The following is a 57,671-nucleotide window of genomic DNA, read 5'->3' on the forward strand; positions in this document are numbered from 1 at the left end:
CAGCTCTTTACTCGAAGCAACCTGTTTATTTTTGACTAAAAAACATTCGTGATCTTGCCCTGCTTGTTCCCGTACCTGAGAATTTTCTATGTCATTTAAATACCGAGACAGCCCGTTATTTTATCGGGTTGCGCGCGAGGCCGCAAAAATTGAACGCGAGGGCGATTATCGTCGGGCATCAAAAGTGTGGAATAAAGCGGCGCGGCATTCGCGCAATGAATTAAACATTAAATGGGCAGAAATTCGTTCTGATTTTTGCCTAAAACAAATTGAACGGGATCAATTCAATGAAAATCAGAGAGGACGTAATAGAGCGATATCTGGTTATTGAGGTGAAAAAAGCGGGCGGCATTGCCTATAAATTTGTTTCCCCTGGTCGCCGTGGTGTTCCTGACCGTATTGTTGTTTTACCCAATGGGCGTGTGATATTTGTCGAGTGCAAAGCACCGGGCGAAAAACCTCGCCCTGACCAGTTACGGGAACACGAACGTCTACGGGCACTGGGGCAAACAGTTGTTGTTTTGGACAGTAAAAATGTGGAGGGGATTTTATGAACTTTGGGGTAAAAAACTTTACACCTCCGAATCACCCATAGTTACCATTGAAAATAGTAGTGAAAGCTATGAATTCCAGAATATAAATTGGAAGTAATATACTTTTAATAATTGGAGAAAATATAAATGAACAATGAATTTAACGAAGAATCATCATTCGCTGCATATATTAATAAATTATCACCTAAAATCACCGCAGAAATAGAATTAACCGATTTCGCACAGGGCGGGGATGGTAAAGCGGTGGCATTTGGAAAAGTATTTAATGATAGTAAAAAACGATTTAACGATGGCGATGAGATAATAACATCTCTGGTTCGCAATGCTGAAACGTATAAAAACGATGGGTATATAATAACCCGAAATTCCATTTATAAAATAAGGGAGCCAAAGACAGACGACACAATTAAAAGAGAAATAAAACTAAGTGCAATAAAGGTACTTAAAGAAGCATGTAACTTAGCAAAAGAACACAACGTAGCTGAAATCCCCATTGAGGTAGATATCTTATTAAAAATATTTACCGAAATAGAAACTCTCACCACTAAGTTAACTGAATATGAAAATAACAATTGATGCACATAATATTAACGTACGTGTCAATTAGGGGCAAAATATGAAACCATTCACACCACGCCCCTACCAAAACCTTATTATTAATCACGAACTGGATTTACCCCGCTGCAATGTGTGGGCAGGAATGGGTATGGGCAAAACTGTAGCAACACTAACTGCACTGGAAGATCTTTATATGGTGGGTATGGAAACCCAACCAACACTAGTTTTGGCCCCGTTGCGTGTGGCTCGTTCCACATGGCCGGATGAGGTGGACAAATGGAACCATTTCCACAATATCGACGTTCAGCCCATTGTGGGCAATGTTAAAGAGCGCAGGGACGCGCTCAAAAACACCAACGCCAGCGTATTCACCACCAACTACGATAACCTCGTCTGGCTGGTGGAAACGCTGGGGGACAAATGGCCGTTCGCTACCGTCATTGCCGATGAGAGCACGCGGCTAAAATCATTCCGGTTGCGTAAAGGAGGCAAAAGAGCCGCCGCTCTGGCAAAAGTTGCGCACAAACATGTACGCCGCTGGGTGAACTTAACCGGCACGCCCTCTCCTAATGGTCTGGTCGATTTATGGGGGCAATCGTGGTTTATCGATCAGGGCGAACGACTGGGCCGGACGTACAGTGCGTTCACCTCGCGCTGGTTCAATAGTATTCGGTTCCCTGGGCAATCATGGGTGAAACTGGAACCGTGGCCGTTTGCTCAGGAGCAAATGCAAACAGCACTAAACGATGTGACCATCGCTCTCAACGCGGCGGACTGGTTCGATATTCAGGAACCAATTCACAATGTTATTCGTGTCGATTTACCGTCCACAGTCCGGCAGCAGTACCGCGCGATGGAAAAAGAGCTGTTCATGGAGTTGGGTAGTATCGGGGTTGAGGCGCTGAACGCAGCGGCCAAAACCGTTAAATGTCTGCAAATCGCCAGCGGGGCTATCTATACTGACGAGAACGGCGCTTGGCAGGAACTGCACGACGCCAAAATTCAGGCATTAGACAGCATCATTAATGAGTCTGGCGGTATGCCTGTACTGGTCGCCTACCACTGGAAACACGATTTAGAAAGGTTACTGAAAGCATTTCCCAAAGGCAGGCACCTTGATTTAGATCCGCAGACCCTGCGCGACTGGAACGCCGGAAAAATTCCCGTATTGTTCGCCCACCCTGCCAGCGCCGGTCACGGCCTGAACCTGCAAGACGGCGGAAACATTTTGGTGTTTTTCTCCCACTGGTGGGACCTGGAACAGTATCAGCAAATCAATGAACGTATCGGCCCTACCCGACAGATACAGGCAGGGCACAACCGCCCTGTGTTTATTTACCACATTATCGCAACCGATACGGTCGATGAGCTGGTGATGGAACGGCGTAATTCCAAACGGGAAGTTCAGGACATTTTATTAGAGGCTATGAAACGCCGGTAATAAGCTGCGCCGTTTACTTAACATTGATATTCAACCTAAACGGTTAACAGAAATACTAGCCCTAGCCCTACCCGAATTTAAACGTGTCATGTCGCCATATCAGAAGAGCAAATGCCTACCTGTGATGTGGCTGCGGCACTACGTAGAAAGGAGATGAAGGATGGATAAGCTTTTAAACGCAAAACAAGTATGTAAAGCAATGTCGATAAGCAAGCCGACTCTGTATAGAAAGATTAAGTCTGGACAGATACCAGAGCCTCTCAAGGATGGAAGATACTCAAAATGGAAAGAGAGCGACATAACTCACTATATCAACTCTCTATCCAGGGGCTTCTTAGCTGAGCCGGTTAAAAAGGAGTCAACTATTGATGATTTCAAGTAACACCTTTGTCCACTCTTCCATCATGTCTATCCTCTCTCTCATGTATTCAGCGTGATTATATGCGGCTATTGACTTGTTTGTTTCGGAGTGTGATAGCTGCTTCTCTATAAGCTCACTTCTAAACCCCATTTCATACAGCATAGTTGATGCAGTGGCCCTAAAGTCATGGCATGTTATATCCCCACTTTTAAACCCTAGGTTCTCTATTGCTCTGTTTGGGGTTGATTTGCTTATCTTCCCTCCGTTAGTTCCCTGAAACACTAAATCGATATTTTCGCTTTTAGTATATCTTCTTGAATCTGTCATTAACGATAAGACGTAATCAGAAAGCGGGACTATGTGTAACTTTCCCATCTTCATTCTATCCTCACTTATAATCCACGTCTTATTCTCCATGTCAATCTCACTCCATAGAGCACCTCTTAACTCCGATTGCCTAACGAACAAAAAAGGGAGAATTTTGAGGAATAATTTTACCACTGAAGTTGATTTTGATTTCTCAAGTCTTTCAAAATAGAGTTTTATCTCTTCTCTTGATAGGCATCTGGAGTGATTTGTTTTTGGGGTTATTATTGACCCAAGTAATGTGCTGGCAGGATCAAATTCAGCTCGTAAAGTTGATACTGCATACCGGAAAATAGAGGAGCATATCATTCTGACTTTTACTGCTGATGAGGGGGAGCCATTGGACTCGATACGCTTTAGTACTACAAGTATATCTCTGGATGTTATGTCTTTGATTGGTTTATCGCCAAAAATTGGGTAGCAATTATTGAACAAAAAACTTCTGTAGATTCGAATTGTAGATTCGGTTAATGTCTTTTCTTTTCTTTCTAGCCACTCTATAGATATCGATTTAAATGTATTTAATCTATCTTCATCAAGTAATTTCTTATTGGATTTTTTAACTGCTGTTGGATTTAACCCTTTCTTTACCTGCTGTCTAGCCCATTCAGCTTCTTTCCTCGCCTCGGCAAGGCTTACGTATGGATACTCGCCAATCGTATATCTTCCATCCTTAGTTGGTGTCACCCAAAATCTATATCTCCAGAATTTTGAGCCGGAGGGTCTGATCTCTATGTATAACCCCTTTTCGTCTGTTAGGTTGTACGGCCTATCCTTTGGCTTTGCGTTTCGTACTTTTATATCTGTTAAGGGCATAGCAGGACTCCAAACAAGATTTAGTTGTCCTGTAAGTTGTCCTGTTTTTTGTGATATGTCAAGACATCACTTAACACCACAAGAGACTAAAGCCAATAATTTTAAATAAAAAAATCAAACCATTGATACCCAGCGACATCATCTGATATTAAGATTATTTTTCTGCAATAAAAAGACGCATGGAATTATTCAAAAACTTCAATGAGTGTTCCACCTGAGCCTGGCTCAGTCAGTTCACCAATAGCAAAAAAATCAATGTCGTGGCTTCGTGCAACGGCTTTCGCCTCTTCCACGGCATCCGGCAAAATTGCCAGCAATAAACCACCCGAAGTTTGTGGGTCACACAGGAGATAACGTTGACAGGGAATCATCTTTCCAATTAAGTGCCCAGCGCTGTCAAAGTTGCGTCCCGTGCCTCCAGGTACACAACCTTTTTCGATATAAACATCAACATCTGACAATCTCGGAATTTGTGAAAATTTGACTTTCGCCTGAACGCCAAAATCTCCACAAATTTTACTCAAATGCCCTAACAGACCGGAGCCTGTCACATCCGTCATAGCTGTAACACCCTCAATTCCTGCAAAATCTGTCCCCGCTTTATTCAACTGGCACATCGTTTCTTTCGCTTGAGTCAGACGGATTTTAGTTGACATGAGTCGCTCCAGTTAAGAAGTTGCTGACAAATTAGAAATAACTGACAAAATTCGTCAAATCGGGTGTTGCGACTTTTGCAGGTGCCCTGAGTTCTGGGGTTCCTAAGTAAAGGAATCCAACAATTTTGTCATTTTCCTCACATCCCAAGCCCGCTCTGACAATGGGATCTTCTGTCCATGAGCCTGAACGCCATATACCGCCAAAACCTTGGGTGACTGCGGCCATTTGCATTGCGTGAACAGCACACCCCGCAGCAACGACTTGTTCCCATGCCGGAACTTTTGCATGTTCAACGACCTTAGCGATAACGGTAATAATCATTGGTGCCCGGTAAGGGGCATTTTTTGCTTTCTCCTCAACTTCCTTGCCCATTCCGCCTTCAATTGCGGCTTTTTCAAGGAGATTACTGAATTTATCTATACCTTCCCCTTCCATCACAATAAAATGCCAAGGACGCAAAGCCCCATGGTCAGGCGCTCTCATCCCAGCGGCTAAAATATGTTGCAATTCAATATCTTTTGGTACGGGGGTTGTTAAGCGTGAAACTGAACGACGATTTAACAAAAGTTCCAAAGCATTCATTATTTTCTCCTAAAGTAAGATAATCTGTCTCAGACCGACATTCTCTGTTTATTCGTTAATGAATGAAAGCACATAAACTGTTTTTTCAATCAATAACATGATTTCCAGCTGACATTTTCAAGCAGGATGATTAGGATAACCCTATTTGATACCCTGACCGGAGAACAATATGCGAAAATTATGGCACTTCACGGCAGCATTATTTAAATGGAGCTGGAAACTCCTAAATTTTGTTCGCCAATTTATTTTCAATCTTATTTTTATTCTGTTGATTGTTGTTGTCGTTGTTGGCGTCATCGTTTACCAACAACAATCCAAACTTGACGATAACTATCACGGAGCATTGTATGTTAACTTATCCGGGATTGTTCTTGATCGCGTAACTGATCGCAGTCCATTTGAACAATTCGCCAAAAATCTTTTGGGTCCATCCAATAGCAATGACAAAGAAACCTCTGTGTTTGACATTGTTGACAGCATTCGCCGCGCAAAAAACGATCCCAAAATTACTGGCATGGTATTAAAGCTGGATGATTTTATCGGTACAAACCAGACCTCTATGAGATATCTTGGCAAGGCCATCAACGAATTTAAAGCGGCAGGCAAACCTGTTTTTGCGATTGGCGATTCTTATAGCCAATCACAATATTATTTAGCCAGCTATGCCAATGAAATCTCTCTCTCTCCATTAGGCTCTGTTGATATCCATGGTTTCTCCACCAACCAGTTATATTACAAATCATTGTTAGATACACTGAAAGTGTCTACCCATATTTTCCGTGTAGGTACTTATAAATCAGCCGTCGAACCTATGTTACGTGACGATATGTCAAAAGAAGCTCGTGCATCTGACAGCCTCTGGCTCAACGAACTGTGGAACGATTATTTAAATACCATCGCAGTTAACCGGCATATCCCTGCTGATCAGGTCTTCCCCGGCACCGCAAACTTTATCGAGAAATTCCGTAAAGCAGGCGGAGACGCTTCACTGTATGCGTACCAAAACAAACTAGTGGACTATATTGAACCACGCAGTGTCGTTGAAAAGAAAATGCAGGAAAAATTTGGTTGGAATAAGGAACAAAAACATTTCAATTACATCAGTATCTATAACTACATTGACCAAAAACCAATACAAAACACAAATAATAAAGGCAACATTGCTGTTATTGTTGCTGAAGGGGCAATTTTAGACGGCAAACAATCACCGGGTATCGTTGGCAGTGACACCCTTGTTGAACAACTGCGCGAAGCGCACCATAACCCCAATATCAAAGCGATCGTATTACGAGTAAACAGCCCAGGTGGCAGTATCGGGGCGTCTGAAATTATTCGCAATGAGTTAGCCGCAATCCGGGATGACAAAACCGGAAATGCGAAACCCATCGTCGTTTCAATGGGGGGATTGACTGCTTCAGGCGGTTACTGGATATCAACTCCAGCTAACTATATTATTGCTGATCCGAGTACCTTAACAGGCTCGATTGGTGTTTTTGGTGTCATTCTAACCGTTGAGAAGAGCCTCAATTACGTTGGTGTGAATACCGATGGGGTTTCAACAACACCATTAGCCGATATTTCTGCAACTAAAGGTATCAACCAGACATTCTCAGATGTCATGCAACTCGCTATTGAAAATGGTTACAGTAAGTTTATCGGGCTAGTTGCAAACTCTCGTAATAAATCTTTAGACGAGATCAATGACGTCGCTCAGGGGCGTGTCTGGAGTGGCATTGATGCCAAAAAGCATGGTTTGATCGATCAGCTGGGTGATTTTGATGACGCCGTTAAAAAAGCCGCTGAACTGGCAAAGATCAAAGATGTATCACTGGACTGGATGCAGCCTGAATTTTCATTCTCGGAAAAATTCATGCGGGGAATGACTTCATCAGCACAAGCACTATTGCCAAATACTTTGCAGTCAATGTTGCCGGCTCCATTTGCCGAAGTCGCTCAAGATGTGAAAAAACAAGCTACATTTTATAACAATATGAAAGATCCGCAGAATATCTACACATTCTGTCTGAATTGTGTCGATATCCGTTAAAATAATTGACTAAGTTTTCAACAAATTTAAAGCCTGATGTCACCATCAGGCTTTTTTTATTCTTGATACTCCCTATAATCCGGCTAAATGTTTTTATTGAGGTGTTACCATGCAGAAGAAATCGATCTATGTTGTTTACACTGGCGGTACTATTGGGATGCAACATTCCCCCAATGGATACATTCCCGTTTCCGGTCATTTACAGCAACAACTTGCTAAAATGCCAGAATTTCACCGTCCAGAAATGCCGACATTCACGATCCGTGAACACCAACCCTTGATTGATTCTTCTGATATGAGTCCTGACGACTGGAACATTATCGCAAATGATATTTATCAGAATTATCATGACTATGATGGCTTTGTTATTCTGCACGGTACAGATACCATGGCTTTCACGGCATCAGCACTCTCCTTCCTGTGTGAAAACCTGAATAAGCCTATTATTGTGACAGGGTCACAAATTCCGCTGGAAGCCTTGCGTTCCGATGGGCAAACCAATCTCCTTAATGCACTGTATCTCGCAGCAAATTACCCTATTAACGAAGTCAGCTTATTTTTTAACAATAAGTTATTTCGGGGCAATAGAACAATTAAAGCCCATGCAGATGGCTTCAATGCTTTTTCATCCCCGAACTGCCCCCCACTGATGGAAGCCGGGATAAATATTCGCACTTTCAAAACAAATCCTATACCTGTTAGTCAAGGCGAATTCTTTGTAAATCCAATCAAATCGCAACCAATTGGTGTCGTGACCATCTATCCGGGATTATCCAGTCAGGTGGTAGAAAATATTCTGATGCAACCCGTCAAGGCATTGATTTTACGCTCATACGGGGTTGGCAATGCTCCGCAACGCGTTGATTTATTGCAAACGCTAAAGACAGCAACGGAACGAGGCATTATTGTGGTTAATTTGACTCAATGCATTTCTGGCCGAGTCAACATGGGAGGTTATGCGACGGGTCATTCTCTGGCTGCATCAGGTGTTATCAGCGGCTATGACATGACTTTCGAGGCAGCTTTAACAAAATTGCACTATTTACTGAGTCAATCTTATCCCCCTGAAGAGATCCGCGACTCGATGCAACAAAATCTGCGGGGAGAATTGAGTTACGCTGATGAATAACAAATAGATAAGTCGAGAAATATGATGAAAACAGCATTATTACTTATCGATCTGCAAAATGACTTTTGTACCGGAGGAACACTGGCAGTCAAAGATAGCGACGCAGTGATTGAGACAGCAAATGATGTGATTGCGCTATGCCAGGAAAACAATATCCCGGTCATCGCAACTCAGGATTGGCACCCTGCTAACCATATGAGTTTTGCAGAAAACTCAGGAAAAAAAGTAGGTACATTAGGAAAACTCAATGGTATTCCTCAAGTATGGTGGCCGAACCATTGTATACAAGGAGAGTTTGGTGCAGAGTTTCATGCTTTGTTAAATCAATCTGCTATTCAAGAAATTTTCCGTAAAGGTGAAAACCCCCAGATAGATAGCTATAGTGCATTCTTCGATAATGACCATAATAGTAAAACCCGCCTGGATGCATGGTTAACAGAACAAAATATACAACGCCTGCTTATCATGGGTATCGCCACTGATTACTGCGTAAAATTTACTGTACTTGATGCCCTGACACTAGGTTATGAAACCTATGTCATTGTTGATGGCTGCCGGGGTGTTAATATCCAGAAAGAGGATAGCCAGCGGGCATTTGAAGAAATGGCCAGAAAAGGGGCTAAGTTAGTTCCACAAAATGAAATTATATCTATTTTATGACTTAATCCATTACTACAGCAGCCTTAACCATTAATAAAATTAATTTATAAACTAAAAAGAACCTCGTCCTTAACAAAAAACAGGACGAGGTTCTCAATTCAGGCCATTTCAATCTTCCGACTGGGGTTTTAATTTTGCGACCATGTCAGACTGAAATATCGCCTTTAACTCCTGTTTACTTTTTATGGTAATTTGGCCATCTGTGCCAATCGTCATATGTTCAGGATCATGATTATGTTTTGCTTGCCAGAGCATCACCGCCTGTAAACTGTATTCTTTCTGTTCTGGTGTGAGCGGTACACCATCCTGCCATTTTCCCAGTTCAACAGCCTGAATTAATCGCTGATAAATTTCAGGCGTCATGGCGGAGAGTAAATCATCCAACTTCATCGAAATTTCCTTACTTAATGGCTATGTGCTCTATTTCACTACATATACTACATATCTTACTTGTAGGGCTGTAAGCCAACATGAGTATGAATCATATATTGACCTTAAGAACAGTTAAAAATATTTTATCAAAAAAAGCTGAATCGTTTCTTTTTAGCTCATAAAGCCAAAATCTCATTTAAATTCAGAATATTCAAACGTAACATTAACCTGTCGTTTCTTCGCCTGTTTCTTTATCAACAAAACGCAGCGCTGCTGAATTAATACAAAAACGTTCTCCTGTCGGTTTGGGACCATCGGGAAAGATATGCCCCAAATGTGCCTGGCATTGGCTACAACGCACTTCTATCCGATGCATATTATGAGAATAATCATCAATATATGTAACAGAACCATCACGAATCGGTTGGTAGAAGCTCGGCCATCCACATCCCGAATCAAATTTCGTATCAGAAACAAATAATGGCTGGCGGCAACACAGGCAATAATAGATACCATTTTTTTTGTTATGGAGTAATTTTCCTGAAAACGGCGGCTCAGTACCTGCTTCTTGCGTAACATAGCGCTGTATTTTACTAAGCTGTTTTATAGAAAGGGAAATATTTTGACTTTTAGTCATAATGATCACCTTTTAAGGTCAATATTTTCAATAAAATATCATCGGAAACAACCCAAAATTAACACCAAAATGTCAAAATGCATTCTAACCCATCCAACATAGCAATTTACTTTACTAATTGTGATAAGTCTCACATAACTAACCAATGGTAACTTTAAATATCTCCTTATACCCCGATAATGGTGTACGTAGAGCTTGCTCCAGCTGTATAACAATCGTCTGAATAGTGATTATTAAATTGATCTTTTTCAATTGTTGACACGATTCCGCTTGACGGCTGGCAAGATTTTGGTAACTTTAGAAACAACTTTTAATTCACTAAAAAATAGCTGGTGGAATACTATGACTATCAAAGTAGGTATTAACGGTTTTGGTCGTATCGGCCGTATTGTTTTCCGTGCTGCTCAAGAGCGCTCAGACATTGAAATCGTTGCGATCAATGATCTGTTGGATGCAGAATACATGGCATACATGCTGAAATACGATTCAACCCACGGCCGCTTTAACGGCACTGTTGAAGTTAAAGACGGTCAATTGGTTGTTAACGGCAAAACCATCCGTGTGACATCTGAAAGAGACCCAGCTAACCTGAAATGGAACGAAGTCGGTGCTGATGTTGTTGCAGAAGCAACGGGTATTTTCCTGACCGACGAAACTGCACGTAAGCATATCGCGGCTGGCGCGAAAAAAGTTGTTCTGACCGGTCCATCCAAAGACAATACGCCAATGTTCGTTATGGGTGTCAACCACCGTGCCTACGCAGGCCAGGATATCGTTTCCAACGCGTCCTGTACCACTAACTGTCTGGCTCCACTGGCTAAAGTTATTAATGACAAATTCGGTATCATTGAAGGTCTGATGACGACAGTTCACGCAACAACCGCTACCCAGAAAACGGTTGATGGTCCTTCAGCAAAAGACTGGCGTGGTGGCCGTGGTGCAGCACAGAACATCATCCCCTCTTCCACTGGCGCAGCAAAAGCAGTAGGCAAAGTTATCCCTGAACTGAACGGCAAGCTGACCGGCATGTCTTTCCGTGTTCCTACTCCTAACGTATCTGTTGTTGACCTGACTGTACGTCTGGCTAAACCAGCAACTTATGCAGAAATCTGTAACGCGATTAAAGAAGCGGCAGAAGGCGAACTGAAAGGCATTCTGGGCTATACTGAAGATGACGTGGTTTCCACTGATTTCAACGGCGAAAAACTGACTTCTGTATTTGATGCAAAAGCAGGTATCGCGCTGAACGATAACTTTGTAAAACTGGTTTCCTGGTATGACAACGAAACCGGTTATTCCAATAAAGTGCTGGATCTGATCGCTCACATCTCCAAATAATCGAGCTTTTATCCACTTTCAAAAGCCATCTGTTTTCAGGTGGCTTTTATGTTTATATAACTAAAATATTGAGATATTCTTATTCCTTAGTTCAACTGCCAATTTAAGTGTACATAAGGTCATGACAGATGCTTGATAAAATTTTCTCATTACCGATTGTAGAACAGCTCTCCCCTTATATTAGCCAGCGAAACATTGATGGTTTTCCGTTAATTGTTGTTTCCCATCCTAAAGCTCGCGGCGTGATCAGCCTTCAAGGTGCACACCTGATTACCTGGCAACCCAATAACGAAAAACCCGTATTATGGGTCAGTGATAACACGCTTTTCAGCGCAGGTACTGCTATTCGTGGTGGTATTCCCATCTGTTGGCCTTGGTTTGGTGCGTTTGCAGCGCCCAGTCATGGATTTGCACGGATACTCCCCTGGGAACTCAAAGCTCATGATGAGAATGAAAATGGCGTTATTTTGACATTCACATTGCAGGATAACGCATATACCCGTAAGTTATGGCCACATGAATTCACGCTGATTGCCCGCTTTAAATTGGGGGAAACTTGCGAAATAGAATTAGAACCCCACGGTGAATATCAAGCCACGTGTGCTCTTCACTCATACTTCAATGTGAGTGACATCAATCAAATTCAGATTAGCGGGCTTGGTTCACATTTTATTGATACTCTCACCGAGAGTGAGCAATATATTGATGAAGATTTAGTCTTCCGCGGGAGAACAGACCGAATTTATACCAAACCAGACGATTTTAACCTGCTCAGAGATCCGCTATGGAAACGAACAATTGAAATACACCACTATCACCATAGCGAAGTCGTCTGCTGGAATCCTGGCGCTGCACTTTCCAGTAGTATGAAAGATATGAGCAAAGAAGGTTATAAGAATATGGCGTGTATCGAAACTGCACGTATCAATAACCCATTGCAGCCTAAGAATGGCAACCCTGACAGACTTTCTGTCATGATCCGCTGCCGTAAGTTTGCAGATAATAATCAATCAAGTGGGATATAGAACAGGCATTTATTCCAAAACCAAGATAAAAATGCCTGAATTATTCAAAATAGAAAGGATTAAGCCACAGTGACAGGAACGCGCTTCGCTAAAGCACACAAAAGCTCATAACCAATGGTTCCTGCCGGGTTTGCGACTTCATCTACGGGTAGATTTTCTCCCCACAACTCGGCAATGCTGCCTATGTTTGCCTGAGGACACGGAGTCAAATCAACCGTCATCATGTCCATTGATATAGCCCCCAATAACCGGGTACGAACACCATCAACCATAATAGGTGTTCCCGTTGGGGCATGCCGCGGATATCCATCCGCATAACCACAGGCAACTGTACCGACTCGCATGGGTGTTTGGGTTGTATAGCGGCTGCCATAGCCAATTTCTTTTCCCTCGGGAAGTTCATGTACTGCAATGATTTCACTTTGTAGCGTCATGGCTGGTTTCAACCCAATATCGGCAATATCACACCATTTTCCACTCGGAGACACACCATAAAGAATAATACCTGGCCGTACCCAATCTTTATGTGTTTTCGGATGCCACAACACAGCACCAGAATTCGCCAGACAATGGGGCAGTGAATTCATTTGCAAACACTCAACAACCGCGAATTGTTCATCAATACCCATTTCATTATCCGAATTGGCAAAATGGGTCATTAAAGTCACTGACTTAATATTTTTAACCTTTCTCGCCATTGAAACTATCTGTGGATACTCTTTTAGGATGAATCCCAACCGATTCATACCACTATTGAGTTTCAAATAGATATCAATAGGCGTATCCAATTTGGCTTTTCCTATCTCATCAAGCTGCCAATGACTATGTACTACGGTTGTCAGGCGGTATTTATTGATAATCTGTAAATCGGCGGGCTTAAAAAAACCCTCCAATAGCAAGATTGGCCCTTGCCATCCCTGCTCCCTTAAATAAATAGCTTCATTCATGTCAAGCAGTGCAAATCCATCTGTCTGCATGAGTGATTGCCATATTCTGTCCAATCCATGCCCATACGCATCCGCTTTTACTACCGACCAAATTTTACTGTTACCCACCATTTGACGAATAACCGACAGATTATGGCGAAATGCGTCGAGATGGATCGTTGCCAAAATAGGACGTGGCATGACGACCCCTTCTTATAGTTTATGCCGTGTGTAAATGAGGCTTCATTGGAAACACTTTTATATTGAAGCCATCAATGTATCTGGATACAGAGAGATCATCTGCCGCAATATCGGGCTTTTTGCCTGAAATTAAATCAGACAGTAACTTCCCTGAACCACAGGCCATCGTCCAACCTAGTGTTCCATGTCCTGTATTTAAATAAAGATTCGCATATTTGGTTGGCCCAACAATAGGAGTACCGTCCGGGGTCATAGGACGCAAACCTGTCCAGAATGAGGCCTCCGTAATATTGCCACCATTATGGTATAGATCCTGTACAACCATTTTTAATGTTTCACAACGATTCTGGAGGACATTCAAATTAAATCCAACCACTTCCGCCATACCACCAACGCGAATACGATTATCAAAACGCGTAATGGCAATCTTGTAAGTTTCATCCAGCACAGTTGAGACAGGTGCTTTTGATTCGTCCATGATCGGCATTGTTAATGAATAACCTTTCAGCGGATAAACCGGAATTTTAACCTGTTCTTTTAATATTTCAGTGGAATAAGATCCCATCGCTACCACATAGTGATCCGCCGTCATGATGCCATCATCACATTGAATACCCGTGACTTTATTTCCATCCACCAAAATCTGTTTAACCCGCTTGTTGAATACAAACTGCACACCAATATCTTCTGCCATTTTGGCCAGAGTTTTGGTAAAAAGTTGACAATCACCCGTTTCATCATTCGGTAATTGCAACCCGCCTGTCAGTTTATGGGAAGCATTGGCAAGCGCTGGCTCCACTGTCGCCAATTGCCCGGCAGTCAATAATCGATAAGAAACCCCCTCTTGCTCTAACACTTTGATATCATTGGCTGCATTATCAAATTGCTTGGTGGTCCTGAACAATTGCAGAGTTCCTCCCTGGCGCCCTTCATATTGGATCCCCGTATCGGCCCTTAATTGTTTAATACAATCCCGACTATATTCTGCCAAGCGTACCATTCTGCTTTTATTCATCGCATAATGGCCTGCATCACAATTACGCAGCATTTGCCACATCCAACGTAACTGAAACAGGGAACCATCAGGGCGAATAGCTAAAGGCGCGTGACGTTGAAACACCCACTTTATTGCTTTTAGTGGGATACCTGGAGCCCCCCAAGGGGTCGCATACCCTGGTGAGATTTGACCGGCATTGGCGGCACTAGTTTCTTCTGCGGCACTGTTCTGGCGATCAATTACGGTAACTTCATGGCCTGCTTGTGCAAGATACCATGCGCTGGTTACGCCAATAACACCGCTGCCTAAAATAAGGACCTTCATTTTACCCCCTACTGGCAAGTGATGCCCGCAAGCATAATATGCTAAACATAAAAAGCCAATACAGAATAATAGACCATGACGCAATTAATTAACTTTTAGGATTTAAGTCACATTTACATTACGAAATACAAAAAAAACATTTCTTCAAAAAGCGTAGAGTTTTAATATAAATTGATATAAATCAAATAGTTAAAAAAGATAAAAATACTGTTTATCCCTTCATTTCTTACTTATTAAAGTGTTTTTTATGGCAAAAAATAAACATTGCATTCACAATGCTAGAATTCATAAAACTCCAGACAAATGAAAATTTTTGGAATTTTATCTAGCATCGTTATTAATTAAGTAGAATAATAATTTAAAAAACTGCATTACACAGTTGGGCGTTTTTCTAAATAGCACACACGTGTTAAGTGATGATCAGAGAAATGCCCCAGAAACATAGATAATGATGCATCATATAATTGCATATTATATGACCTAATTATGAGATAACTACATCACTGGGGTAAATAAATGTAACCAATCGCGAGGCAAACAAAAAACGAAGAGTTTAACCAACTTAAGACGTGTTTCTGTTAATTCGTTGATCTTTCTGTTAATTCGTTGATCTTTCTGTCAATTCATTGATCATAATACTTTGCATACTATGCCAGATAATGCCACTCTCTTTACCATAATTACGCACACAACCCATGATCTTGTCATAGGCTTTTTCCCGGCATAATAAACTTAACTGCTGGTAGAAATTCAACGCTAAATTACGTGCTTCAGGACTGGAGAAATAATAACGACCAACACGGGTATACAACCCTTTCAGCCCGTTAATAATCAAACCGTAAATTGGGTTTCCTGACGCAAAAGCCAGACCACGAAAAATATCATAGTCCACAGAACTGAAAGCTTCAGCGGTATCTTCCACGTTTTCTTTTTCCGCCAGAATTTCCAATGATTTTTCAGGATTGTTCTTAAATGCCGTACGGATAAAGATAGCGGCAATATTGGTTCGCACAGCTAATAAGTTGTCAATCAACTGGGGAACACGATCATGATCAAGACGCGCCAAAGTTTCCAGAATATTAAGACCGGATGTTTCCCAGAAATTATTAACCTTGGTTGGTTTACCATGCTGAATAGTCAACCAACCATCACGGGCAAGGCGCTGCAATACTTCACGCAAGGTCGTGCGGGTGACACCGATCAATTCAGATAATTCACGTTCTGCTGGCAGTATGGAGCCGGGTGGAAAGCGATTATTCCAAATACTTTCAATGAGATACTCTTCCGCGAAACTCGCAGGACTTTGAGCCTTAATTACCATAATTTTAATTATTCCAAAGCAGTTTTCTTGGCTAATAATAGCGGTTGATGATACCAGAATGTGCTTGCCCGACATAGTTACCTGGTAAATAAACCGTGAAAGAGTGAAAGGGTTCATAAAAAATGCGATCATTGGTAGATTAATTATTCGCTAATGCCCTTAAATTGCTATCGCATTGAGCGTACAATACCGCTCCGATATGTTTCTATAGTGGTCGTTTTGATTTATCGCTACTTAGATTTTTTCTACATATCCACAAAGAGGAATATTAATAATAATGGAAATCAGTCTCCAACGCGCAGTGGTGAAGAACTTTCTCGGCAATTCGCCGGATTGGTACAAACTGGCTATCATTGTTTTTCTGATTATCAATCCACTGGTCTACTTCTTTATCAACCCTTTTGTTGCTGGCTGGATGCTCGTCGTTGAGTTTATCTTCACACTAGCAATGGCATTAAAATGTTATCCTCTGCAACCTGGAGGATTACTCGCTATTGAAGCAGTCATCATTGGAATGACTTCGCCAAAACAAATAGGTCATGAAATTGCCAACAATCTGGAAGTCATTTTATTGCTGATTTTCATGGTTGCGGGCATTTACTTCATGAAACAATTATTGCTGTTTGTTTTTACAAAGCTGCTACTGAGTATCCGCTCCAAGAAAATGCTGGCACTGGCATTCTGTCTGGCGAGTGCTTTCTTATCCGCTTTCCTTGATGCCCTGACTGTAATTGCTGTTGTCATCAGTATTTCAATCGGGTTTTACGCCATCTATCACCGATTCCTTTCCCACAACGGCAGTTCTGAACTGAATGATGATAAGTACATTGACAGTGAGGATAAAAGACAGACGCTGGAACAGTTCCGGGCATTTCTGCGCAGTCTGATGATGCATGCGGGGGTTGGTACTGCACTGGGCGGCGTGATGACTATGGTTGGTGAACCCCAAAACCTGATTATTGCCAAACATGTTGATTGGGATTTTGTCACATTCTTTATTCGTATGTCGCCAGTCACCATTCCTGTGTTTATTTGTGGCTTGCTGGTCTGTTTGCTGGTTGAACATTTTAAATTATTCGGTTACGGTGCTGAATTGCCTGAGCGTGTTCGCTCTGTTCTGGAAGATTACGACCAAAAAGCCAGTGAAAAACGTACCCGCCAAGAAAAAGCCCAGCTTGCTATTCAAGTATTAATCGGCATCTGGCTGATTGCCGCCCTGGCTTTTCATTTGGCTGAAGTGGGTTTGATTGGCCTATCAGTCATTATTTTAGCGACTGCATTCTGTGGTATTACCGAAGAACATGCGTTAGGTAAAGCATTTGAGGAAGCCTTACCGTTTACTGCCCTGTTGACCGTGTTTTTCTCTGTGGTTGCCGTCATTGTTGACCAACAACTGTTTACGCCATTTATTCAATTTGTCTTGCAGTCTTCACCCGCTTCACAGCTTTCCTTATTCTACCTGTTCAACGGATTACTCTCCACGGTTTCTGATAACGTTTTCGTCGGTACGGTTTACATTAATGAAGCGCTGAACGCCCTGAAAAGTGGCCTGATTTCACAACAGCAATACGAGTATTTGGCCGTTGCTATCAATACAGGAACTAACTTACCATCCGTAGCAACCCCTAATGGACAGGCCGCTTTTCTGTTCCTGCTAACGTCTACCTTATCTCCATTGATCCGTCTCTCTTATGGTCGCATGGTAATAATGGCCTTGCCTTATACCGTTGTGATGACACTAGTGGGTCTGTTGTGTGTTGAATTCTGGTTAGTGCCAGCCACTGAATATCTCATCAAACTTGGTTTGATCACCCCACTATAATTGGAGACTGAATTTATCGTTATATCCTGCCGGATGGTGTGGTTTTGCACAATAACCCCGTTATTTATATTGAAAAGATGGGAAGAAAAAAAATGTTTCAATTTTTAAATCAGAGTTCCCAAGGGCGAGGCGCATGGATATTGATGGCGTTGACAGCTCTTATCCTGGAAGCGACAGCACTCTATTTTCAACATGTGATGCAGTTACAGCCTTGCGTAATGTGCATTTATGAGCGTGTTGCGTTGTTTGGTATTCTAGGTGCGGCGCTGCTCGGTGCAATCGCACCTAAAACGCCTTTGCGCTGGTTGGCGATCCTGTTGTGGATTTATAGCGCATGGCAAGGATTACAACTGGCATGGGATCACACCATGATGCAGTTATACCCTTCTCCGTTTAATACTTGTGAATTTCTTGTCCAATTCCCATCTTGGTTACCGTTGAATGATTGGCTACCCTCGGTGTTTCAGGCGTTTGGGGATTGTTCGATGAAACAGTGGGAATTTTTAACGCTGGATATGCCGCAATGGCTAATTGGCATTTTTGCCGCTTATCTGCTGGTGAGTATATTGGTGTTAGTGAGCCAATTTTTTCGGATTCAGGATAGATCTTAAGAGTAAAAATTTGCCCCCAAAGGAGTCGCTAAAGGCTCCTTTAATACCTTTCCTATATTCAGTTCTCTATCACCATAATAAAAAACGCGATCTGGATTGCAGATTATAAATCAGAAAAAACGGAAAGATAAATTTTACTGATTTATAGGCTGAAAAAATGGTAGACTTTTTAAGTCGAAAAAATATTTTATAAAACAGTTAGATAAAATTAGAGTGTTCCCCGTAAGCACGGGGATAAACCGCACGGTAGCCACAACGATTTAGTGTTTCGTTGGTGTTCCTACCAATTAACAACCTTATGCCACACCCGAAATTTCTACTGACTTTCCGCTGTAATACTTTCTTTCAGTAATGTGTGATTCACAGCATATTTTGCTTGCCATGCTTTAGGGTTGATTAAATAATGTTGCCGGAAACGTTTAGAAAAATGACTTGGGCTGGAATAACCCACTGCGGCAGCAACCTCAATGACATTCATCCCTTTCTTCAATAAATCTTCCGCTGTGGTCATACGAACGTTTTCCAGATATTGATGGAAGGTACGGAAAACAACCGCCCGGAATCCCTCTTTTAATTTCCGCTCATTCAACCCCACGGCTCTTGATAACAATTTTATAGTCCAGGGGTAATGATAATCGTTATTAATTATTTTTATCGCATTATAAACAGCACGGCGCTGCAATCCGCTAATCACATTATATTGGCAATCATAAATTTGAGCTGCCACACAAGCGAGTATTTCTAACGCCTTTGCCTTTAAATAGACCTTTCTGACACTCCCGTTTAATTGACATTCTTCTATTTGATTCACTATCTGCATAAAGGGGGGATAGATAGGGCAAGCCATCATCAAGGCATCACTATAACTCGCGTTTTTCTCAAAACCAGCCGTTAACCTGGTAAACGATGGTAACTCCTGAGCTTCAATTTCGTTCAGAGAAAAACGGATATCGAGAATATGCCAGATTCCGCAGCCAAAGAAATTCATACCCCGCGTCATCGTAGGCGAATAAAAAAATACCATCGTTCCCGGATTAATATCTAAAACCTCGCCATTCTCAATTGCCATTTTCCCCTTGCCACTGAGAACAAAAGCTATTGACACTGTTGGCGGTCCTTCACAATATTCTGTAAAATCTTGGCTTAATTCAAGATGGATACGGTTGATGTGAATTCCATCAGAAAGCTCCTCGGTCAGCAATAAAGGCGTTGTGTTATTTTCCTCTGCTGGCGAATGCCTATTATTGCTATGGCCCGCCGTGAAAATTCCCAATGTCTCGCTATAGATCGTCTTCATGAAATCCTCTGTAAAATTAGCATCAGACACCCATCATTTCAAAAAAAACGCTTTCCAAAATAAAAACAGCATGTTATGCGTATTAAAGACATTATTCTTTTATTTTATATAGTTATATACAGATGTGAATATCACGCAATTTATCATTAATGAGAATCATTATCAATAGTACGTATCGCGCTATTTTTGTCCCTATCCCGTTAGCTCTTCTTTTCTATTCCAGTTAGTTTCATCAGATATGTTTCCGGGTTTACCACACTTGTTTGGTTTACCACATTTGATCTTTTTAAAACATGATTTGGAAAGGCATAAAGAGTATTTATGAAAAAAAAATATGCGAAAGCGTCTGTCTTATGTTGTCTGATCACACCTGTTGTGGCCTGGGCGGAGCCTTCACCCAAAGCCACAGAAGATGTTTTGATTGTGACGGCTAACAAACGAGCAGAAGCATTAAATAAAGTTAATGGCAGCATTTTGGTAAAAACTGGCGAGGAACTTGAGCAAACGGGTATCACTCAGGTACAGGATCTTGAACGCGCTTTCCCTGGCTTACAAATCCGCTCTCGCGGTAACCGAACCTATTCAGCGACCACAATTCGGGGTATCAGTTCACCCGATTACTATTCACCTTCCATTCGCATTTATGTTGATGGTGTTCCTCAGGATCACCAGTTTCTGACACAAGAGTTAATCAATGTAGAACGTGTAGAATTATTACGTGGTCCGCAAGGCACTTTATATGGTGGCAACGCTCAGGCCGGTGTTATCAATATTATCACCCGTTCTCCGAAAGAAGGTCCCTGGCTTAACCTTTCTGGTCATTATTCCAAGTTAAAACAAGGCGGTTCCTTCAGCGGTTCAATGCCGCTTATTGAAGACATGCTTTATGGCAGCATGAGTCTACGCTGGGTAAAAGAGCCAGGACAAATTGATGCACCAAATCGCGGTGATAAAAATATTGATGCCAGCAAAACCTGGCTCGGTAAAGGAAAGCTGACATTTGCACCAGACGATTCTCCTTTCAGCGCTGAACTTAGCTTTGCTCATGAAGATCTCAATTCACATGAAGAGCTTTATTTAACTGACGAACAGTTCCGGCAGAAAAAATATGATGGCCCTATCCCGGATTTAACACGACGCGTCAACAGTTATGCCCTCAAAGCGGAATATGATTTTGGCAACAACGTATTAACCAGTGTCACCGCCTATCAGGATCGCGATATTTTCCGTGATTTTATCGGGGGTAAATGGAAAGAAAAACACCACGCCACAACCCAAGAGTTGCGTTTAAATTCCAGCTACTCAAATGGGATTACCCATGTTCTCGGTGGCTGGTTCTCAGATGAAACTAACAAACATTATACTCGCTATAATGATGCGCATAACAAAATCAAAGGAAAATCGCTAGCCCTGTTCGGTGAAGTTAAATTACCCATTGCATCTCAATGGGATCTTACCCTTGGCGGACGTCTGTCACATGAAAAATCCCAGATCAATTATTCAGGATCTGACATCATGAAGATTGACGCTTTTGATAATCAGGTTTCCAGCAACGAATTTATACCTAAAGCAGCTCTGGGCTGGCAATTGACACCTGATAGCCGTTTCTATCTCTCTGCCACCAAAGGATACAAACCGGGCGGGTTCAACAACATCGTTTCTTCCATCAATAATAGAAAGCCTTATGATACCGAAACCTCAGGCAATTATGAGTTCGGTTGGCATACCTCGTTCTTTAATAACGCAATGACACTAAACAGTGCGGTTTACTACATCCGTTCCAAAGATAAGCAGATCTATGTTGGACCTATGGGAGGGCAATTTATCCGCAACGCCGGAAAAGCAGAAAGTAAAGGTATTGAACTGAGCAGCCAGATTAAGCCAATGCAAGGGCTTAGACTTTCTCTGGGTGGTAGCATAGGTAAGTCAAATTTCACTGATACAACACAGGGTGTAAGTTATAAAGGCAAACGCCTGCCTTATGCACCAGATGTCATGCTTAATGCAAGTTTCGACTATCTGATTGATCAAACATTGTTACCGGGTAACCTCTATTTCAATGCCGCCACTCGCTATTATTCAAAAAGCTACTTTGATGAAGCGAATACCCTTGAACAAGGGGGATATACTCTCTATGACGCGTCACTCAGTTTAGAAATGGATCATGGCATCAATGTCAAACTTTATGGCGAAAACTTAGGTAACAAACAGTACCGTGTCTCTAGTTTCCAGCTTATGAACGGTACGCACAGCATGATAAGTAAGGGCTTGAATGTGGGGCTGGATGTGAGCGTTGCACTATGATGCACAATACCTCACATCGCCGTCACATCTCGTTACTACTTTTGACTTTGGCGGGTGTTTACACCATCCAAAGTACCATTGGTATGTTAACGTTACAAAGCATGCCGGCATTTCTACGCAACCACGGTGTTACCCCAGATAAGATAGGGTTACTCTATCTATTGATGCTACCTTGGGCATTTAAATTCCTCTGGGCTTCCGTTGTAGAACGCTATCGCAAATCAGGTTCGGGGGATACTCACCCCCGCCGTCTCATGCTCTGCGGCAATCTGTTAATTGTCCTGCTTTTTGGTTCAATATCATTGGCAAAACCTGCTGAACATATGCCGCTCATTATCGCGGCTCTGTTTCTGATTACGCTGTGCCTGACTGTGGTAGATACCACCACGGATGGTCATGCTATTGACCGATTATCACCACAGCATCGCCCCTGGAGCAACGTCATGCAGGTTGGGGGCAGTTATCTGGGGGCTATGATCGGCAGCGGCCTGTTTTTATATCTTACTTCACTGTATGGCTGGCACATTGGTGCAGGCATGTTAGCTATAGCGATCCTATTAATGTCGCTGCCTGTCTTGTTCATTCGGAAAACGCAGGGGCAGGGAGAATCAAATGGGTCAAAAACGCCAAGTACAGCATCTTCAAATCTATCTCAAAAACCATCGCTAAAGGATGCATTACGCCGTACTCCGGTTAAACAAGCGCTGATGTTAATACTGTTGTGTATGATTGGGACACGCCTGTCACTCGGTATGCTCTCCCCATTTTTAGTCGATCGCGGCGTAGACTTGACCCAATTAGGCATCATTGCTGCCAGTGGGGGGGCATTAGCCGGTTTATCCGGTGTCCTGCTTGGTGGCATCGTGGTACGTAAGTTAGGTGCCGTCCAGACATTATTGGCGGTAATGCTGCTTGAATGTCTGGTATTAGTCAGTATTTTTTGGCTTGCCCAACAACCAGAAACTCCCCTATCCCTGCTTTCAGCCGCATACGTTTTTATTACGTTAATCACCGCCACCAAATTTGTTGCCCTGTATACCCAAATGATGTCTCTGGCGGCCGGCATACAGTCTGGTGTGGATTTTGCGTTGATGCAATCCGCAGATATGAGCATTGCGATCATCTGTTCAATACTGGGTGGATTGATTGTGACCAAAGCAAGCTATGCCTCTCTTTTCGCGCTTGCATCACTCTTCACCCTCGCAGGCTTGTTCTGGACATTACGTAAGCGCCACGATTTCCAAAAGGAAAACACCTATGCTCAGTAATGACCCTTCTGTTCAAAACTCTCCCGAGCAGCGTGCGGCTGACGCCGGTGTCATTAAGACATTGTGGGCGATGATGCGCCCATACCGCACGCTGAGTTATGTTGCCATTGCACTGGCGGTTGTTTCCGCAGGCTTGCAAATACTGCCGGCGGCAATTGCCGGTCTGATTACCCAATCTCTCTATGACGGGCAATATGACGCCTTACTGAATTACGGCATCATGTTATTAAGCTTTACCTTTGCCGCTATGCTGACTTTCAGTGGTTCAACGTTTGTCTCCCATTTGATCGCTGCCGATGTTCAGGCTGATATTCGTCGTCATATCAGCAATAAATTGAAGTCTGTTCCCTTGGGCTTCTTTATGCAGACTGACAGCACTGAAATAAAGAAGATGATGCTAGATGACGTCGAACAGCTTGAAGATGGTATTGCCCACATTATTCCAGAAATGTCAGCAACCTTGTTCGGCCCATTGATTGCATTGGGTGTGATGTCAGCCATTGATTGGCGATTAGCATTGGCGGCTTTTGCCCCAACTTTGGGTGCCTGCTTATTATTCATTTATATTCAGATGAAAGTTCAAACTACGACTCAGCGTTTTTACGCCGCCCAAAATCGTATTGCTTCGACAATGGGTGAAGTTATCAACGCAATTCCTGTAGTAAAAACCTATTCAGGCGGCAATATTGCACTACAGCGAGCAGAAGACGCATTTACCGCGCTGACGCGAATTATTGATGTTTGGATTGAGAAAGTGCAGGTTAAATCCAGCCGGTTTTTTGTGCTGTCCAGTGCTAATTTGCTGTTTGTCCTCCCTTTAGCGATCGGGTTATTTAACCGACAAGAGATCACTTTATTCGAGTTCACTTTCTTTATTCTGGCTGCTATGGCATTCGGCAATATTGCGTCATCCATGTTCTCTGTGATGACACGTTTGCAGCAGCAAGAGGCGTTAATCACACGTTATCGTTGGCTAATGAATCAACCTGAATTAGCGCCATGTACTCAAAGCCAGACTCCTGCCGATCATACTGTGACTTTGCATAATGTCAGCTTTTCCTATCAGGATAAGCAGGACAATGCCTTAAATAACCTCTCATTTTCCGTCCCTGCCGGCAGTTCACTCGCTCTGGTCGGCGCCAGTGGTTCTGGCAAATCCACGATAGCCAGCCTGATTGCCCGTCTTTGGGATCCTCAACAAGGTAAAATTACTGTTGGGGGAGTTGATATCCGCAACATGGATGAACCCACGCTGCGTAATAACATCTCTTTTGTGTTCCAGCGGGTGTTTCTGTTCAACGATACGATAGCCAATAATATCCGCCTGGCCCGTCCTGATGCTTCACAAACAGAAGTTGAAGCGGCGGCCCTCGCAGCACAAGCCCATCAATTCATCCAACAGTTACCACAAGGTTACAACACCGTGATTAACCACGGTATCAGCTTGTCTGTAGGAGAAAAACAGCGTATCGCCGTTGCCGCCGCTATCCTGAAAAACGCCCCCATTCTTGTATTGGATGAAGCCACCGCCTATGCCGATCCCGAATGTGAAAAAGAGATGCAACAAGCACTCAATGCGTTATGCCGCAATAAGACAGTAATTGTTATCGCCCATCGTCTGCCAACCACCCGTCACCTTGATCAAATACTGGTTCTGGATAAAGGACACATCGTTGAGCAAGGCACTCATGATGAACTGGTTGCACAGCAAGGCGCGTATGCCAAACAGTGGGCAGCCTGGCGGGGGGAAAAGACCGGAACAGGAGTAAATTAATCATGGGATTATTTCATCGTCTCCAACAACATCTGTCTGCAAAGCTACAACGGGTCTGGTTTGGCGGGTTGTTATATAAACAACTTGATACCATTGCGATTATGGCTCAACTGGCTATCGCCGCCTGGGCTATCACTCATCTGGAGGAAAATCATCTGCAAGAAAGCGGCAACGCTATGCTGCCACTTATCACGCTGACACTATTAGTTGTTTTACTGTTGCTGCGGTTCGCTTTTATGTCTCGCGCATTACGTAAACTCACCATTGCCGCTTATGGGTTGGGAATAGAAATCCGTCGCGCTTTGCTACAACGGCTTGTCAGTATGTCCGTAGCGACAATTCGCGGATTAAGTGCCGGAAAAATAGCCCTGACGTTATCCGAAGATGTGCAATGGCAGGAAAATCAATCAGCCTATACCACCCCACAAATCACCTGCCAGATTATGATGCTGGCGCTTATCTATCTGACTTTATTCTGGTTCGACTGGGTAGTTGCTGGCTGTGCCCTGTTAGTCTTGATGGTTGGATTACTGATCCTGGGGGGTATCCGGCAAAAACTTAATGAAATACTGCGTCGGCGGGCTGCGATGATGGCTGATGTCTCCGAATCAATCGTAGAATATGCTCAGGGCATGGCTTTTATTCGCGCAGCGGCTGCGACCACAACGGTAGAACAACGTTTTGACCGGGAAATTGAACAACTACGTGCCGCATTCCGCCGTGGCATATTCAAAAGCATACCGTTGCTGAGTCTGTTCTACATCATTATTGATACCAGCGTGGTGGTTGGCATTCTGGCGGGAGCTTTACGCTTTAATGAAGCACTCACTCTTCCTGAGATGCTGATCACTATTCTATTGTTGTTCGCCACGATTACCCCTTTACGCGGGATCATTCCCCTGCTCAACGTGACCGCATTGACACAAGTCGGTGAAACACATATTGCAGAAATAGAAGCGATTGCAACGCAAACTTCCGGGCCATTAGCCGCACCAAATAAATATGATGTTGAAGTTAACAACATCTCATTTAGCTACCCGGGTACTCACCAGCCCGCTATCCAGAACGTGTCATTTTATGCACCACAAGGCAGTATGACCGCGATTGTGGGGCCAAGTGGCAGTGGTAAATCCACGCTGGCCTACTTATTACTCGCTTTCTATCAACTGGATAAAGGTGAAATCCGTTTGGGTGGAAACCCTATTCATCATTACCAGACTCAAGCGCTGTACGACACCGTCACAATGGTATTCCAGGAAACCGCACTCTTTCAGGATACTGTCGCCAACAATCTCCGTTTGGGTGATCCAAATGCGACACAATCAGCGCTGGAACAGGCTGCCCGCCTCGCCAGAATTCACGATACAATTATGGCATTACCGCAAGGGTACGATACACCTTTAGGTGTGGATGGCGGTACGTTATCTGGCGGGGAGCGCCAACGGCTCGCCATTGCGCGCGCGATCCTAAAACAGTCCCCGGTGCTATTCCTGGACGAGGCAACTGCATCACTGGATCCCGAAAATGAGCAATTGATACAAGAAGCCTTTGATTCTCTCACTCAGGATAAAACCGTTTTTGTTATCGCTCATCGTCTGAGCACGATAACCCGTGCTGATCAAATATTGGTCATGGATCATGGAACCCTCTGTGATAGCGGTACACATGATGAATTACTGAAACGTTGTCCACTTTACCAATCCCTTTGGAAAAATCACCTTGGCTCAGAAGAGCATTGGCACTTACATCCCAGTATTCACTTAAATAAGGTGTAACACTTCCAATTGATTTATCAGGTACTGTCATTTTATAGGATTTACTCATGCACACGGACCTTCTCTCTCCTGATTCATTGCGCCAGCTTATCGCTGGCCTGTTTAATCAAAAACATATTTTGGTGGGCGATCATGACGATTTAATCCGCCATGGGCTGGATTCAATGCAAATCATGGCATTGCTGAACCAGTTTAGACGCCAGGGCCATCGTGTCACTCTGCGCGAGCTTTACCAAAAACCAACGCTGCATGCCTGGAGCCAGCTTCTGCAACGCTATGCCCCTGTCACCCACACAATCCCCCAAGAGACAGCGCCACTGCCACGGATTGCGGATGCTCGCCCATTCCCATTGACGGCGGTACAACATGCTTATTTTGTTGGGCGTTCACCGGCGCAAACGTTGGGGGGCGTGGGTTGTCATTTGTATCATGAGTTTGAGGGGATCGGGCTGGAGCCTGAACGACTGGAAGCGGCTATTCACATGCTGATCCAGCGGCATCCGATGTTACGTGTGCGTTTTTTGCCGGATGGGCGCCAGCAAGGTATGACCCGTGCTTACTGGAAACAATTAACGGTTCACGATCTCCGCCATCAGTCAGTTGATGAACAGCAACAAACGCTGGACAATATACGCGAACAACTCAGCCATCGCGTATTACGGGTTGAAGAAGGGGAAACGTTTGATCTTCAACTTAGCCTGTTTGGTAATAATCAACATCGGCTGCATGCCAATATCGACCTGCTGATCATGGATGCCGCCAGTTTTAGCCTGTTCTTTACCGAACTGGCGGCATTAATTGCCAAACGCAGTCTGCCTGTTATTTCTTCTGACTATGATTTTTGCAGTTACCTGACACAATATCAGACTCAATTTAAGCAGGCCCGACAGGAAGCAGAGGCATTCTGGCGTCACCGATTAGACACCTTGCCACCAGCCCCCCAACTTCCGCTGGCCAGAGATCCTTCCCTGATAAAAAATGTCCGGATCCAGCGCAGATGTTTTCGTTTATCGCCTGAACATTGGGAACGTTTTAAACAACTCGCGCAACAAAATGGCGTGACGCCAACGATGGCATTGGCGACGGCATTTGCCGCTTTATTGTGTCGCTGGAGCAATGCAACACGCTTGTTGTTCAACCTGACGCTATTTGACAGAGTTCCGCTGCATAACGCGGTTGATAGCATTCTGGCCGATTTTACTAATATTCTGCTGTTAGACATTCCCGGCGATAATTTACCATTCAGCCAACTGGCTCAGGATGCACAGGCAACATTTACCGAAGCTTACGAACATCGTCATTGGTCTGGTGTCGAAGTTCTGCGTGAACTCAAGAAGCGAGGTAACCACCCTCATGGCGCACCAATTGTGTTTACCAGCAATTTAGGCCGGCCTTTGTATGGTGAGAATACGGGTGATGTCCTGGGAAAACCGAGCTGGGGAATATCACAAACACCGCAGGTATGGCTGGATTTTGTTGCCTTTGAACATGAAAACGCCCTGAATATCCAGTGGGACAGCAACGACGAACTTTTCCCTGCCGGTTTGATGGATACGCTATTCACAACCTATCAGGGGTTGATTGAGAACCTGACGGAAAACGCGACACAATGGCACGAAAAGTTACCGGATCTGATGCCTGAGTCGCAATACCGTCTGCGACGCCAAATGAATAACACGGTTGAACCGTTACCCAATGCCTTGTTACATGAAGCGGTGTTTATACAAGCAGAACAGACCCCCAATGCTGTCGCTTTAATGACTCAGCACGAACAAATGAGTTATAGCGAACTCAGCCTGACCGCCCGCCGATTAGCCGCCGGATTGCAAAAAATATCGGTTATGCCGGGCGATCGTGTTGCTGTTAGCATGGAAAAAGGCATCGGACAAATTGTCGCTGTACTGGCTGTACTTTATGCCGGTGGTGTTTATGTTCCGCTTCCCGTGGATCAGCCACTAAACCGACGTCGGGCTATCTGTGAAAGTGCCGGAATCAATGTCGTTATTATTGATCCTAAGCAGCAGAACAATGCCTGGTCACAGGATATACATTGCATTTCCTGGCATCAGGATGCGCAGTTATTGCCCTTAACTCACATGGCTAAGTGCGCGGTGACTGATCCGGCTTATATCATTTATACCTCTGGTTCAACCGGTATGCCAAAAGGTGTGGTGATTAGCCATCAAAGCGCACTGAATACCTGTCTGGATATCAATCGGCGTCATCAAGTGCAACGCCATGACCGTTTGCTGGCACTCTCCGCCCTGCATTTCGACCTCTCTGTTTATGACATTTTTGGCATTCTCAGTGCCGGAGGTGCGCTGGTATTAATTAATGAAGCACAACGCCGCGATCCATCAAGCTGGGAAATGCTGATCGAGCGCCATCACGTTACGTTGTGGAACAGTGTACCGGCACTGTTTGATATGTTGCTGACCTATTGTGAAGGGATGGAAGTTGGTACACCGAAAACGCTGCGTACTGTGATGTTGTCCGGGGATTGGATCGGTTTGTCGCTGCCTGAACGTTACCGTGCATTCAATCCTGAGGGTGTATTAAGCGCAATGGGAGGCGCAACGGAAGCGGCTATCTGGTCAAATGAATATATTGTTAAGGACGTTGACCCACAGTGGCGTTCTATCCCTTATGGTTATCCTCTCGCAAACCAATGTTACCGTGTCGTGGGTGAAGATGGCCGTGATTGCCCTGACTGGGTTGTTGGTGAACTGTGGATTGGTGGTGCCGGTGTAGCGCCAGGCTATTTTAATGATGAAGAACGCACGGCGGCCCAATTTGTTATTGATCAGGGAGAACGCTGGTATCGGACTGGAGATCTGGGTTGCTATCACCCCGAAGGCTGGCTTGAATTTATGGGGCGCCGTGATAGCCAGGTGAAAATCGGGGGTTACCGGATTGAGCTGGGAGAAATTGATGCCGCCCTCAGTCAAGTCACTGGTATCAGTAAAGGTGTTGCCTTAGCCCGTGGTGAAAAAGAAAAGTCTCTGGTGGCATTCCTGGAGTTGGAAGGTAATACTTTATGCCAACGCATAAATCGTGCGCCACAATTACCCACGCACTATCGTGATCTGTTCCCGGCAATGCAGGTAATAACCGATGATAATCATAAACATTATGACGAAGTTGCGCTATTCCTGCTTGAACACCTGTCGCATCACGGCATTACATTTACTTCACCGCAATCGCTCGCCGATTGTCTGAAACACTATCAACCACTGCCGGAATACCATCACTGGTTTGCCCGTATGCTGGCGCATCTTTGCCAGTGCAAACTCTTGGCTGAACCTGCACATCATCTCTATCAGGCCGGATTGCCATCCACCTCATTCAGTCATGAAGCAAAATCTATTCCTGCACGCTGGCATTCTACGCTGCGTCATATTCTTACCGGACAGCAGGCCGCCGTCACATTACTTGATGATCCGCAATTTGCACCGGAGCAACAACTCTTTATCCAACCAGAAACCCCGCAATGGCTGACAGGATTGCAACAGGTCATCATTGCCCTTTCCCAGCGGTTACAACGCCCCGTTACTTTGATGGAGTTCGATGCCCGCAGTGGTCTCTGTGCTCAATGGCTGGCAGAACATATTACTGACCAACATCTGTCTTATATCGGTTTTGAACGTTCTCAGGCGCTGATTAACCAGATGCAAACAAGGTTAAGTGGCTATACTCACACATCAGTACACTATTGGTCTGAGAAAAATAGTCCCGAATCGCTACAACATCAGGCAGATATCATCCTGCTAAACAATGTATTACACCGCGAAGAAGACCCAGCAAGTTTCATCAGAGCATTACTTCCACTGGCACAACCGGGTGCGTTGGTATTGGCAATGGAGTTGCAACAAGCATCTCCTATTTCCCTGATTACAGCTGAGTTACTTTCACCGCAAGGTATTCAGTTACGTTCTGCATCAGAGTGGTTATCTCTTCTTCCATTGCACGCGGAAACACCGATTACCCTCGGCAATCTGAATGTGCTGTTGATGCAAACAAGTGACAACGTCACCATACCTGATCGGGAAAAAATCAAATCCGCGCTGGCACAACATTTGCCAGGCTATATGATCCCACAGCGCTTGCATGTTATTCCGCACCTGCCCCTGACACCTAACGGCAAAATTGACCGTAAAGCGCTGGCACAATCTCTGCAATTCGCCACAACATCCACCACAAAAACAGACACAGCGACGTCTCAGCCTGAAATAACTTTACTAAATGCGGTGGAGCAAACCGTTGGCGATATTTGGCAACGCCTGCTGAATACTGAACAATTGGGCCGTCACAGCGACTTTTTCCAACTTGGCGGTGACAGTCTTTTAGCTACCCGTTTAATTGGTGAACTGGCACAACAAGACCTTAAAGGCGAACTGGGTCACCTGTTCCGTCACCCGCAATTAGCAGCATTTGCCTCAACACTGACTTATTTATCTGAAACTTCATCAGAAGCCTATGCAATTTCAGAAGAGCAAGATGAATATCAGCCGTTCCCATTAACCGAAGTTCAGCAAGCTTATCTGGTCGGACGCTACCCTGGTTTCGCTCTGAGCGGCATTGGGGCACATTTCTTTATCGAATACCGGATAGAACAGTTAGATGTTCAGCGCCTGAATCGGGTGTTAAATCGCCTGATCCAACGTCATCCTATGCTCAGGACGGTTGTGATTAACGGGCAACAACAGATATTACAAAATGTCCCGGCCTTCTCAGTTAAACAACACCGATTTGCCGATATTACTGAAGCAGACACCTTACGCGACCGTCTGTCACATCAAGTATTAGATGTCAGTCGCTGGCCGGTGTTCGATTTCCAACTTGCACAAGACAACAACCCTGTCTCCCGACTGTTTGTTAGTCTGGATAACCTGCTATTAGATGGGTTAAGTATGCAGATATTGCTGGCTGAATTAGAGCAGCTATATCTCAACGAACAACACACCTTACCGCCACTGAAAGTGGCATTCCGTGATTGTGTATTACGCCAGCAACACATGCCGGTACATCAGAGTTCCCTGCAATACTGGCAAGAGCGAGTGAAAACATTGCCATTGGCCCCGCAATTACCATTGCGTATGGCACCAGCACGTGTTCAAACCCCGCATTTTGTGCGCTATAGCGATCGGTTATCTGCACAGGAATGGGCGCAGTTAAAACAACAGGCGGCCTCCCACCAAATAACACCTTCTGCGCTCCTGCTTGCCGCTTATGCCGCCGTTCTGTCCGCATTTAGTACCAGACCGGAGTTAACCCTTAACCTTACCCTGTTCGATCGCCCACACTGGCATGAGGATATTAAACATATTCTGGGTGATTTCACCTCATTGTCACTACTGGCCTGGCATCCGGAGAAAAACTGGTTATCCAGTGCACGCCGGCTGCAACAACAGCTATGGCAAGATCTGGATCACCGCCATATCTCAGCGATCAGAGTGATGCGCGAACTGGCGCAGCGCCGTGGCCCTGATGCTGCCGTCATGCCCGTCGTTTTCACCAGTGCGTTGGGCACACACGAAGGACAGTTCCTGTCACGTTCATCATGGATGAAACCGGTTTGGGGGATCTCGCAAACGCCGCAAATCTGGCTGGATCATCAGGTTTACGAATCTGATGATGAACTTTGCCTGAACTGGGACGCAGTCGAAGAATTATTTGAGCCACACCCGTTACAAAACATGTTTAACCGCTATATGGCGCTATTGCGCACCCTCGCTGCACAACCCGAAAGTTGGCGTTCAGCTTTGGAGCAACTGCTGCCACGCCAGCAAACCATGATCGTTGCAGATAATCCTGCTGTGGCTATTCCACGCGCAGAAGGAGCCGGGCCACAAATATGCCGTGAAACATGCAATGAAATTCAACGCTTGTTTTTATCTGTAACCCATTGTCCGATAAATGCACAACAAAACTTTTTTGAGGCAGGAGCCAGCTCGCTACAGCTCATCCAACTGCATAACAAATTACAAGATGCAGGCTTCCGGCATCTTGCTGTTACTGATTTATTTGCTTATCCGACGCCAGAGTCGCTCAGTTTGCGTTGCCGCAAAGAGGCTCAAAACGAAAATGACCGGTCAATCCCCCTTCGTCAACGTCAACAACAAAAGCGTCTGCAACAACGGGAAAAACGTCATAAAGGAGCTGCACAATGACTCACTTAACGCCTCACTACGATAATTGCGATCCCATCGCAGTGATTGGCCTTGCCTGCCGTTTTCCACAGGCACCCGATAGCGATACTTTTTGGCATAACCTGCAACATGGGGTTGAGTGTACAAAGACACTTTCCCGTCAAACATTATTGGATGCCGGTATTTCTCCTGAACTCATTGATAGTGAAAACTTTGTCAATCAGGCGGCAATACTGGAGAACGCGGAACAATTTGACGCCTCGCTGTTTGGCTATTCACGTCAGGAAGCAGAAATGCTCGATCCTCAACAGCGTCTATTTCTGCAAACAGCCTGGCATGCGCTTGAACATGCCGGTTATGCGCCACGTCATGTCCCGCTGAAAACCGGTGTCTTTGGTAGTAGCCGGATCAGTACCTGGCCTTCATGGTCACAGTTTGCGATGACCGATGCTGGCAAGGTGAAAGGGTTACAAGCGTTAATGAGTAACGATAAAGATTACCTTGCGACCCGGACTGCCTATAAATTAAACCTGAAAGGCCCTGCTCTCACCGTACAAACCGCCTGTTCAAGTTCACTGGTTGCCGTACATATGGCTTGTGAGAACCTGCGTTCCGGTGAGTGTGACATGGCTCTGGCCGGGGGTGTGGCGGTTTCTTTCCCACAAGAAAGCGGTTACTTGTATCAACCAGGGATGATCTTCTCACCTGACGGGCACTGTCGACCCTTTGATAGTCAGGCAAATGGCACCTACGGCGGCAATGGTGTTGGTATTGTCGCACTGAAACGTCTGAGTGATGCCTTACGCGATGGCGATCCCATCATGGCCGTGTTACGGGGCAGTGCCATTAATAACGATGGCAACGAAAAAGTGGGCTTTACGGCACCTTCGGTGAAGGGTCAGCACCGTGTGATTAGCGAAGCATTACAACTGGCTGATGTCAGCATTGATGACGTCGGCATGATTGAAGCACACGGCACAGGGACACCACTTGGTGATCCCATTGAAGTTGATGCATTACGCACGGTATTCTCTGACCGCAGTGGGTCAGTACCGCCTTGTTATCTTGGTTCAGTAAAAAGCAACATCGGTCATCTCGATACTGCCGCAGGTATTGCCAGTTTGATCAAAGCGGTTCTGGCCGTCTGGCAGGGTTACATTCCCCCAACGCTCAATGTACAGCAACCCAATCCGGCATTACGACTGCAAGAAAGCCCGTTCAGGCTGGCAACACAAGGGCAACGTTGGACGCAAGAATTGCGTACCGCCGGCGTTTCTTCATTCGGCATTGGCGGCACTAACTGTCATATTGTGGTGCAATCATTGCCAACAGAATTACATCGTCGCCGTATTAACCATTCACCAACAGCACCGTTGCTGCTCTCTGCGGCTTCGGAAGCCTCATTGCGTCAATTGGCGCAACGCTACACGGCTGCACTCAATAATACCCCGGAACATGATACCGATCTGGCCTGGACTGCATTGCAGGGACGTGATCTTTCACTGCCCTGGCGTTTAGCGCTGACATTAGCGCCACAAGATAGTGAAAAAAATGTGGAGAGCCTATCCGCTTTTGCGAACAATATCGCAACACCAAACATCTTTAGCGGGCAAACCAAAAATGAAAACAAGCAACTGTGGCAATTCAGCGGTCAGGGTTGTCAATGGGCTGGCATGGGAAAAGCCATGTATGCCAGTTCTCCTGTTTTCTCCGCGATGTTAGATCGTTGCTGTGCCGCCTGTGCCACCGAATTAGCACTGCCACTAAAAGCCGTGATGTTCGGCGAGCATGATGCCGACTTAGCGACCACCGAATATGCACAACCGGCCATTGTGGCTCATCAAATTGCGCTGGCAGCCCATTGGCGTGCACTTGGGCTAAAACCGGATTATATCCTGGGGCATTCCGTCGGTGAATTCGCAGCTGCCGTGGTTGCCGGCATTCTCACACCTGAGCAAGTCATGCCACTGGTCGCGGTACGGGGCAAACTGATGCAAAGCTGTTCTCAAGGAGGAGCAATGTTGGCAATCTTTGCCAACGAAGAAGATATTTCTCCTTTTACGGATTCATTGTCTTTGGATCTGGCGGTTTGCAATGGCCCGCAACACTGGGTCTGGGCCGGTAAAGAGACAGAAATTGCTATCCTGACACAACGGCTGGAACAGCAGCAGATTCGTTACCAGCACCTTGATGTTGCCTGTGCCGCACATTCAGCCATGCTTGAGCCTGTTCTGGCCGAATTTTCCCTGTATTGCAGCCGGTTACAACCAGCATCGGGAGAAATTCCGCTCATTTCTACCTTGACAGCCAATCTGGCAGAGGATGAGCAATTAGGCGCACCTGATTACTGGCGTAACCATATGCGCCACACGGTACGTTATCATCAGGCCATTGAGTTTGCCCGCCAGCAAGGTGTTGCACTGTTCATGGAATTTGGGGCTGATGCACCGCTAACAGGGATCGGACGACGAGCCAGTCTGCCGCAGGAAACCTGGATTGCGAGTGCCTATCGTCAAAGCTCCCCAGAAGCAGATCAACAAACGGCACTTATGCAACTTTACTGTGCCGGTGCACAACTTGACTGGCCGCATCTCTTCCCATTCACCGGGGTAAAATGCCATGCCCCACTCTATCCATTTGATGAGCAGCATTACCGCTTCTCCGCAACCGAATTACCTGTAAGCAAAACCGAGCCGCTCTTAGCCAACACTAAGCTTGATGTCAATTCCCTGCTTGATCCTGCCATTGAACAAAACGCCGATGCAGCAATATTGCGGGCATTGTATACCGATGCATTGATATATCAGTGTCATGGGCGTGAGGCTGAACAAGGTTTCAGTGCCATCGACACGATTCGGGCTGGTCGGCTACAACCTTGCTGGCGGGCGTTGCTGGAGCAGTTATTAAGCCACTGTGTGCAGCAAGGTTATTATCAGGAAATTTCCGCGCCAACGGTAAGTAAAATATATCGTCCTTACCGTGCCTTGCCTTATGCCAGACGCCGGTTACTGGAGGCGGGTTTGTTCACGGCTTTCCCGGCACTGATTTATGCGGGTGAGCGCCTATTCGCGCTGCTGAGTGATCGTGCTGATCTGCCCCGTCAGTCAGTGGCATCCCGATCGGTGACAAAAACCTGGCTTCCTGCACCGCAGCCATGCCCTGATACTCACTATGCCCTGCATTGGCGCACAATAAATACCGCAAATATACCGGGATCTTCAACGCGCTATACCCTTCGCTCTTCAACCGCAAATGGCGGGGTGATTAATCATTGGCGTCATGGCATTCATTTACAGCCTGAAAACGGCAATCGGTTACTGCTGCTTGAAGGCAATGAGGTTACAGAATTATGTGATCAGGTTATTAGTGAACTAAAACGCGATGAAACAGCACCTTTAACCGTTGTAACCTGCTGTGCCCAAGCAGGATCCACCTTATTAAAAGAAGATATCAACCCCGCCCAATACGCTATTTGGGCCTTGCTGCGGGTCGCGGTTGAAGAGTATCCCCACCGCCGCATTCAGGCGATTGATATCGCTGATATTTACGATACGGACGCGTTGTCATTAGCGCTTGGCTATCTGGATGCACGGAATTATGGACACCATCGCTGGCTGAGAGTACGCGGAAATCAAATCGCTGTGCCGGTTTTACAACGCCAGTCATTATCACAACCACTGTCACAACAGCCGATATCGATTCCTCATCAGGGTTGGCACATTATTACAGGCGGAATGGGGGGTATCGGTCGCATTTCCATCCGTTGGTTGCTGACTCAGGGCGCACGCAAGATTGCCGTGTTTGCCCGCCGCAAACATGCGGATTGGGATGATTTTGTGCAAGAATTGTCACTGAGTAGCGAATGTGAAATACGCTGGATTAACCTTGATGTCACAGATACACCCGCCTTACTAAATGCAGTGCAGGCTCTGGCACAAGAAGATCGTATCGCGGGCGCGATCCATGCCGCAGGCATTGCCGACCATACTCCACTGGCAGAACTTGAGCGTCAGCACCTGTCACACGTGTTATCCGTCAAGGCTCACAGCGCCACGGCGTTGCAAACTGCGCTCCAACAACATCATGCCCAATATCTGCTGCTGCACGCTTCTGCCGCCTCAATGTTAGGTGCCCAAGGACAGGGGGCTTATGCCATCGCCAACGCTTGTCTGGAATCTTTAGCGCTGACAGCACCAAATCAATTGATGGTTAAAACGTTGGTTTGGGGCGTTTGGGGTGGCATTGGTATGGCCAGCGACCGGCGGTTGGTAGAAAAACTGGCGCAGGATGGCATGTTACCGTTCAGCACAAATGAAGGTATCTGGCATCTCCATCAATCTCTGTACACCGTATCACCTTGCTATCTGGCCATGCGGTTAGATGAACATCACCCTGATATTTCGCGCCGCTTGCAGACTGATGTTCCCCCCATAATTGCAAAATCCGCATCTTCACTCCCTGCCGATAACACGCGGTATCTGGACAGTGAACAACGGCTTAACTGGCTGCGTCAGCGTATCGCAACTTTATTGCGGCTGGAACAGCCGGAACGTTTAGATCCACGACAGGATTTATTACAATTCGGTTTGGATTCCCTGCTATTTCTGGAGTTAAACGCGGCGATCCACCAGCAATTTGGCTTTAGATTGACCGCGGGTTTGGCTTACCAAAATATGACACCAGAGGGGCTTAATACGCTCATTGGGGAGGCCCTGCCTGAACAGCCGATTATCTCTTCCCAACCAGAGGTTATTATTGACAACTCCCGGCGCCACGCCCCCTTTCCTCTGACTCCCATTCAGCACGCTTACTGGATTGGTCGTACACAGGCCATTGATTTTGGGGGAGTCGCTTGTCACGTCTTATTTGAATGGGATCTGGCACTGGATAACTTTGATATCCCGCGTTTTGAACAGGCATGGAATGCATTGATCCAGCGTCATGGCATGCTGCGCATGATAGTCGATGAAGACGGGCAACAACGGATCTTGCCGGAAACACCGTGGTATGTTCTGTCTCAGGCTGATTTGCGCACACGGGATGATACCGCCTGCGAACAGGCTTTGGCTCAACGTCGTCATACCCTCTCCTACCAAGTACCACCGGCAGAACAGTGGCCGTTGTTTGACGTCTCTGTATCACTGCTACCGAATGAACGTTGTCGCTTACATATGAACCTAGATCTGTTGCAGTTTGATGTACAAAGTTTCCGGATCATGATGGACGATCTCCAACTCGCTTATCATCAACAACCTCTGGTCCCACAAGCATTTACTTTCCGCGATTATGTGATGGCAGAACATGCGCAACGTGAAAGTAAAGAGTGGCGGGCATCATGGGCATACTGGCAGGAACAACTACTTTCATTGCCGCCCGCGCCACGATTACCGTTGGAATCACGATTATCTCAACCACAATTATCTCAACGTAACCAGCCTCAATTCACGACTTATGAAGGTCGGGTGGCGCAATCTGACTGGCAACACCTTAAACAGTGCTGGAAAAAATGGGGAGTCACACCTTCCGCTGGCCTGTTGACGCTGTTTGCCCATACTCTTGAATGGTACAGCCGTCACCCGCTGTTTACGCTCAACCTGACATTCTTTAACCGACAACCTTTCCATCCAGAGGTGCAAGAACTGATTGGTGATTTTACCTCAGTCATGTTGATGGATTTTGATTTACGCAAGACAACGTCCCTGCGTGCCAGCATGGAAAAAACCCAGGCTTTGCTCTGGCAACGGTTAAGCCACAGTCATGTCAACGGTGTTGAAGTGTTGCGGGAACTTGGCCGCCAAAAAAATGGCGAAACCCAAAGCAGACAGCCGCTGACACCGGTCGTTTTCACCAGTATGTTAGGGATGGCACAAGACGGTGTCGCTATCAAACAATCCATCACTCAATTACTGGGCGATCCGGTCTTTGTTCTGAGCCAGACGCCACAAGTCTGGTTAGATCATCAGGTTATGGAGGTCGATGGTGATCTGCTGTTTAACTGGTATTGCATGGATGATGTGCTAGAGGCAGGGGTTATTGAGTCGCTGTTTGCCGCTTATGACGCGCTGTTAGTGCAAATTTGCCACCAGCCTGAACGCATGGCGTATTATGATCTGCATACGCCACCGTCTGGTCATACGCGTTATGACTTCTGGCCGCAACACCCTGAATTGCGTCAGGCCGAACACTATCTGCGTACTAAACCTGAAATACGGCTGGCAGAAATTCAGCCTCGTCAGGACGATACACAAGGTTACAACCTGTGGTTGGTTGCAGAAGATCATTTGCCATTATCACTGCCAGAACCACGGGTTATCAACACCGACACCTTACCGCTACCCACGTTAGCAGAACAACAAGCGTTTGAGCGCTCCTGGCAACATATTGAGCAACAAGCGTTATTTGGCCTGAGCCAGACCTTACTGCGCCATAACTTATTCACTGCTGCACAACAATATCACTCTCGTGAAGAGATTGAACAACGCTTACAACTGGCGCCACAGTATCAACGCCTGCTGACTCAATGGCTGACGTTATTCAATAATCAGGGGTTTATTGAAAAAAACGCTGACGGATATCGTTGCCTGCAACCACTTAGCCATGTTCCGGTCCCTACAGCAAAACTGGATGATGCAGTATGGTGTCAAACCATTAGTCGTTATGTCTCAACCTGCATCGAACAACATGACTCCCTGCTTGCCGGACGTGGTAATGCATTGGAGCTGCTGTTCGCCGAGAAACAAATCACAACCAGCCTCTACAGTGAGAACCCCGCATTACGTTGCCTGAACCAGGCTGCCGCTGAAATTGTCCGGCAATTGAGCCAGACATCCGAACATTTCTCTGTACTGGAAGTTGGTGCAGGAACCGGAGCAACCTCAGAGAAGGTACTGGCACACAATGCACACGCCATTCAAAGCTACCACTTTACGGATGTTTCACCGCTATTCCTGGATGATGCCCGCCAGTTACTCAATCATTACGGAGAAACGGTAAAATTTGCCCTGTTCGATATTAACCAGCGTATTGATTTTAGTCAGCACCCGGCATCCGGTTATGACCTGATTATGGCGGTTAACGTATTACATGATGCGATCCATCTGAGAAATACCCTGCGACGCCTCTCCCGTTTATTGAAAGCCGGTGGCGGGTTGCTGATTATTGAATCCACCAAACGCGAAAGTGCCATGCAACTCACCAGTGTCGGATTTATTGAAGGTATTAACGCCTGGGTTGACGATCGCGGTGGTGATCACGGTAATAGTGCATTGATGGAACTTGCAGGCTGGCGTCAGTGCCTGACGCAATCCGGTTATCGGGTTGCATTGGAATGGCCGGGGCAAAACGGGCCAGAACTGCATCAACAACTGATCCTGGCACGGGCTGAACAACAAGCTCGGCTTAATATCAGCGAAATAGCAGCCCGATTTTCCACCTTGCCTTACTCATTGCATATTCAACAGCAAGAGCAATTGCCGTTGATGGTGACAGCGAAAGAGAGCATGGTACAACCGTTAATCACGAAAACCGGACAACCAGAAACAGAAGATGCCCCGCTTCATGATATTGAACAACAAGTCATTGCGCTCTGGCGTTCACTGCTGCCTCAGTCAATACAGCGTCACAGTGACTTTTTCCAAAGTGGCGGAGACAGTCTGATTGCCACCCGAATGGTGGTGCAATTACGCCGCCAGGGTTACGAACAAGCCAGTCTGCAACAGCTATTCGAACACCCTGAGTTGAGTGAATTTTGCCGTACTCTGCGGGTAGCCGAACCCCGTTCAGCGCCACTTGCGATACCGCCTCAAACTGAACCGGCATCTGAGCAGATTTTGCCACTTACCGCACTGCAATACGCTTATTGGCTGGGAGAGAGCCAACTGTTCCAATTTGGTAACGGTATCGCGCATTTCTATGCTGAACTGGCTATCAACGGGCTTGACCTGCCTCGTTTCACCGCCGCCTGGAACCGTGTGATAAATCATCATGCGCAATTACGCGGTTATGTGAAGGAGGGGCAATATCGTATTTTGCCGGAAGTTCCCCGCTATACACCAACCGTCATTGATTGCCGTGACATGTTGTCAGATGAGCGCGAGGCGCAACTGGATCATGCCCGCAACACGCTACGTACTCAAGGCGTTCCCAGCGACAACTGGCCGCTGTTTGATTTAACCCTGTACCATACCGATGATCAGGCATATTTATTGCATTTGACTATCGACCTGCTGGTTGCAGATGGTAAAAGCCTGACATTAATCTTGCGGGATTTACACCACGGGTATCAGGAACCTGACTGGCAGCCAGAGCCGCCGGCAGCAACGATTGGCGACTATATTCAGGCACTGGAGAATGAGAAAACCGAAGAAACCTGGCAACAAAGCCGGCAATACTGGCTTGATCGCTTACCTTCGTTGCCGGATGCGCCGGTGTTACCACTGCAAGATCACCCGTCACAGCAACTCGATCAACAGTGTCTGACCGGACATATCAGTCCACAACAATGGCAGCGTTTGCAACAACGTGCCGCAGAATACCGCGTATCACCTTCACAAGTGATGCTAACCCTATTTGCTCATGTTTTGTCCACGTGGAGCAACAACGAGCATTTCACCATCAATGTCCTGCATGGTAACCGCCTGTTAATGCCTCAGTATTGCGATACGTTAGTCGGCAATCTGTCGACCACATCATTGCTGGAAGTGGATCTACGCAATATTACAGGGTTCAGTGATGCTGTAAGCCGGATACAACGGCAATGGCTGGCCGATCTTCAACATGCGCTGTTTGACGGGCAACAGGTACTCAGGGAGAAAAATCAACACCGCCACAACCTAAACGCCGGTATGCCGATTGTATTCAACGATACAACCGGTACAGCGGGCAAAGGGCCATCAGGGTTGGGAACACTCAATCTCTTTGGTGCGCAAACTCCCCATGTTTATCTCGACTGTATGTTAATTTCCGGCGCAGAAGGCGGTATCACCCTACAATGGGCGATCTTGCCACAATTGTTCCAGCCTCAGGTTGCAGAAAACATGTTTGCCCATTATCAAGCGTGTATCACTGCCTTGCTCGAACCGGATTATTCATGGAGTACCCCGCTGCCTGACTGGCTGCCAGCAAACGATCGCGCTTTGTGTCAGAACAGTAATGCGACAAAAATCGTTTTTCCATCGCATACGCTCTGCTCGCTCATTGAACAGGCAGTAAATCGTTATCCTCAACGTACTGCGGTGGTCGATACCTCGCGTCAGATCGACTATCGCACTTTGTGGTCACACAGCCTGACACTGGCAGCCCATCTGCAAGCGCAGGAAAATCAGGCTTCCTCCCTGATTGGTGTGGTCATGGAAAAAGGCTGGGAACAGGTTGTCGCCGTTCTTGCCATTGTATTGGCAGGGCGGGCTTATCTGCCTATTGATGCCAGTTATCCGCAACAGCGGAGCCATCAGTTATTGGCATCAGGGCAAGTTGATACCGTACTGACACAACCTAAGTTTGCTCAACAGATGAATTGGCCTGAGCATGTCTGCGTCATCTCTCTGGATGAAACATGGCTCAATAATTTACCCGTAACCGAAGAACAACGTTTATCTGTACAGCCAGAAGATTTAGCTTATGTTATCTTCACCTCCGGCTCGACCGGAAAACCCAAAGGCGTAATGATAGACCATCGGGGTGCTGTCAACACGATCCTTGATATTAATCAACGTATTGCACTCAATGAGCACGACAGTGTGCTGGCAATATCAGAGTTAACCTTCGATCTTTCCGTTTATGACCTCTTCGGCACGTTGAGCCGTGGAGCAAAACTGGTTATTCCTGCACCTGGGGACACTAAACAACCTGACAAACTGCTGGCATGGTTACAACGAGAATCGGTAACTGTCTGGAATTCCGTGCCGGCATTTGTGCAACTGCTTGAGGAGTATGCCCGAAGCTATTCTCATTCTCTAAATCCCCTGAATAGCCTGCGCTGGATATTGATGAGTGGTGACTGGATCCCCACCCATTTGCCGGCAAAATTGTCTGCTCTTCACCCTGCGCTTAACCTGCTCAGTTTGGGCGGCGCAACCGAAGCATCAATATGGTCTATTGCTTATCCTATCGCACAGGTTGAGCCTCATTGGTGCAGCATCCCCTATGGCAAGCCTTTAGCCAATCAGACTTTCTACGTGCTTAATTCAGCACTGTCACCTTGTCCAGTCTGGGTAACCGGCGAGCTTTATATTGGTGGAAGTGGGCTTGCCCTGGGTTATTGGAATGATACAGAAAAAACGCAACAAGCCTTTATCATCCATCCCCAAACGGGCGAACGGCTCTACCGTACCGGTGATTTAGGTCGCTGGCGGCCAGACGGTAATATCGAATTTTTAGGGCGTAATGATCACCAGATTAAAATTCGTGGCTACCGGATTGAACCGGGCGAAATCGAGCATCGCTTATGTGAACACCCTGCGATACAACAAGCGATAGTTTTTGCACATACGACGTCAAACGGTGCATTGCAGCTCGTCGCTGGCTTACGTTTAACCGGTACTGCGCCAGTTTCTGCCGAACTGTTACCGATACTGCCTCACTGGTTGCAGCAAACCTTGCCGGTTTGGATGTGTCCACAGCGCTTTATTATTCTCGATACGATACCTGTATCCGACAACGGTAAAATCGACAGACGTACCTTGATGACTCTGGTTGAAAAAGCGCAAGAAGGTGATTCAGCACCATCGGTGACGCTCAGCGCGACAGGACAAACGGTATTAAACCTTTGGGAATCAGTCTTAGAGCAACAAAATATTAACATACACGAGAGTTTCTTTACTCTTGGCGGGGATTCTCTGGCCGCAGTACGATTAATGGTGCAAATCAATCAGACAGTTAATCGCCAATACCCCCTCAGCCTGTTGCAAACTTACGATACCGTACATTCACTGGCGGAATTTATTGAACACCAACCAGAAAATATTTGTCAGGGCGTGGTACTGAACAAGGGAAACATTGAACAATCTGCCTTAGAACAATCTGCCGCCTTAGAACAAGCTACCTTAGAACAAGCTACCTTGTTTATCGTCCATCCAATTGGGGGACACCTGTTGGGATATCGTCATTTGGCAGCTAATTGGGGTGCCCAGCGTCTGATTGGTCTGGCATTTGCACCAGAGAGCATGAATATCGATAAACCTTCTGTCGCTACGCTGGCTGCTGATTACATCAGACAAATCCGTAAGTTCCAACCTACAGGACCTTATGCACTGGCGGGTTGGTCTTTCGGTGGATTAGTGGCCTATGAAATGGCTCATCAATTACGTGCTGCCGGTGAAAGCGTTTCTGACTGCATCCTGATTGATAGTTTCGCACCGAATGTGCGCACGGGTCTGACGCTGGATGATGCATTCTGTCATCGTCATTTCCTGCTCGATTTGCAGGGACAATTCCCGGGTCTCGAACTGAATAACAGCGCGATTGCAGCAAACACGGAAACCTTCCTGCAAGCATTACACCAAGCCTTACCGCAATCTGCCCAGATTGATGACTCACTGGCTGAGCTTTATGCCATCTGGCAGCATAATCTGCGGGCATTGCTTGACTATTGTCCACCCCGGACTTCACAACCTTTCTGCCTTATCCGGGCAAAGCAGGCATTGCCTGATTTTATGGATTACCTCGATCCAACAACCCTCACCGCAACTGATCTTGGTTGGCGAGCTTTCGGGCCAGTCAATGTGACACAACTTGATGGTGATCATTACAGCCTATTCCACAAACATGTCGGCTCTCTGGTTGCGTGCCTGAAAAACATCCTGAGTTCAGTGCCAACAGTTGAACCGGTTAAGGAGAACATATGATAACGCCACGGCGGGTTTTGATTGTCGGTTCAAAATTTGGTGAACTGTATCTTAATGCGTTTCTACAGCCTCGGTCAGATCTGGAACTGGCCGGGATCTTGGCGCAAGGAAGCCCTCGTTCGCAGCAACTTGCCCGAGATTTCAATGTGCCCCTCTTCCGCTCATTGGATGAATTGCCGGATGATATCGATATTGCCTGTGTGGTCATCCGTGCAGAGGTGATTGGTGGCAAAGGCGACCAATTAACCCAGGCGTTATTGGCACGGGGTATTTCGGTCATTCAGGAACACCCTCTTGATGCAGAAGCGATCAAAAGACACCAGTCAACAGCTAGCCAGCATAATGCTATGTTTTGGGTAAACAGCTTTTACAGCCAATGCCAGGCTGGCAGAAGCTGGTTACATGCGGCTCATCAAATCAGTCTGTTATCACAGCAACGTCCGGTAAGCGGTTATCTGACAACCAGCCGCCAGTTACTCTTTTCAGCCCTTGATCTGCTGTTACAGGCCTGTCATTGTCCAGAACAGATTGAGATAGCCTATGTGGGCCAACGGAGTAACGGATTTCATTGCTTTGAACTCAGCTTTGCGGGAACCACAATAACGTTAGACGTTCAATCCTATCTGAACCCCAGCGATCCCGATATGCACAACCTAGTTATGCATAAAATGACGCTGATCTGGCCGGCCGGTTATCTGACGCAGGAAGCCAGCTATGGCCCGGTTATCTGGACACCGGTTCTTCATGCGCCAGACCATCTGAATAATGAACAAAGCCTTTACCTGAATGCCGGCCAGCCGGAAGGCGCTTATCTGCATCAGGCAACATCCCTAATTCTTTGTCCGGCCACGCAAAACTGGATGACCGCATTTGAATGTGATGGTGCCGCAGGTGTGGCACGACTCCTAAATGCCTTGAATTCGGTATTGAATGGGGCACGCTGCCCCCCTGCTTTTAGCTACGACTACCAATTGCGGCTGGCAGGCTTGTGGCAACAAATTTTACGCATGATGGGAGAGCCGGTTACTCAGGATCTACAGCCCCCCGTCTGGATTGATCCCGCACAATTGATACTGACGAAGGAAATATTCTGATGACGTGGAAACTCCCGGCCCATCCGATGATCCGTCCATGCCTGACGACGCACAACAAACCTAAATATACGCTGCTCATCTGCCCCTTTGCCGGGGGCAGTACCAGTGCATTTCGGAACTGGTCCATATTGGAAAATCCAGATATTGCGGTTTCACTGGTGATTTACCCCGGACGTGACAGCCGTATGAATGAACATGCTGTTACCCGCATTACGCCATTGGCTCAGTCACTTTCTGATGTGATCAGATCATTGACTCCCGCACAGAGAGAGAACCTGATACTGGCCGGCCACAGCATGGGAGCGCAAGTCGCTTTTGAAACCTGCCGACGCCTTGAACAACATCACTGTGCTCCTAAGGCATTGGTACTTTCGGGATGTCATGCTCCTCATCTTCAATCCCGCCGCCAACTGAGTGGATTACCGGATCATGAATTCATTGAACAACTGATTGATATTGGCGGTTGCAGCCCGATTTTACGGGAAGATCCTGAATTACTTGCCCTGTTCTTACCCATGTTACGGGCTGATTTTTTTGCTACAGAGCACTATTACCACGCTATTCAGCCTGATTCAGTAAAGCTACAAACCCCCACATTGTTGCTTTATGGCGATGAAGACAAAGAGGCCTCCGCTCTGGAAGTTCAGCAGTGGCACCATTGGCTTGCCAGTGACAAACAAAATCTTGCAGATTGCTGCCAGGAGATTGCCGGCGATCATTTTTACATTACGCAAAAACCACAGAATTTTATTCTTCCCGTTACCCAATTTATGCAATATGTTTATTCAAAGGAGTTCGCATAATGGCACCTTTTTCTATCCCAGAGAACACACTGACGATGACGCCAAACTATTTTTGGAATGGCAAAACGCTGGATCAGCAGCTTGCCGGATGGTCCAGTATCTGGGGGAATAAAACAGCACTGATCTATCACGAGCAGCGGCTCACTTACCATGAACTCCATCAATCGGCGGAAAGGCTGGCAAGCGGCTTGTATCATCGTGGAATACGCCGTGGTGATCACGTTATGGTACAACTACCTAACCGTATCTCCTTTGTTGTCACCTGTTTTGCTTTGTTTAGGCTGGGCGCTCATCCAATATTATTAATGCCTACCCAACGGGCACATGATGTCCATGCGCTTTGCCAGATTGCACGTCCGGTGGCTTATATTATTCCTGATTGTATCCACGGCTTTGATTATCGGGAAATGGCACGGGAAGTTGCAGCATCTTGCCCCGAACTGAAACACATTATCGTTGATGGAGAAGCAGACGAATTTATCCCCTTCGCTTCCATTGAGGATGAACCCCTCAATATTATTGGCCCAGGTTATGGCGATATTGCCGTACTTCTGCTTTCCGGCGGAACGACAGGGACACCCAAATTAATCCCGCGTACTCACGATGCTTATACCTATAATTTTGTGCTTTCCGCCCGTCTGTGCGCAATCAATACTGAAAGTGTTTATTTAGCGGTATTACCTGTTGCACATAACTTCATTTTAGGCAGCCCCGGGATCCTGGGCACGCTTTCTCAGGGAGGATGTGTACTCCTCAGTGATACAGCGAGTTGTGATGAAGCCATGCCATTGATCGAAGAGCATAAGGTAACACATTTAGCATTAGTCCCGGCTCTTGCACGGCTCTGGGAACAAGCGCGTGACTGGGAACAAAGCGACCTTTCATCCCTGCGCTGCTTACAAGTCGGAGGTGGCAGGCTCACACCGGAACTGGCCGAACAGGTCATGGCACGCCTTGGTCCTTTGCAACAGGTATTTGGTACAGCGGAAGGATTACTCTGCTATACCCGACTGGACGACCCTTATGAGGTTATCATTAATACCCAAGGACGCCCATTGTCAGAAGAAGATGAGATCAACCTTGCTGATACCAATCTGCAACCTGTTGCACCTGGTGAAGTCGGTGAGCTGATTACACGCGGTCCCTACACCATTACAGGATATTACCGTGCTGAACAGCACAATACCGTCGCTTTCACCACGGATGGATTCTACCGTACAGGCGATTTGGTTCGCATCAGACCTGATGGCAACCTGCTCGTTGCAGGACGGATTAAAGAGCAGATTAACCGCAGCGGTGAAAAAATTTCAACGCTAGAAGTTGAAACATTATTACTGCAACATCCAGATATTGATGACGCCGTTGTGATCGCTGTCCCAGACGAACTACTGGGTGAACGCATTTGTGCTTGCCTGCCAAAGAGCATCAATCAACCCGATCCTGCACAAATGCAAGCATTCTTGCATCAGAAAGGCGTTCAGCGTCATAAAATCCCTGACCAATGGTTATTTGTGGCGTACTGGCCATTAACCGCAGTAGGAAAAATCAACAAACGCCAGTTAGTACAAATGGCGCAAGCAGAAAATACAGAAACAGCAGAAAATAACAGCCTGATGAAGCAGTATCATGAACACACTATTGCTATTACCAGCACGCCGTTAGATCTGGTTACCCACTTGCTTGCCGATAATGATGCCCCACCTTGTACGCTCTATGAGATGAAAGGTGAATGGTCATTGGGAATAGGTTGCGCCGCAACCATCAGTGCCGATGCATCGGGACAATTGATTGATTCACAGGGTCATCGTCATCCATACGATATCAGCACATTAAGCCAGAAACTTGAGCAAACGTTCAACGCTGTTCCGATTAAAGACTGGCGTGCTTATGGCAGAACATTATTTGAGTTTTCCCATATGACGTATGGGTTACCATTAGAACCATCATTAGTACAACAAAATGAAGCACTAATAAAAATCACTATTCCACAACATGAATTACGCATAACTCAAGGACAGGTTCTGATACGAACTCTTGAAGAAGCACAAATCTCCATATTGAACGAGAAAGTCAAGCGGGCAGATCAATTAGGTACACCGGCTTTTCCACAGACAAAAGAGGTGGAAATTAGCAACACAGCAGACACGGCAAAACATTATCAAGACAACGTTGCCAATGCGGTTAAGGATATTGCCTCAGGTCACTACCAAAAAGTGATCCTGTCACGCCGGGTTGAGCTGGGTTCAAATATTGATATTACACACAGTTACTGGCTGGGGCGTCAGGCTAACACACCTGCCCGCTCTTTCTTCTTACGTGATGGCGATTTCTCTGCTTATGGTTTCAGTCCGGAAACCGTCGTTGAGGCAGAGGGTTCGGGCTGGATTAATACCCAACCGTTGGCAGGCACCCGAGCATTGACACATGACAAGGAGCAAGATCAGCAACTGCGGGCCGATTTACTTTCTGATCCGAAAGAAATTTCCGAACACGCGGTTTCGGTTAAACTTGCATTAGAAGAATTAGCACCGATTTGTCAGCCAGAAACGCTTTGTGTATCAGAATTTATGGCTATTCGTGAACGTGGTTCGGTACAACATTTGGCATCACGAGTAAAAGGGTTGCTACACACAGACAAAAACCGCTGGGATGCATTTATTGCCTTATTCCCGGCAGTCACTGCGTCAGGGATACCGAAAAAACCGGCTTTACACACCATTTCTCGTTATGAAGGTGAACCACGTCGGCTTTATAGTGGTTGTGTCATGCTCTTAGACAGCACAGGTAAACTGGATGCTGCACTGGTATTACGTTCTCTCTATCAGCATAAAGAACGCTGCTGGCTTCAGGCTGGGGCTGGTTTGGTCAGAAATTCAAGGCCAGAAAGAGAATGGCAGGAAACCTGTGAAAAACTGGAGTGCATTATGAAATATGTTCGTCCTTATTCCGCCAAAGAAGACTAAACGTTTATTGGAATAGGCCGTAATAATACTGCCGGGGAAAACCAGAGTGATATCTGGTTTTCCCTAAGTTAAAAGGATGTACACCCACCATCCAACAAAGCCTGTTCATTACAACGACGACCATTCGCCAATTGGCAAACAGGAACCTGATGTCCACTCAATTGCTTGGTTAATGCCGGAATTCCCCCAGCATCAGAACAACTTTCACTGGCATCTTTACTCAGATAAATACCCAGATCAGAATATTGATAATGTTTGTATCGGCTTGATGAAATATCTGCTTGCTGCCCGCTGCAACCCGCTAATATAACGCCTACCAGCAACAACTTGGCAAGGATAACTTCCCGCTTTAACAGCATATTTTCTCCAGTTTAACTCTCTGATTTTAACTCTCTGATTAGGGTATATACTCGATAAACTTCAAGTTGCAATCCGCAAGACGACGCGAGATCTTATATTTCCCCGCTGCGCGGGGAAATATAACACGCATCCTGAAGTTGGATTGGTATAAAACAGACAGTGTATATTTTTCGGTTGCTATTAGTCACTTCCTTATCGCCAATGACTGCGGTCATCGTGTTCTTTTACAACAACGCTCGGTATAGGGCCGAAACTTGTTAGACACAGACATGTTTCAAACAAAAAGAAAAATCCGTATAATCCCCCTCCTGCAAAGGATCCGTATAGAAAATCTACAGTCGATATAATCGGCAATGTGAGAAGTCGCAATGAATCAAAAAGAGACGAGAAAAGAGATACTTGAATTCAACAAACTCCAGAAACGCCTGCGGAGAAACGTTGGTAATGCCATCATTGATTACAATATGATTGAAGATAATGATGTTGTAATGGCATGTATCAGTGGTGGCAAAGATTCATTCGCGATGTTAGATATTCTGTTGAATCTGCAAAAAGCGGCACCAATAACATTCAAAGTCGTTGCAGTGAACCTTGATCAGAAACAGCCTGGCTTTCCTGAACACATTTTACCCCAATATTTTGAAAGCCTGGATATTCCATACTACATTGTTGATAAAGATACCTATTCTGTTGTCAAAGAGAAAATTCCCGAAGGCAAAACTACCTGCGGGTTGTGTTCAAGATTACGTCGCGGCACTCTCTATTCTTTTGCAGAAAAAATCGGGGCGACCAAAATTGCACTTGGACATCATCTTGATGACATCGTTGAAACGCTGTTCCTAAATATGTTCCATGGCGCACGTATGAAAGCGATGCCACCCAAATTACGCTCTGACGATGGCCGTAATGTCGTTATAAGACCTCTGGCATATTGCCGGGAGACAGACCTTATTCAGTATGCGGAAAGCAAAAAATTCCCAATCATTCCTTGTAATTTATGTGGTTCGCAGGAAAACCTACAGCGGCAGGCAATCAAAGCCATGCTGGTAGATTGGGATAAGAAAACACCGGGCAGAGTGGAAAATATTTTCAAGTCTATTCAAAGTATTAGCCCAAGCCAATTGGCAGACAAAACGATTTTCGACTTTGTCAACTTGCCCTTGCATCGTGAGGGGGAAAGAGAAGAGTATGCTTTTAACGAAGCCGTGGTATCGTCAACGAATATTGATGAATCAATGTTTATTGATGTGACAAACATTTAAAAATAAGCCGTTTTTGTACCGGCTGTTTAAACTCTGTCAAAAAAATAGCCGATACTAAAACAAGTATCGGCATAATTAATGAGCAATGGTTCTGTGTGAAACTCAATATGAGAAAAACTACAATTGTGGAATACAACGTTCATTGTTCAACGCTGTATTCACCTGCGGGAGCTATAGTGCCTTAATTATGGCGATCAATTATTGATTTATCTCAAACCTATAGCCATTTGCTTCGCCTTAACCACCATGCAAAAGCCACCATTAATAATGACAACAAAAGAGTGAACAAACCGAATCCAAACCGAGACTCATTGCCTGGTATTCCTCCCAGATTGACACCGAACAACCCCGTCAAAAAGGTGGTCGGCAAGAATACCATCGCCAATAGAGACATCATGTAAGTACGGCGGTTCATGGCATCCGCCATCATGGAAGTAATTTCATCGGCAAGAACTGCGGTTCGGGCAATACAACCATCAAGATCATCGATTCCCCTGCTCAACCGGTCTGCAATTTCCTCCATTAAACGGCGTTCTTCATTGTTCATCCAGGGCAATTTCTCACTGGCCAGACGGATAAAAATATCCCGCTGTGGTGCCATATATCGGCGCAGAACGATTAACTGTTTACGCAGCAATACTAACTCTCCGCGACCAGGAACCTTCTGCTCCAAAATATCATCTTCAAACTCAATCAGGTTGTCATGCAGCTCTTCAATAAAATCATTGGCCTCATCAGTAATGGCACCCGCTATTTCTACCAGCCAATTCCCTGTACTTTTCGCACCAACACCATTGCGCAAATCATCCAGAATTTGATCGATAGAATGAATTTTTCGATGTCGGCTGGAGATAATAATTTGGTCATTAATATAGATGCGAAACGAAACCAGATGATCGGGACGCGTATTATCATTACGGTTCACCGATCTTAAGGTAATCAAAGTTCCTTCACCTGTGCGCAGTACTTTTGGACGAATATTATCACTCACCAGCCCCTCTTTCACTGGCGGCGGCAGCAAGATTGTATTCATAATCCATTGATAACTATCCAGGTTTTTATAATCAAGATGTTGCCAAACTGGCTGCTCTGCGGTTACGAGTGAATCTTCCCCGAATGCCGTAATGCCTCCCTTGCCATTTAATTGACAGGCATAAATTGCATTTGAACCTTTAAATACCGAGCCATAGATCGCTTCCACATCTGCTCCTTGTTTGTACTTAAATTTCGCATTTACTCTTCATGCTCAATTGTGTTTTTTGATGATATACATGGTATGACTATAGGCGACATCTTCGGGATTGGTGATCGGATATCCTTTTAACCACAATTTGATCACTCGACCATTAGTGTATTGATATTTGCTCCGTGCACATATTGTGCGTTTTTTTATCAGGGACGCCTAATAATCACCTTGAAAATAAATTATAAGACATTGTTAATTAAAGAAAGGAAGAGTATTTCATGAATATTGCATCTATTTTTTGTGGGCAAGATCCCACTATTCCTTTACACTGACGGCGTAGTTTACTTTATAGAGGGATTAAACCATGACACAAACAGTCAAGTTTCAAGGTGGTGATATCACCGTTAACGGAGATTTTCCACAAGCAGGTCAGGCAGCAAAAGAATTCACGCTAGTCGCTAAAGATCTCACTGATGTCACATTGAGCCATTACGCAGGTAAACGTAAAGTGCTTAATATCTTCCCAAGCATTGATACCGGTGTTTGTGCCACATCTGTCCGTAAATTCAACCAACTTGCCAGCGAATTGGACAATACTGTCGTGCTGTGCATTTCCGCAGATTTACCTTTTGCTCAGTCTCGTTTCTGTGGCTCTGAAGGTCTGTCTAATGTTGTCACTCTTTCCACACTGCGTGGCGGGAAATTTCAGGAAGATTACGGCGTTGCAATAAGCGAAGGTCCATTAGGTGGACTGACTGCACGCGCTGTTGTTATTTTGGATGAAAATAACCACGTTATTTATAGCCAATTGGTCGATGAAATCACCAATGAACCTGATTATGACAGCGCATTAGCCGCATTGAAATAATTGTTTTATTATTGCTTTTGTTTTTTCACACAGCAACGCATTTTTTAAAACATAGTCTTTAAAGACTTATTTCCCGGCGACGATAAAATCACAATTAATTATTTTATTGTCGCCAGCTTATTTTATCTATACTCGATAAACTTCAAGTTGCAATCCGCAAGACGACGCGACGCCTTATATTTTCCCGCTGCGCGGGGAAATATAACACGCATCTTGAAGTTGGATTGGTATATAAGATATTGTTAAAAGCAGTCATATTTCAGTTATTACTCATCGTCTTCATGATCAACTGAATGTTTCTTACCACTCAGTCCATATTCGCGTAATTTATTGGCTATTGCCGTGTGAGAAACGCCAAGCCGTTTTGCCAGCTTACGCGTACTGGGATAATGACGATAAAGACGTGTCAGCACAGAGCGTTCAAAACGCTTGCTGATTTCATCCAAAGAACCCACCAGAATATCTTCATTAAATGTTACCTCTGCTTCTAGTTCAGGTAACCGGATATCCTGCGGGCTGAGTTTGTTGCTCTCAAGTTGAGTCAATGCCTGATATATCGCATTGCGAAGCTGTCTGACATTACCGGGCCAATGATAACCACACAAAAACTGCTCTAAATCAGCAGAGAACTTAGGTTTTTGTAAGCCCTGTTCTTGCGCAAAACGTGTTACAAAAGAGTCCGTCAATGGCATAATATCCGCCTGACGTTCCCGCAAAGGCGGTAATGTAATGGTTAGGACATTCAGCCGATAATAGAGATCTTCCCGAAACTCGCCTTTTTGTACCAGCTCAATTAAGTTTTTCTGAGTGGCACAAATGATTCTGACATTCACCTTAACTTCATTCTCTTCACCGACACGACGAAATGTTCCATCATTCAAGAAACGAAGTAATTTAGTCTGCATTTGTGGCGACATTTCACCGATTTCATCTAACAAAACCGTACCGCCATTAGCCTGCTCAAAGAATCCTTTTTTGCCTTCCAATGCATTGGGATAGGCTCCCGCTGCATAACCAAACAACTCATTTTCTACAACATCATCCGGCATCGAAGCACAATTCAGCCCAAGAAAAGGCTGTTTTCCCCTTGCACTGCGCAAATGACAGGCTTTAGCAAATTCATCTTTTCCCGTTCCTGTCTCACCGACAAGCAATAAAGGAACGTCAAGCATAGCCATTTTACGGGCCTGCTCAACGATATGAACCATTTTAGGGCTAACAGCAATAATCTGTTCAAAAGCGTTATCACCATTTACAGTTAATTTTTTGCGTGACGACTCAATATGCACCGTTGGCTGGTGTTCATCAGAACGCAACATAATGACCGCCCCTACACACTTAACCACCTGATTTTCAACTGTTAATTGCATAGAAATAATATCCATCCCATAATCTTGCCCTTTGATGGAGAGTTGTACTGAATGGGGTTGATGATGCTCACTTTCGAGCCAGCGCAGGAAATTGTAATTGCTAATCAGATGGCCTATGTTTTTTTGGCTGATTTTTTCTTTACTGACACCAAACAAGGCCAAAGCCGCAGAGTTAACCAGTTCAACATTGCCTTTCATGTCAATAGAAAAGATGGGTTCAGGAACCGATTCCAGTAGTGTCCACATCGCCCTATGCTCTTTCTCTGATGGCATAAAGGCAACTGTCCTGACATCAATGACGCCATTGATACGGCGAATTTCTGCCATCAACTCACGGAACATATTGAAATCAATTTGAGTAAAATTAAGGTAAATACGACGCGCAGGAGAAATTTCAATTCCTTTCAGGTCAATATTTCGTAAAACCAGTAAATCAAGTAATTCGCGGGTTAACCCGATTCGATCCTGACAAGTCACTTCCAATCGCATTTTTCTGACCTTATTTACACGATGTTCTTAACTGCCTGAATGTTACCCGTTACTCCCCAATAGATGAAGCCCTTGTCAGCAAAAGTTTACAAGAAAATAAAATGTCAATCTGGTATGACAGTTATTATTAATTGGTTACTTTTTTGTTGCATCTTTGGCTGTGCTTTTGTTTTTCATTGGTAACGTACTTTTAAGCTGAATAAGCAACTGATGACGAAAATCCTTTAACTTCGGTTTATCACCATCAATCCACGGCAAAGGCCGACACAATTCCATGGCCTTGATGCCCAAACGCGCTGTCAGTAACCCTGCGCCAATCCCTTGTGCTGCGCGTACAGAAAGACGAGCGGCAATGTCCTGTGACAACCAGTCCATACCCACTTCTCTGACTAATTCTGATGCGCCTGCAAAAGCAATATTCAGCAATACTAACCGAAATAAGCGAATGCGGCTGAAATAACCTAATTCAATGCCATAAAGCGCTGCAATACGATTAATGAGCCGAATGTTTCTCCACGCAATAAAAGCCATATCCACAATAGCCAATGGACTGACCGCGATCATCAAAGCCGATTCCGCAGCTGAACGGCTGATCTCTTGCCGGGCTTGTGTATCCAGGACAGGCTGAACTAATTGACTGTACAGCATGACAATTTCACGATCATTTTGGGTTTCATGCACGGTAGCCTGCCAACGCTGTAATGCCGGATGTTGTCGCTCAATACCCGCTTGTTCTGCTAATTTTTCACAAAATTGCCTTCCCTTGCCAATACCGTGACTTTGCAATAGCACTTTCGCAGTATCTCGCTCTTCTGTACGCTGCCGCAAAAGGTAAAGGCGCCGCCATTCTTTTATCACGCTGCCTATTCCCGCGAATATCATCATGCTACCTGCCGCAGCGATCCCCAGCGCAATCCAGTCATGTTGCCGCCATGCCTGGTATATCCACTGAACACATTGGGCAACAACACTAGTCCCCAATAACAGGACAGCACTGATAAAAACTTTTCGCCAAAAACTGCGTTGCGGTTTCAGAGCAGCATGCACTGCACCTTCAAATTCACTTTCCTGCTCCTCCGCTTCCCGCTCTGACATAACCGGATAGAATGCTTTTTCCTGCCCAATGAATTCTCTTTTTGCTTTTAGGGGTGGTTCGGACGCTGTTTGTACAAGATCGTCAAAATCCATGCGCGGTTTCAACGGTTCGATCATGTTAATTTATCTCCCAATAAAAATTCCATCACGCTATCCAGGCGAATATGGGGTAACGGTGTGTTGACATTGGCTTGTTTTGGCCGAAATGATTCGAAATTAAATCCCTGTTTTTGCCAAAATTCACTATTCGGCAAGCGCTGTGGCACTTCGCCCGGAAAAAATGTCAATAATTTATCATCTGACAAGCGATTGCCTTTGATGGCAGGGATTTTTTCATCTTTATGCATGACAATGCCGCTCTGCGTTGCCTGAACAGATGCAAGTCCCACACAATCCATGCTGATCCCTTCAAATGCCGCATTTTGCCACGCTTCCTGTACCAAATGCTGTAAAAGTGAAACGAGATTGGCATGTTGATCTGGCGTAATATGATCCGCTTTACTGGCAGCAAACAGCAGTTTATCGATGCAAGGCGAGAATAAACGACGAAACAGGGTTCGTTTACCATAATGAAAACTCTGCATAAGTTGTGTCAATGCCAGCTGCATATCATTGAACGCTTGCGGGCCACTATTCAGTGGTTGCAAGCAATCCACCAGCACAATTTGCCGATCAAAACGCAGAAAATGCTCTTTATAGAACGCCTTAACGATATGCTCACAGTAATAAGCAAAACGCTCACGCAACATACCGATGTTGGTGTGTTTGCCTGCCTTCGCCAATTGCGGCTCGCCAATTTTGTCAATATTCGGCCACGGGAAAAATTGCAACGCGGGTGCTCCCGCCAGATCACCCGGCAAGATAAAACGGCCGGGTTGGATAAAGTGTAAACCTTGCTGTTTACATTGATGCAGGTAGTCCGTATAAGCCTGAGCGATTTTGGCCAGTAAATTTTCATCCGCGGGCGCCAGTGGATCACATTGCTGGCATAACGCTAACCATGACTTAACCCAATTCGCCCTTTCC

36 protein-coding genes and 2 pseudogenes (1 of these 38 running past the window's edge) are annotated in these 57,671 nt (G+C 45.5%); 23 read left to right on the forward strand and 15 right to left on the reverse strand.

Annotation, left to right across the window (positions count from 1 at the left end; translation table 11 throughout):
- The first annotated feature begins 88 nt into the window (after nt 1-88).
- The 5 genes from AAY47_RS10945 to AAY47_RS10965 all read left to right on the forward strand — a co-directional run bounded on the left by AAY47_RS10945 (nt 89) and on the right by AAY47_RS10965 (nt 2,935).
- Nucleotides 89-331, forward strand: coding sequence for an ANR family transcriptional regulator (locus tag AAY47_RS10945; RefSeq protein WP_047769781.1), 243 nt, complete (start codon nt 89-91; stop codon nt 329-331).
- Complete coding sequence (locus tag AAY47_RS10950; protein ID WP_047769783.1) at nt 288-554, forward strand: VRR-NUC domain-containing protein; 267 nt, start codon at nt 288-290, stop codon at nt 552-554. The genes AAY47_RS10945 and AAY47_RS10950 overlap by 44 nt, the downstream gene beginning before the upstream one ends.
- A gap of 126 nt (nt 555-680) precedes the next feature.
- The gene (locus tag AAY47_RS10955) at nt 681-1,130 is read left to right on the forward strand and encodes a hypothetical protein (protein ID WP_047769786.1); all 450 of its coding nucleotides are present in this window, start codon (nt 681-683) and stop codon (nt 1,128-1,130) included.
- A gap of 40 nt (nt 1,131-1,170) precedes the next feature.
- Entirely contained in the window at nt 1,171-2,553 is a 1,383-nt protein-coding gene (locus AAY47_RS10960) for an SNF2-related protein (RefSeq protein ID WP_047769788.1), read from the forward strand.
- A 160-nt stretch (nt 2,554-2,713) separates the two neighbouring features.
- Nucleotides 2,714-2,935: a helix-turn-helix transcriptional regulator gene (locus AAY47_RS10965; protein WP_047769790.1), complete on the forward strand. Its 222-nt coding sequence runs from the start codon at nt 2,714-2,716 to the stop codon at nt 2,933-2,935.
- Here the strand turns inward: AAY47_RS10965 and AAY47_RS10970 are convergent.
- The 3 genes and pseudogenes from AAY47_RS10970 to AAY47_RS10980 form a co-directional block, all read right to left on the reverse strand.
- Entirely contained in the window at nt 2,912-4,096 is a 1,185-nt protein-coding gene (locus tag AAY47_RS10970) for a tyrosine-type recombinase/integrase (protein WP_047769792.1), read from the reverse strand. The two genes, AAY47_RS10965 and AAY47_RS10970, sit on opposite strands and share 24 nt — an antisense overlap.
- Nucleotides 4,097-4,281: 185 nt before the next feature.
- A pseudogene (locus tag AAY47_RS10975) lies at nt 4,282-4,725 on the reverse strand (AIR synthase-related protein); the annotation flags it as partial.
- 58 nt (nt 4,726-4,783) lie between these two features.
- Complete coding sequence (locus AAY47_RS10980; protein WP_047769793.1) at nt 4,784-5,335, reverse strand: NAD(P)H nitroreductase; 552 nt, start codon at nt 5,333-5,335, stop codon at nt 4,784-4,786.
- Nucleotides 5,336-5,504: 169 nt separating this feature from the next.
- Here AAY47_RS10980 and sppA point away from each other — a divergent pair, with 169 nt between their 5' ends.
- From sppA to pncA, 3 genes are all read left to right on the forward strand, one after another.
- Nucleotides 5,505-7,382, forward strand: a complete 1,878-nt coding sequence (sppA, locus tag AAY47_RS10985) for a signal peptide peptidase SppA (protein ID WP_047769795.1) — start codon at nt 5,505-5,507, stop codon at nt 7,380-7,382.
- Between the two features lie 109 nt (nt 7,383-7,491).
- Nucleotides 7,492-8,511 (forward strand): asparaginase, encoded by a 1,020-nt coding sequence (gene ansA, locus AAY47_RS10990; RefSeq protein ID WP_047769797.1) that lies wholly within the window; start codon nt 7,492-7,494, stop codon nt 8,509-8,511.
- Nucleotides 8,512-8,535: 24 nt separating this feature from the next.
- Nucleotides 8,536-9,171: a bifunctional nicotinamidase/pyrazinamidase gene (gene pncA, locus AAY47_RS10995; RefSeq protein ID WP_047769798.1), complete on the forward strand. Its 636-nt coding sequence runs from the start codon at nt 8,536-8,538 to the stop codon at nt 9,169-9,171.
- 108 nt (nt 9,172-9,279) lie between these two features.
- Here pncA and AAY47_RS11000 read toward each other — a convergent pair whose 3' ends face one another.
- Both AAY47_RS11000 and msrB read right to left on the reverse strand, forming a co-directional pair.
- Nucleotides 9,280-9,561 (reverse strand): YeaC family protein, encoded by a 282-nt coding sequence (locus tag AAY47_RS11000; protein ID WP_047769800.1) that lies wholly within the window; start codon nt 9,559-9,561, stop codon nt 9,280-9,282.
- 205 nt (nt 9,562-9,766) lie between these two features.
- Nucleotides 9,767-10,180, reverse strand: a complete 414-nt coding sequence (msrB, locus tag AAY47_RS11005) for a peptide-methionine (R)-S-oxide reductase MsrB (RefSeq protein WP_047769802.1) — start codon at nt 10,178-10,180, stop codon at nt 9,767-9,769.
- A 342-nt stretch (nt 10,181-10,522) separates the two neighbouring features.
- On the opposite strand from msrB, the gene gapA reads away from it, so the two are divergent.
- Both gapA and AAY47_RS11015 read left to right on the forward strand, forming a co-directional pair.
- Nucleotides 10,523-11,518, forward strand: a complete 996-nt coding sequence (gene gapA / locus AAY47_RS11010; RefSeq protein ID WP_047769804.1) for a glyceraldehyde-3-phosphate dehydrogenase — start codon at nt 10,523-10,525, stop codon at nt 11,516-11,518.
- 128 nt (nt 11,519-11,646) lie between these two features.
- On the forward strand, nt 11,647-12,543 hold the full coding sequence (locus AAY47_RS11015; protein WP_047769806.1) for a D-hexose-6-phosphate mutarotase: 897 nt from the start codon (nt 11,647-11,649) through the stop codon (nt 12,541-12,543).
- 59 nt (nt 12,544-12,602) lie between these two features.
- On the opposite strand, the gene alr is transcribed toward AAY47_RS11015, so the two are convergent.
- The 3 genes from alr to fadR form a co-directional block, all read right to left on the reverse strand.
- Nucleotides 12,603-13,670: an alanine racemase gene (gene alr / locus AAY47_RS11020; RefSeq protein WP_047769808.1), complete on the reverse strand. Its 1,068-nt coding sequence runs from the start codon at nt 13,668-13,670 to the stop codon at nt 12,603-12,605.
- A 19-nt stretch (nt 13,671-13,689) separates the two neighbouring features.
- Nucleotides 13,690-14,991 carry a D-amino acid dehydrogenase gene (locus AAY47_RS11025; protein ID WP_047769810.1) on the reverse strand — a complete coding sequence of 434 codons (1,302 nt, stop codon included), beginning with the start codon at nt 14,989-14,991 and terminating at the stop codon, nt 13,690-13,692.
- 598 nt (nt 14,992-15,589) lie between these two features.
- On the reverse strand, nt 15,590-16,312 hold the full coding sequence (gene fadR / locus AAY47_RS11030) for a fatty acid metabolism transcriptional regulator FadR (protein WP_047769895.1): 723 nt from the start codon (nt 16,310-16,312) through the stop codon (nt 15,590-15,592).
- A 277-nt stretch (nt 16,313-16,589) separates the two neighbouring features.
- On the opposite strand from fadR, the gene nhaB reads away from it, so the two are divergent.
- Entirely contained in the window at nt 16,590-18,134 is a 1,545-nt protein-coding gene (nhaB, locus tag AAY47_RS11035; protein WP_047769813.1) for a sodium/proton antiporter NhaB, read from the forward strand.
- Nucleotides 18,135-18,226: 92 nt separating this feature from the next.
- Complete coding sequence (gene dsbB / locus AAY47_RS11040; protein WP_047769897.1) at nt 18,227-18,745, forward strand: disulfide bond formation protein DsbB; 519 nt, start codon at nt 18,227-18,229, stop codon at nt 18,743-18,745.
- 316 nt (nt 18,746-19,061) lie between these two features.
- On the opposite strand, the gene AAY47_RS11045 is transcribed toward dsbB, so the two are convergent.
- Nucleotides 19,062-20,042 (reverse strand): helix-turn-helix transcriptional regulator, encoded by a 981-nt coding sequence (locus AAY47_RS11045; protein ID WP_047769815.1) that lies wholly within the window; start codon nt 20,040-20,042, stop codon nt 19,062-19,064.
- Between the two features lie 321 nt (nt 20,043-20,363).
- Here AAY47_RS11045 and AAY47_RS11050 point away from each other — a divergent pair, with 321 nt between their 5' ends.
- From AAY47_RS11050 to AAY47_RS23165, 9 genes are read left to right on the forward strand one after another with little or no spacing between them, the layout of a single operon-like run.
- A complete protein-coding gene (locus AAY47_RS11050; protein ID WP_053014262.1) occupies nt 20,364-22,346 on the forward strand; it encodes a TonB-dependent receptor in 1,983 nt (660 codons plus the stop codon).
- The gene (locus AAY47_RS11055) at nt 22,343-23,614 is read left to right on the forward strand and encodes an MFS transporter (protein ID WP_047769817.1); all 1,272 of its coding nucleotides are present in this window, start codon (nt 22,343-22,345) and stop codon (nt 23,612-23,614) included. The genes AAY47_RS11050 and AAY47_RS11055 overlap by 4 nt, the downstream gene beginning before the upstream one ends.
- Nucleotides 23,604-25,388 carry an ABC transporter ATP-binding protein gene (locus AAY47_RS11060; RefSeq protein ID WP_047769819.1) on the forward strand — a complete coding sequence of 595 codons (1,785 nt, stop codon included), beginning with the start codon at nt 23,604-23,606 and terminating at the stop codon, nt 25,386-25,388. The genes AAY47_RS11055 and AAY47_RS11060 overlap by 11 nt, the downstream gene beginning before the upstream one ends.
- A gap of 2 nt (nt 25,389-25,390) precedes the next feature.
- Nucleotides 25,391-27,163, forward strand: coding sequence for an ABC transporter ATP-binding protein (locus AAY47_RS11065; protein ID WP_047769821.1), 1,773 nt, complete (start codon nt 25,391-25,393; stop codon nt 27,161-27,163).
- A 47-nt stretch (nt 27,164-27,210) separates the two neighbouring features.
- Nucleotides 27,211-33,333, forward strand: a complete 6,123-nt coding sequence (locus AAY47_RS11070) for a non-ribosomal peptide synthetase (RefSeq protein ID WP_047769823.1) — start codon at nt 27,211-27,213, stop codon at nt 33,331-33,333.
- Nucleotides 33,330-45,155 (forward strand): hybrid non-ribosomal peptide synthetase/type I polyketide synthase, encoded by an 11,826-nt coding sequence (locus tag AAY47_RS11075; protein ID WP_047769825.1) that lies wholly within the window; start codon nt 33,330-33,332, stop codon nt 45,153-45,155. The genes AAY47_RS11070 and AAY47_RS11075 overlap by 4 nt, the downstream gene beginning before the upstream one ends.
- Nucleotides 45,152-46,249 (forward strand): Gfo/Idh/MocA family oxidoreductase, encoded by a 1,098-nt coding sequence (locus AAY47_RS11080; protein ID WP_047769827.1) that lies wholly within the window; start codon nt 45,152-45,154, stop codon nt 46,247-46,249. Before AAY47_RS11075 ends, AAY47_RS11080 begins: the two co-directional genes overlap by 4 nt.
- A gap of 26 nt (nt 46,250-46,275) precedes the next feature.
- Entirely contained in the window at nt 46,276-47,052 is a 777-nt protein-coding gene (locus AAY47_RS11085; RefSeq protein WP_083446789.1) for a thioesterase II family protein, read from the forward strand.
- A 35-nt stretch (nt 47,053-47,087) separates the two neighbouring features.
- Entirely contained in the window at nt 47,088-50,015 is a 2,928-nt protein-coding gene (locus tag AAY47_RS23165) for a salicylate synthase (protein WP_047769901.1), read from the forward strand.
- Nucleotides 50,016-50,083: 68 nt separating this feature from the next.
- On the opposite strand, the gene AAY47_RS11095 is transcribed toward AAY47_RS23165, so the two are convergent.
- The gene (locus AAY47_RS11095) at nt 50,084-50,374 is read right to left on the reverse strand and encodes a DUF333 domain-containing protein (RefSeq protein WP_047769838.1); all 291 of its coding nucleotides are present in this window, start codon (nt 50,372-50,374) and stop codon (nt 50,084-50,086) included.
- Nucleotides 50,375-50,743: 369 nt separating this feature from the next.
- Between AAY47_RS11095 and ttcA the strand changes: the two genes are divergently transcribed.
- Entirely contained in the window at nt 50,744-51,637 is an 894-nt protein-coding gene (ttcA, locus tag AAY47_RS11100) for a tRNA 2-thiocytidine(32) synthetase TtcA (protein ID WP_047769840.1), read from the forward strand.
- 217 nt (nt 51,638-51,854) lie between these two features.
- Here ttcA and zntB read toward each other — a convergent pair whose 3' ends face one another.
- A complete protein-coding gene (zntB, locus tag AAY47_RS11105; RefSeq protein WP_047769842.1) occupies nt 51,855-52,838 on the reverse strand; it encodes a zinc transporter ZntB in 984 nt (327 codons plus the stop codon).
- A 45-nt stretch (nt 52,839-52,883) separates the two neighbouring features.
- Nucleotides 52,884-52,997 (reverse strand): annotated as a pseudogene (locus AAY47_RS22710) (hypothetical protein); the annotation flags it as partial.
- 190 nt (nt 52,998-53,187) lie between these two features.
- On the opposite strand from AAY47_RS22710, the gene tpx reads away from it, so the two are divergent.
- Nucleotides 53,188-53,691 carry a thiol peroxidase gene (gene tpx / locus AAY47_RS11110; protein WP_047769843.1) on the forward strand — a complete coding sequence of 168 codons (504 nt, stop codon included), beginning with the start codon at nt 53,188-53,190 and terminating at the stop codon, nt 53,689-53,691.
- Between the two features lie 266 nt (nt 53,692-53,957).
- Here the strand turns inward: tpx and tyrR are convergent, their stop codons facing one another.
- The 3 genes from tyrR to AAY47_RS11125 all read right to left on the reverse strand — a co-directional run.
- On the reverse strand, nt 53,958-55,550 hold the full coding sequence (tyrR, locus tag AAY47_RS11115) for a transcriptional regulator TyrR (protein WP_047769845.1): 1,593 nt from the start codon (nt 55,548-55,550) through the stop codon (nt 53,958-53,960).
- 135 nt (nt 55,551-55,685) lie between these two features.
- Nucleotides 55,686-56,762 (reverse strand): YcjF family protein, encoded by a 1,077-nt coding sequence (locus AAY47_RS11120; RefSeq protein WP_047769848.1) that lies wholly within the window; start codon nt 56,760-56,762, stop codon nt 55,686-55,688.
- On the reverse strand, nt 56,759-57,671 hold the 3' portion of the coding sequence (locus tag AAY47_RS11125) for a YcjX family protein (RefSeq protein ID WP_047769850.1). It continues 485 nt past the right edge of the window; 913 of the gene's 1,398 nt are visible here — the last part of the coding sequence; its start codon lies off the right edge, out of view; its stop codon occupies nt 56,759-56,761. The genes AAY47_RS11120 and AAY47_RS11125 overlap by 4 nt, the downstream gene beginning before the upstream one ends.

Source organism: Xenorhabdus griffiniae, from assembly GCF_001028135.1.
GTDB classification, from domain to species: Bacteria; Pseudomonadota; Gammaproteobacteria; order Enterobacterales; family Enterobacteriaceae; genus Xenorhabdus; species Xenorhabdus bakwenae.

What these genes read in the sequence shown, in the direction of transcription:
- AAY47_RS10945 (WP_047769781.1), top strand. Translation starts at nt 89, where the DNA reads ATGTCATTTAAATACCGAGACAGCCCGTTATTTTATCGGGTTGCGCGC.
- AAY47_RS10950 (WP_047769783.1), top strand. Translation starts at nt 288, where the DNA reads ATGAAAATCAGAGAGGACGTAATAGAGCGATATCTGGTTATTGAGGTG.
- AAY47_RS10955 (WP_047769786.1), top strand. Translation starts at nt 681, where the DNA reads ATGAACAATGAATTTAACGAAGAATCATCATTCGCTGCATATATTAAT.
- AAY47_RS10960 (WP_047769788.1), top strand. Translation starts at nt 1,171, where the DNA reads ATGAAACCATTCACACCACGCCCCTACCAAAACCTTATTATTAATCAC.
- AAY47_RS10965 (WP_047769790.1), top strand. Translation starts at nt 2,714, where the DNA reads ATGGATAAGCTTTTAAACGCAAAACAAGTATGTAAAGCAATGTCGATA.
- AAY47_RS10970 (WP_047769792.1), bottom strand. Translation starts at nt 4,096, where the DNA reads ATGCCCTTAACAGATATAAAAGTACGAAACGCAAAGCCAAAGGATAGG.
- AAY47_RS10980 (WP_047769793.1), bottom strand. Translation starts at nt 5,335, where the DNA reads ATGAATGCTTTGGAACTTTTGTTAAATCGTCGTTCAGTTTCACGCTTA.
- sppA (WP_047769795.1), top strand. Translation starts at nt 5,505, where the DNA reads ATGCGAAAATTATGGCACTTCACGGCAGCATTATTTAAATGGAGCTGG.
- ansA (WP_047769797.1), top strand. Translation starts at nt 7,492, where the DNA reads ATGCAGAAGAAATCGATCTATGTTGTTTACACTGGCGGTACTATTGGG.
- pncA (WP_047769798.1), top strand. Translation starts at nt 8,536, where the DNA reads ATGAAAACAGCATTATTACTTATCGATCTGCAAAATGACTTTTGTACC.
- AAY47_RS11000 (WP_047769800.1), bottom strand. Translation starts at nt 9,561, where the DNA reads ATGAAGTTGGATGATTTACTCTCCGCCATGACGCCTGAAATTTATCAG.
- msrB (WP_047769802.1), bottom strand. Translation starts at nt 10,180, where the DNA reads ATGACTAAAAGTCAAAATATTTCCCTTTCTATAAAACAGCTTAGTAAA.
- gapA (WP_047769804.1), top strand. Translation starts at nt 10,523, where the DNA reads ATGACTATCAAAGTAGGTATTAACGGTTTTGGTCGTATCGGCCGTATT.
- AAY47_RS11015 (WP_047769806.1), top strand. Translation starts at nt 11,647, where the DNA reads ATGCTTGATAAAATTTTCTCATTACCGATTGTAGAACAGCTCTCCCCT.
- alr (WP_047769808.1), bottom strand. Translation starts at nt 13,670, where the DNA reads ATGCCACGTCCTATTTTGGCAACGATCCATCTCGACGCATTTCGCCAT.
- AAY47_RS11025 (WP_047769810.1), bottom strand. Translation starts at nt 14,991, where the DNA reads ATGAAGGTCCTTATTTTAGGCAGCGGTGTTATTGGCGTAACCAGCGCA.
- fadR (WP_047769895.1), bottom strand. Translation starts at nt 16,312, where the DNA reads ATGGTAATTAAGGCTCAAAGTCCTGCGAGTTTCGCGGAAGAGTATCTC.
- nhaB (WP_047769813.1), top strand. Translation starts at nt 16,590, where the DNA reads ATGGAAATCAGTCTCCAACGCGCAGTGGTGAAGAACTTTCTCGGCAAT.
- dsbB (WP_047769897.1), top strand. Translation starts at nt 18,227, where the DNA reads ATGTTTCAATTTTTAAATCAGAGTTCCCAAGGGCGAGGCGCATGGATA.
- AAY47_RS11045 (WP_047769815.1), bottom strand. Translation starts at nt 20,042, where the DNA reads ATGAAGACGATCTATAGCGAGACATTGGGAATTTTCACGGCGGGCCAT.
- AAY47_RS11050 (WP_053014262.1), top strand. Translation starts at nt 20,364, where the DNA reads ATGAAAAAAAAATATGCGAAAGCGTCTGTCTTATGTTGTCTGATCACA.
- AAY47_RS11055 (WP_047769817.1), top strand. Translation starts at nt 22,343, where the DNA reads ATGATGCACAATACCTCACATCGCCGTCACATCTCGTTACTACTTTTG.
- AAY47_RS11060 (WP_047769819.1), top strand. Translation starts at nt 23,604, where the DNA reads ATGCTCAGTAATGACCCTTCTGTTCAAAACTCTCCCGAGCAGCGTGCG.
- AAY47_RS11065 (WP_047769821.1), top strand. Translation starts at nt 25,391, where the DNA reads ATGGGATTATTTCATCGTCTCCAACAACATCTGTCTGCAAAGCTACAA.
- AAY47_RS11070 (WP_047769823.1), top strand. Translation starts at nt 27,211, where the DNA reads ATGCACACGGACCTTCTCTCTCCTGATTCATTGCGCCAGCTTATCGCT.
- AAY47_RS11075 (WP_047769825.1), top strand. Translation starts at nt 33,330, where the DNA reads ATGACTCACTTAACGCCTCACTACGATAATTGCGATCCCATCGCAGTG.
- AAY47_RS11080 (WP_047769827.1), top strand. Translation starts at nt 45,152, where the DNA reads ATGATAACGCCACGGCGGGTTTTGATTGTCGGTTCAAAATTTGGTGAA.
- AAY47_RS11085 (WP_083446789.1), top strand. Translation starts at nt 46,276, where the DNA reads ATGATCCGTCCATGCCTGACGACGCACAACAAACCTAAATATACGCTG.
- AAY47_RS23165 (WP_047769901.1), top strand. Translation starts at nt 47,088, where the DNA reads ATGACGCCAAACTATTTTTGGAATGGCAAAACGCTGGATCAGCAGCTT.
- AAY47_RS11095 (WP_047769838.1), bottom strand. Translation starts at nt 50,374, where the DNA reads ATGCTGTTAAAGCGGGAAGTTATCCTTGCCAAGTTGTTGCTGGTAGGC.
- ttcA (WP_047769840.1), top strand. Translation starts at nt 50,744, where the DNA reads ATGAATCAAAAAGAGACGAGAAAAGAGATACTTGAATTCAACAAACTC.
- tpx (WP_047769843.1), top strand. Translation starts at nt 53,188, where the DNA reads ATGACACAAACAGTCAAGTTTCAAGGTGGTGATATCACCGTTAACGGA.
- tyrR (WP_047769845.1), bottom strand. Translation starts at nt 55,550, where the DNA reads ATGCGATTGGAAGTGACTTGTCAGGATCGAATCGGGTTAACCCGCGAA.
- AAY47_RS11120 (WP_047769848.1), bottom strand. Translation starts at nt 56,762, where the DNA reads ATGATCGAACCGTTGAAACCGCGCATGGATTTTGACGATCTTGTACAA.